The 57,671-nt window shown below is 35.8% G+C and carries 39 protein-coding genes and 1 tRNA gene (1 of these 40 only partly in view); 24 read left to right on the forward strand and 16 right to left on the reverse strand.

What is annotated here, in order from left to right; all coding sequences use genetic code 11:
* Window positions 1-47: 47 nt before the first annotated feature.
* The 4 genes from ACNQGN_RS10610 to ACNQGN_RS10625 form a co-directional block, all read right to left on the reverse strand.
* On the reverse strand, window positions 48-395 hold the full coding sequence (locus ACNQGN_RS10610; RefSeq protein ID WP_417987806.1) for a hypothetical protein: 348 nt from the start codon (window positions 393-395) through the stop codon (window positions 48-50).
* A 134-nt stretch (window positions 396-529) separates the two neighbouring features.
* Complete coding sequence (locus ACNQGN_RS10615; RefSeq protein ID WP_417987807.1) at window positions 530-1,519, reverse strand: aspartate-semialdehyde dehydrogenase; 990 nt, start codon at window positions 1,517-1,519, stop codon at window positions 530-532.
* Window positions 1,520-1,711: 192 nt separating this feature from the next.
* Window positions 1,712-2,128, reverse strand: coding sequence for a large conductance mechanosensitive channel protein MscL (mscL, locus tag ACNQGN_RS10620; RefSeq protein WP_417987808.1), 417 nt, complete (start codon window positions 2,126-2,128; stop codon window positions 1,712-1,714).
* Between the two features lie 86 nt (window positions 2,129-2,214).
* Window positions 2,215-4,662 (reverse strand): bifunctional UDP-N-acetylmuramoyl-tripeptide:D-alanyl-D-alanine ligase/alanine racemase, encoded by a 2,448-nt coding sequence (locus ACNQGN_RS10625; RefSeq protein WP_417987809.1) that lies wholly within the window; start codon window positions 4,660-4,662, stop codon window positions 2,215-2,217.
* Window positions 4,663-4,963: 301 nt separating this feature from the next.
* Between ACNQGN_RS10625 and ACNQGN_RS10630 the strand changes: the two genes are divergently transcribed.
* On the forward strand, window positions 4,964-5,569 hold the full coding sequence (locus ACNQGN_RS10630) for a hypothetical protein (protein ID WP_417987810.1): 606 nt from the start codon (window positions 4,964-4,966) through the stop codon (window positions 5,567-5,569).
* Here the strand turns inward: ACNQGN_RS10630 and ACNQGN_RS10635 are convergent.
* The 3 genes from ACNQGN_RS10635 to ACNQGN_RS10645 all read right to left on the reverse strand — a co-directional run bounded on the left by ACNQGN_RS10635 (window position 5,564) and on the right by ACNQGN_RS10645 (window position 8,471).
* Window positions 5,564-6,265: a porin family protein gene (locus tag ACNQGN_RS10635; RefSeq protein WP_417987811.1), complete on the reverse strand. Its 702-nt coding sequence runs from the start codon at window positions 6,263-6,265 to the stop codon at window positions 5,564-5,566. The two genes, ACNQGN_RS10630 and ACNQGN_RS10635, sit on opposite strands and share 6 nt — an antisense overlap.
* Before the next feature lie 182 nt (window positions 6,266-6,447).
* Entirely contained in the window at window positions 6,448-7,632 is a 1,185-nt protein-coding gene (gene uxuA, locus ACNQGN_RS10640) for a mannonate dehydratase (RefSeq protein WP_417987812.1), read from the reverse strand.
* A 20-nt stretch (window positions 7,633-7,652) separates the two neighbouring features.
* Window positions 7,653-8,471: an SDR family oxidoreductase gene (locus tag ACNQGN_RS10645; RefSeq protein WP_417987813.1), complete on the reverse strand. Its 819-nt coding sequence runs from the start codon at window positions 8,469-8,471 to the stop codon at window positions 7,653-7,655.
* A gap of 668 nt (window positions 8,472-9,139) precedes the next feature.
* Between ACNQGN_RS10645 and gnd the strand changes: the two genes are divergently transcribed.
* The 3 genes from gnd to ACNQGN_RS10660 all read left to right on the forward strand — a co-directional run bounded on the left by gnd (window position 9,140) and on the right by ACNQGN_RS10660 (window position 12,872).
* A complete protein-coding gene (gene gnd / locus ACNQGN_RS10650; RefSeq protein WP_417987814.1) occupies window positions 9,140-10,039 on the forward strand; it encodes a phosphogluconate dehydrogenase (NAD(+)-dependent, decarboxylating) in 900 nt (299 codons plus the stop codon).
* A 76-nt stretch (window positions 10,040-10,115) separates the two neighbouring features.
* On the forward strand, window positions 10,116-11,435 hold the full coding sequence (locus ACNQGN_RS10655; protein ID WP_417987815.1) for a gluconate:H+ symporter: 1,320 nt from the start codon (window positions 10,116-10,118) through the stop codon (window positions 11,433-11,435).
* A gap of 18 nt (window positions 11,436-11,453) precedes the next feature.
* Entirely contained in the window at window positions 11,454-12,872 is a 1,419-nt protein-coding gene (locus ACNQGN_RS10660; protein WP_417987816.1) for a gluconokinase, read from the forward strand.
* Window positions 12,873-13,084: 212 nt separating this feature from the next.
* On the opposite strand, the gene ACNQGN_RS10665 is transcribed toward ACNQGN_RS10660, so the two are convergent.
* From ACNQGN_RS10665 to ACNQGN_RS10680, 4 genes are all read right to left on the reverse strand, one after another.
* Window positions 13,085-13,169 (reverse strand) — tRNA-Ser (locus tag ACNQGN_RS10665).
* Window positions 13,170-13,230: 61 nt separating this feature from the next.
* Window positions 13,231-14,259 (reverse strand): asparaginase, encoded by a 1,029-nt coding sequence (locus tag ACNQGN_RS10670; RefSeq protein ID WP_417987817.1) that lies wholly within the window; start codon window positions 14,257-14,259, stop codon window positions 13,231-13,233.
* Entirely contained in the window at window positions 14,249-15,385 is a 1,137-nt protein-coding gene (locus tag ACNQGN_RS10675; RefSeq protein WP_417987818.1) for a 1-acyl-sn-glycerol-3-phosphate acyltransferase, read from the reverse strand. The genes ACNQGN_RS10670 and ACNQGN_RS10675 overlap by 11 nt, the downstream gene beginning before the upstream one ends.
* A gap of 65 nt (window positions 15,386-15,450) precedes the next feature.
* Window positions 15,451-16,230: a TatD family hydrolase gene (locus ACNQGN_RS10680; RefSeq protein ID WP_417987819.1), complete on the reverse strand. Its 780-nt coding sequence runs from the start codon at window positions 16,228-16,230 to the stop codon at window positions 15,451-15,453.
* A gap of 528 nt (window positions 16,231-16,758) precedes the next feature.
* Here ACNQGN_RS10680 and ACNQGN_RS10685 point away from each other — a divergent pair.
* Window positions 16,759-17,199, forward strand: coding sequence for a retropepsin-like aspartic protease (locus ACNQGN_RS10685; protein WP_417987820.1), 441 nt, complete (start codon window positions 16,759-16,761; stop codon window positions 17,197-17,199).
* 278 nt (window positions 17,200-17,477) lie between these two features.
* On the opposite strand, the gene odhB is transcribed toward ACNQGN_RS10685, so the two are convergent.
* Together odhB and ACNQGN_RS10695 are read right to left on the reverse strand one after the other, a co-directional pair.
* Entirely contained in the window at window positions 17,478-18,707 is a 1,230-nt protein-coding gene (gene odhB, locus ACNQGN_RS10690; RefSeq protein ID WP_417987821.1) for a 2-oxoglutarate dehydrogenase complex dihydrolipoyllysine-residue succinyltransferase, read from the reverse strand.
* 144 nt (window positions 18,708-18,851) lie between these two features.
* Entirely contained in the window at window positions 18,852-21,626 is a 2,775-nt protein-coding gene (locus ACNQGN_RS10695; RefSeq protein ID WP_417987822.1) for a 2-oxoglutarate dehydrogenase E1 component, read from the reverse strand.
* 117 nt (window positions 21,627-21,743) lie between these two features.
* Between ACNQGN_RS10695 and ACNQGN_RS10700 the strand changes: the two genes are divergently transcribed.
* Window positions 21,744-22,286, forward strand: a complete 543-nt coding sequence (locus ACNQGN_RS10700) for a hypothetical protein (RefSeq protein ID WP_417987823.1) — start codon at window positions 21,744-21,746, stop codon at window positions 22,284-22,286.
* A 27-nt stretch (window positions 22,287-22,313) separates the two neighbouring features.
* Here the strand turns inward: ACNQGN_RS10700 and ACNQGN_RS10705 are convergent, their stop codons facing one another.
* On the reverse strand, window positions 22,314-22,667 hold the full coding sequence (locus tag ACNQGN_RS10705) for a hypothetical protein (RefSeq protein ID WP_417987824.1): 354 nt from the start codon (window positions 22,665-22,667) through the stop codon (window positions 22,314-22,316).
* 48 nt (window positions 22,668-22,715) lie between these two features.
* On the reverse strand, window positions 22,716-23,690 hold the full coding sequence (locus ACNQGN_RS10710) for a polyprenyl synthetase family protein (protein ID WP_417987825.1): 975 nt from the start codon (window positions 23,688-23,690) through the stop codon (window positions 22,716-22,718).
* Window positions 23,691-23,896: 206 nt separating this feature from the next.
* On the opposite strand from ACNQGN_RS10710, the gene ACNQGN_RS10715 reads away from it, so the two are divergent.
* The 5 genes from ACNQGN_RS10715 to ACNQGN_RS10735 all read left to right on the forward strand — a co-directional run bounded on the left by ACNQGN_RS10715 (window position 23,897) and on the right by ACNQGN_RS10735 (window position 30,804).
* Entirely contained in the window at window positions 23,897-24,418 is a 522-nt protein-coding gene (locus tag ACNQGN_RS10715) for a YceI family protein (RefSeq protein WP_417987826.1), read from the forward strand.
* Window positions 24,419-24,560: 142 nt separating this feature from the next.
* Window positions 24,561-25,157 (forward strand): TetR/AcrR family transcriptional regulator, encoded by a 597-nt coding sequence (locus ACNQGN_RS10720; RefSeq protein ID WP_417987827.1) that lies wholly within the window; start codon window positions 24,561-24,563, stop codon window positions 25,155-25,157.
* Entirely contained in the window at window positions 25,157-26,500 is a 1,344-nt protein-coding gene (locus ACNQGN_RS10725; RefSeq protein WP_417987828.1) for a TolC family protein, read from the forward strand. The genes ACNQGN_RS10720 and ACNQGN_RS10725 overlap by 1 nt, the downstream gene beginning before the upstream one ends.
* A gap of 4 nt (window positions 26,501-26,504) precedes the next feature.
* Window positions 26,505-27,566, forward strand: a complete 1,062-nt coding sequence (locus ACNQGN_RS10730; protein ID WP_417987829.1) for an efflux RND transporter periplasmic adaptor subunit — start codon at window positions 26,505-26,507, stop codon at window positions 27,564-27,566.
* Between the two features lie 64 nt (window positions 27,567-27,630).
* On the forward strand, window positions 27,631-30,804 hold the full coding sequence (locus tag ACNQGN_RS10735) for an efflux RND transporter permease subunit (protein WP_417987830.1): 3,174 nt from the start codon (window positions 27,631-27,633) through the stop codon (window positions 30,802-30,804).
* A gap of 131 nt (window positions 30,805-30,935) precedes the next feature.
* Here ACNQGN_RS10735 and ACNQGN_RS10740 read toward each other — a convergent pair whose 3' ends face one another.
* The gene (locus ACNQGN_RS10740; RefSeq protein ID WP_417987831.1) at window positions 30,936-31,655 is read right to left on the reverse strand and encodes an NUDIX hydrolase; all 720 of its coding nucleotides are present in this window, start codon (window positions 31,653-31,655) and stop codon (window positions 30,936-30,938) included.
* 376 nt (window positions 31,656-32,031) lie between these two features.
* Between ACNQGN_RS10740 and ACNQGN_RS10745 the strand changes: the two genes are divergently transcribed.
* The 13 genes from ACNQGN_RS10745 to ACNQGN_RS10805 form a co-directional block, all read left to right on the forward strand.
* Window positions 32,032-33,525 carry a xylulokinase gene (locus tag ACNQGN_RS10745; protein WP_417987832.1) on the forward strand — a complete coding sequence of 498 codons (1,494 nt, stop codon included), beginning with the start codon at window positions 32,032-32,034 and terminating at the stop codon, window positions 33,523-33,525.
* Window positions 33,525-34,847 carry a xylose isomerase gene (gene xylA, locus ACNQGN_RS10750; RefSeq protein WP_417987833.1) on the forward strand — a complete coding sequence of 441 codons (1,323 nt, stop codon included), beginning with the start codon at window positions 33,525-33,527 and terminating at the stop codon, window positions 34,845-34,847. Before ACNQGN_RS10745 ends, xylA begins: the two co-directional genes overlap by 1 nt.
* 86 nt (window positions 34,848-34,933) lie before the next feature.
* The gene (locus tag ACNQGN_RS10755) at window positions 34,934-37,978 is read left to right on the forward strand and encodes a SusC/RagA family TonB-linked outer membrane protein (RefSeq protein ID WP_417987834.1); all 3,045 of its coding nucleotides are present in this window, start codon (window positions 34,934-34,936) and stop codon (window positions 37,976-37,978) included.
* Between the two features lie 11 nt (window positions 37,979-37,989).
* The gene (locus tag ACNQGN_RS10760; protein ID WP_417987835.1) at window positions 37,990-39,546 is read left to right on the forward strand and encodes a RagB/SusD family nutrient uptake outer membrane protein; all 1,557 of its coding nucleotides are present in this window, start codon (window positions 37,990-37,992) and stop codon (window positions 39,544-39,546) included.
* A 23-nt stretch (window positions 39,547-39,569) separates the two neighbouring features.
* Complete coding sequence (locus tag ACNQGN_RS10765) at window positions 39,570-40,409, forward strand: hypothetical protein (RefSeq protein ID WP_417987836.1); 840 nt, start codon at window positions 39,570-39,572, stop codon at window positions 40,407-40,409.
* 183 nt (window positions 40,410-40,592) lie between these two features.
* The gene (locus tag ACNQGN_RS10770; protein WP_417987837.1) at window positions 40,593-43,040 is read left to right on the forward strand and encodes a glycoside hydrolase family 2 TIM barrel-domain containing protein; all 2,448 of its coding nucleotides are present in this window, start codon (window positions 40,593-40,595) and stop codon (window positions 43,038-43,040) included.
* A 34-nt stretch (window positions 43,041-43,074) separates the two neighbouring features.
* Window positions 43,075-45,474 carry a glycoside hydrolase family 31 protein gene (locus ACNQGN_RS10775; RefSeq protein ID WP_417987838.1) on the forward strand — a complete coding sequence of 800 codons (2,400 nt, stop codon included), beginning with the start codon at window positions 43,075-43,077 and terminating at the stop codon, window positions 45,472-45,474.
* Between the two features lie 83 nt (window positions 45,475-45,557).
* Window positions 45,558-47,564, forward strand: coding sequence for a glycoside hydrolase family 97 protein (locus ACNQGN_RS10780; protein WP_417987839.1), 2,007 nt, complete (start codon window positions 45,558-45,560; stop codon window positions 47,562-47,564).
* Window positions 47,565-47,684: 120 nt separating this feature from the next.
* The gene (locus ACNQGN_RS10785) at window positions 47,685-49,280 is read left to right on the forward strand and encodes a GH39 family glycosyl hydrolase (RefSeq protein WP_417987840.1); all 1,596 of its coding nucleotides are present in this window, start codon (window positions 47,685-47,687) and stop codon (window positions 49,278-49,280) included.
* Window positions 49,281-49,461: 181 nt separating this feature from the next.
* A complete protein-coding gene (locus tag ACNQGN_RS10790) occupies window positions 49,462-51,690 on the forward strand; it encodes a glycoside hydrolase family 3 C-terminal domain-containing protein (RefSeq protein ID WP_417987841.1) in 2,229 nt (742 codons plus the stop codon).
* Window positions 51,691-51,748: 58 nt separating this feature from the next.
* Window positions 51,749-53,260, forward strand: a complete 1,512-nt coding sequence (locus tag ACNQGN_RS10795; RefSeq protein WP_417987842.1) for a cellulase family glycosylhydrolase — start codon at window positions 51,749-51,751, stop codon at window positions 53,258-53,260.
* Window positions 53,261-53,289: 29 nt separating this feature from the next.
* A complete protein-coding gene (locus ACNQGN_RS10800) occupies window positions 53,290-55,239 on the forward strand; it encodes a sialate O-acetylesterase (RefSeq protein ID WP_417987843.1) in 1,950 nt (649 codons plus the stop codon).
* Window positions 55,240-55,295: 56 nt separating this feature from the next.
* On the forward strand, window positions 55,296-57,671 hold the 5' portion of the coding sequence (locus ACNQGN_RS10805; RefSeq protein ID WP_417987844.1) for a glycoside hydrolase family 95 protein. It continues 33 nt past the right edge of the window; only the first 2,376 of its 2,409 coding nucleotides appear in the window; the start codon lies at window positions 55,296-55,298; its stop codon lies off the right edge, out of view.

The following is a 57,671-nucleotide window of genomic DNA, read 5'->3' on the forward strand; positions in this document are numbered from 1 at the left end:
AAAAATCAACTAAACAAGTTTGACTTTGTACGGAAAATGAATTGGATTTAACAATTTACTGGGGGACCACGATGGGAATACAAACTTCCGGAAAACGAAAGAATCGTTTCTGTGGTGGCAAAGAAATAAGGTATTTCTTTGTATTGGATATATAATTGATAGGAGAAATCAACCGTGGAAATGTAACTACTGGAGGTGAATTCACAAACTAAACAATGGTCAAAACCTCTATGCTGATGGGTTAATTCTGCCTTATTAGAATCATGCTTGTGATAACAGACTTTTTCTGAAAATTTCTTTTCCAGATGCTCATATCCATGAAACGATTGAAACACTATGGAAAACAATAGTGCACTCGCAAAGAAAAGATTTATTATGAGCTGTTTCTTTTTCATTCGCCACAAAGGTAATAAAACTAAAATATAACCTCTATTTAAAACAAAAAAACTACAACGCTAAATTAGAGTTGTAGTTTTATATAGAATAGACATGCGCTGCGGCGCAACGCTTCCTGTCAAAATTAATTTAATTACACCAATTTAGCTGCAATCAAATATTCTGCAATTTGTATTGTGTTTGTAGCTGCTCCCTTTCTCAAGTTATCAGCAACAATCCACATATTCAAAGTATTTTCCTGGCTTTCGTCACGACGAATTCTACCGACAAAAACATCGTCTTTCCCTTGCGCATACATTGGCATTGGGTATGTATAAGTATCATTGTTGTCTTGAACTACAACACCATCGGTATGATGCAAAATATTTCTTATTTCGTTAACATCAAAATCACTGGTGAATTCAACATTTACTGCTTCGCTGTGTCCACCAACGATAGGCACACGAACAGCTGTAGCTGTAACCGCAATAGCGTTATCACTTAATATTTTTTTAGTTTCACGAACCAATTTCATTTCTTCTTTGGTGTATCCATTGTCTTCAAATGAGTCACATTGTGGAATTGCATTTCTGTGAATTGGATATTTGTAAGCCATTTCACCTTGTGCACCTGCGTATTCATTTTCTAATTGCTGAACTGCTTTTACCCCTGTTCCGGTAATGGACTGGTAAGTAGAGACAATCACACGTTTAATATTATATTTTCTATGCAGTGGCGCCAAAACCAATACCATTTGAATGGTAGAACAGTTTGGATTTGCAATGATTTTATCTTCTTTAGTCAATTCACCTGCATTAATTTCAGGAACGATCAATTTTTTAGTTGGGTCCATTCTCCAAGCTGATGAATTATCGATAACGGTTGTTCCCGCTGCTGCAAATTTCGGAGCCCATTCCAGTGAAGTATCACCACCTGCAGAAAACAAAGCAATATCCGCTTTCATGTCCACAGCAGTTTGCATACCCACCACTTTATATTTTTTACCTTTATATTCTATTTCTTTTCCAACTGATCTTTCAGAAGCAACAGGAATTAATTCTGTTACAGGAAAATTTCTTTCTGCCAATACTTTTAACATTACTTCGCCAACCATTCCAGTAGCGCCTACAACTGCTATTCTCATAGTATATTTTATTATTGAGTACTAAATTTGAATAGCAAAAGTAAGTAATATTCAAATCAAAACAAGCGTGTTCACAAAAAATAACAAAATGTTACAAATATAACACTTAGTTGTTTAGATATGCAACAAGGCATTGTTTAACTATTTAAAAGAAAACCGCCTCAATAGGAAGCGGTTTAGTTGCAAAGGGTATTATTTTTTCAATAAATCTCTAATTTGTGTAAGCAATTCTTCCTGCGTAGGTCCGGCTGGAGCAGCAGGTGCAACTTCTTCTTTCTTCCTGGCTTTTTCAGCAGCCCTTAAAATAACAAAAATAAAGAAGGCAATGATAACGAAGTTAATAATAGCCTGAACTAAATTACCATAAGTAATTACAGCAGCTCCAGCAGTTTTCGCAGCAGCCAAACTTTCATAACTATTTCCATCCAGTGTGATGAATTTCTGTGTAAAATCAATTCCACCAGTAAGTAAACCTACAATTGGCATAATAACGTCATCTACAGCAGAACCAACAATTTTTCCAAACGCAGCACCAATAACCACCGCAGTTGCTAAACTCAATACATCGCCTTTCATTAAAGAGGCCTTAAAATCGCCGAAAAATCCCATAATTATTTTTTTTAGGTTAAAAAATATATTTAATTTACACGAATTTAATCAAAATTTTAATACAATTAACAGTCTAACCTTACTAATTACTCTCGATAAAACACCCGTTTTACTCGTTGAGAAATACTGGTAAGAATCTCGTACGGTATCGTGCTTAATTTTTGGGCAATGTAATTCACAGTTGGGTTTTCACCAAAAATAATTGCCGCATCACCTTCTTTGCAATCAATTCCACTTACATCCACCATTAACATATCCATGCAAATACTGCCAAGAATACTTGCTTTTTCATTCTTAATAATTACAAAACCAACCCCATTTCCCCATCCTCTGAAAATTCCATCAGCATAACCTATGGGAATCGTAGCTATTTTTGTTGGTTTCTCTGCTATAAATCGCCTACCATAACCTACACTTTCACCCGCCGGAATGGTCCTTATTTGCGAAATTACTGATTTTAGCGTTCCTACGTTTTCTAAATGCTTCTGTTCCTCACTGTCATTTGAAACTCCGTAAAGTCCAATTCCCAGACGCACCATATCGTATTGCGAATCTTGATAATTAGTAATCCCTGAAGTATTTAAAATATGCCGAATGGGTTGTATTTGCAATTCCGACATCAACTTTGAGGATAGTTTCTCAAATAAATCAATTTGTGAATATGCAAAATCTTTGAATTCCAAATCATCACTTGTCGCCATATGTGATAAAATACTTTTTATTTCAACTGTTTGATTTCCTTTCAATATTGCAATCAAATCATCAATCGTGTTGTTCTCAAACCCCAAACGATGCATCCCTGTATCCAGCTTTATATGAATAGGGAAATATTTCAATTTTTTTTGCTCCGCGATTTTTAAGAAAGCTCGTAATCCTTTCAAGCTATAAATTTCGGGTTCTAAATGATGTTGAATAATTGCCGAAAAACTGGTTGTTTCTGGATTCAATACCATAATTGGCAAATGAATCCCTCCATTTTTTAACGAGATACCTTCGTCGGCGAAGGCTACGCCCAAATAATCCACTTTATGATGTTCCAATAATTTGGCTATTTCAAGACCACCGCTTCCGTAACCAAAAGCTTTTACCATAACCATTATTTTAGTTTTGGGTTTCAGCTTTGATTTGAAAAAATTCAAGTTATGACTGATAGCATTCAGGTTTATTTCCAGAACAGTTTCATGTTTTTTCTCTTCTAGTAAAGCTACAATTTCTTCAAAATGAAACGTGCGAGCTCCTTTAATCAAAATTGTTTCATCACTAAAATTCAAATCTTCAAAACTTGAAATAAAGGCTTCAGTATTTTTAAAACTAATACAGTTCGTAAACTTATTTTCGAATGACGAAATAGTTTCACCAATCCCGATAACCCTTGTAATTTTATTAGAAATAATGAGTTGGGAAACTTTCGAGTATAATTCCTCATTGGACAGACCACTTTGGAAAATATCAGATAATATGAGCGTCTTTTTTTGACGTTTATTTTGGCTTTCCAAAAAGTCCAAGGCGATTTTCAATGATTGAAAATCGGAACTATAACTATCATCAATAACACTGCAATTATTTATTCCGTTTTTAACTTTCAAACGCATTTCGACTGGATACAACAATTTCACTCGATTCTGAATCGTTACTGTATCATATTCAAAATATAACAAAACCATCAAACACGAAATCGCATTTTCAACAGATGCTTTATCCTGAAATGGGATTGCTAATTCAAATGGATCCTGTTTATATCGATAATGAATTGTAGTGCTGCCATTTTTAATTACTGTATTAAAGACGAAGACATCAGCATCTTTGGAGTCAAAACTCCATGAAAATGATTTTGTTTTCTTAGTAATAAAGGAAGCAACACACTCGTTTTTTTGATAAATCACCACTTCTGAATCTTCAAAAAGGCGCATTTTCTCTTCTATTTTCTCTTCTAAATTGGCGAAACCTTCATCATGTGCAGAACCAATATTTGTTAAAACCCCAATCGTTGGCTTGATAATAGGCTTCAGTTTTTCCATTTCTGAACCCGTAGAAATCCCAGCTTCAAAAAGTCCAAGATTGTGTTGCTCATTGATAGCCAAAACCGACAACGGAACTCCAACTTGTGAGTTATAACTTTTTGGGCTTCGAATAATATTATAATCCGGACTTAGGAGAAAATTCAGCCATTCTTTTACTATAGTTTTACCGTTACTTCCGGTCAATCCTATAATAGGAAAAGAGAAAAGACTTCGATAATACGCTGCGATTTTTTGCAAGGCTTGTAATGTATTTTCGACAACCAGAAAATTGGCTTTACCCTCACAATCTTCAGGAATATGGGTAACAACAAAATTCTGAACACCTTTTTCAATTAAATCTTTTACGTAAAAATGTGCATCATTATTGGTTCCAACCAATGCAAAAAACAAGGTTTGCATACCATTTTGCAACGAGCGACTGTCGATAGAAATAGTATCAATTGAAAGGGCACTGTTGTCGCCTACAAATTTAGCCTGAATTTGAGGGATAATATTTTGGATTTTTAGACTCATTGATTTGCAACGCGAATGACGCTAATTTTACTGATTGGTATGAACTGTTACATAGAAAAGAAAGAATCGAAAATTTTGTATAAGCAACAATTAATCGGTTTCTTTCTAAAACTTCTTCAAAAATAACACTTCTTTTCATAATGAAGACTTCGAAACGTTACAATTTATAGCTATTCCCTGTTTAATAAAATCCGAACGAAATCCCCTTTTAAAGCAGTATAAAAGTTAAAAACACCATAAATCTACACTAACTATTTTATCAGAATCGTTATATTTGTTAGTACAAACAACACTTGAAATTTTGAAAAAAATCCTGCCAATATTCTCTTATATTTTCCACCCAATATTCATACCGATAATGGCGGCTTTGGTTTACCTTTTTTTCAACCTTTCTCTTTTTGTCAATCAGGAAAAACTTTTCATTTTATTCCAAATCTTAATTGTTACGGTAATCATTCCCATTCTGCTTTTTTTAGTATTACGGGCTGCGGGAAGAATCGATTCTATAATGATAGCTGAAGTCTCACAACGAAAAATACCACTGATAATTCACTGTTTTCTCCTTATTTTATTAGTTCGAAAAAGCATCACTTTGGACCGATATCCCGAATTGCATTTTTTCTTTTTGGGAGCATTGATGAGTACTCTGCAAGCATTAGTATTATCCTTTTTTAAGACAAAAGCCAGTCTTCATATGATGGGTATAAGCTCCCTAACCGTTTTTGTTATGGGATTAAGCTTGCACTATCAAATCCAAAATAGCTTTATGATCACGGTTTTAATACTTATAAATGGCTGTGTGGCTTCATCCCGTTTAGAAATGAAAGCCCATACTCCTTCAGAATTGATTCTTGGTTTTCTTTTAGGAAGCGTACCGCAACTGCTTTTGTTATATTTATGGTTATAAAATATAGAAAATAATTCCAATATTAAAGGATTTCATAGCTATGGGCTGACCATCAATTTTGGCAGATTTAAATAATGAATTCAAACCATAATAGGCATATACATTTATCGTATTATAGCCCGATGAAATATAAACACCATATAAAAAATCATTGAAGTCCTTATTTCCCGTAACGATTATTTTCCCCTGATCATCTTTAAAAATGGATCGGTCATAAATTAAATAACTGAATTTAACGCCACCATATATTCTCCAAAACTTATAGTTCTCATAGGTCGATGTTCTCCATCTGAACTCAATGGGAACATCCACTAATAGTTGTGAAAACTTATTCTTACTAAAGACTGTTTCTGCATCGATAATTGAATAAACCAAGTTTTGATCCGATTTATAGATCGCAAGATCCTGATTGTAATCATTATAAGAAATACCTATTCCGGACGCTATTGCAATGGTTCTGTTTTTATTTATAGGCATATCCCTAAGAAAGCCGACAGAAAAACCAGTTGACAATTTGCTCTGCGATAAACCTTCCGGTTTGTTCGTTAAAGTATTGTATGTAAATCCAAAATAAAACTGATCTTCTCTATAAAGGGAATCAATTTTGACTTTTGGATCATTTTCAGCAATCACATTTTCTTGGGAAAAAAGATTGAAAACGGATAAGAAAAGAAAACAATTAAGAAATAACCGCATATTGTTTTTGGGTTTAAAATTGCTGGCTGATAATTTCAAACACATTATTAGTTTTTACTTCTCATTGCAGCATTACAAATATACCAATTTGATGGTTTTATTATAGGTAATGCTGATAAATAAACTTTTAATAAGTCCAGAATATTTTTTAATAAATATATTCTCAGGCTTAAAATCTAATCTTATAAACTTTTTTCAATCCCCATTTCAAGACCCCTTAGTTCCGCCAATCCACGTAAACGTCCGATTCCGGAATACCCGGGATTTGTTTTCTTATTCAAATCATCCAGCATTTGATGCCCATGATCAGGTCTCATAGGAACAACTACGTTGCGGGATTTTTGGATTTGCAAAATCGCTTTTACTACGCCGTACATGTTTACATCTCCTTCCAAATGATTGGCTTCAAAAAAGCTGCCTTCTGCATCTCTTTGTGTACTTCTTAAATGGATGAAATTCATTTTATTCCCATGACGTTCCACCATTCCCACCAAATCATTATCCGCACGAACACCATAAGAGCCAGTACACATTGTAAAACCATTTGATTGCGAATCAACGGCAGAAAGTAAGTCAATCAAATCTTCTTCGGTACTTACCACTCTTGGTAATCCAAGAATTGGATAGGGAGGATCATCAGGATGAATCGCCATCAAAACGCCTTCACTCTCAGCAACCGGAATGATTTCTTTCAAGAAATAAAAGAGGTTTTCTTTTAATCTTTTTCTGTCAATATGATTATATCCTTTTAGAATAGCAAGAAACTCTTCCACTGAATATGCTTCTTCGGCACCAGGAAGTCCTGCCAAAATATTCTGTTGCAGCTTGATTTTTTCTTCGTCATTTAACGCTTCAAAATAAGTAGTGGCAGCAGCTATCTGAGTTTTATTATAGGTTTCTTCCGCTCCCGGTCTTTTCAAAATAAATAATTCGAAAGCAGCAAAAGCATTAAAATCAAATCGAAGCGCTTTGGATCCATCCGGTAATTCATAAGCTAAGTCAGTTCTGGACCAATCAAGAACCGGCATGAAATTATAGCAAACACAGTGAAGTCCGCAAGTCGCAAGGTTTTTAATACTTTGCTTATAGTTTTCTATGTATTTCAGGTAATCACCCGTTTGTTTTTTAATGTCTTCATGTACCGGAATACTTTCAACAACGGACCATGTCAAACCAGATAATTCACCTCCTACTGTGGCGTTTTTGTATTCAATTAAATGTTTTCTTTTCAAAATTTCTTCTACTTCCCATACCTCTCCATTAGGAATATGATGTAAAGCGGTTACTACCCCCGTGGCTCCGGCTTGTAAAATATCTGATAATTGAACGGGATCGTTAGGCCCGAACCATCTTAATGTCTGTTCCATTTTTTCTCTTTATTAATTATTTAGATGCTTGATGCACCAAAACCTCCATCTACACTCACCGTTATTCCTGTGACAAACTTGGACATATCACTACACAAAAATAATAATATTCCGTCTAAATCTTCTGGAACTCCAAATCTTCCCATCGGAGTATGCTCTATAATTTTTTCTCCACGAGAGGTCAGGTTTCCGTCCGGATCCAGCAATAAGCTTCTGTTCTGTTCACCAATAAAAAATCCTGGGGCTATCGCATTCACACGAATTCCTTCCCCATATTTACCTGCCAATTCAACCGCCATCCATTTCGTAAAATTATCAATTGCCGCTTTTGATGCGGAATACCCAACTACCCTACTTAAGGGTCTTTGGGCCGTTGCCGAAGAAATATTTATGATAATTCCCGACTTTTGTTTTGCGAAAATTTCTGAAAATACTTGAGAAGGCAATATTGTTCCAATGATATTTAGATCCAATACTTTTTGCAAATCGTCCTTTGCCATATCATAAATCGCTTGATCAGGTCCAATGGTAGCGCCTGGAATATTTCCTCCAGCTGCATTTATCAGAATATCCAATTTCCCATATTTTTCAATAACAAAATCACGAATTTCTTCCAGATCTGCTTTATCCAACACATTTGCTTTGACAGCAAAAGCTTCACCACCTTCTTTCTTAATTACTTCAACCGCTTTTTCTGCTTTTTCAATTGTTGATCCCACAATACCTGTAATTACTCCATATTGCGCCAATATTCTTGCCATACTGCTTCCTAGAACCCCTGATCCTCCAGTTATTATCGCTACTTTTCCTTTCAGATTAAATAATTCTTCCGTTTTCATGTACTTATTTTTATATTTTTTAATAATTTCTAAAGTCGATTTAATTGTCAATTCGTCAATTAAAATATTTTTATTCTAAAATCGACGAACGCTATTTCATTACAGGAGCTTAATGTAATTTATCAGTGGTCAAAAGCTTTTTCCCATTAAATCATAAAAACCGCACCTTTGGTTACTTCTCTTTTTGCATTAAATCATGTACGATTTCAAAATAAGGTGCAAAATTATAGCAAAAATTCTTAAAACCTTCAACAATCGCTTCCAGAAAACAACTATTTCATGAAAATTAGCTTCAAAATATAATATTTGTTCGAAAGTTGCAATGCTTTACTGAGGACATTGAAAATTTGTTACTCAAATTATTAATAAACAGTAGCCTAATTAAGCATAATCCTCTGAACTATTCACCGTCACAATCTGTTTTTGTTTCAGAATATGCTCAATTAACAACAATTAGCCCACCTGCCCATCCTGTATAAAGGAATAATAAAAAGGAATACGGTAAAATGCAACTATAAATAAAAACCAATTTCAATTAACATATTGATTTATAAAAGTTTAAATATTTTTCTGATAAATTGCTTGTTAAAAAATTAAAACCAATATTTTTACTAGAAAGTTTTTAAACGCTCAAAAGAATTTTAAATTACACTTAAAACGAAACAGTCATGCAAATTGGAATTATAGGATTAGGAAAAATGGGGTTCAATCTTGCCCTTAACTTACAGCAAAATGGTTACGAAGTAATAGCCCAAGATGTAAACGCTGACTTTCTAAAGAAAATTGGCACGAAAGGAATTACCACAGCATATTCCGTACAAGAGTTGTGTCAAAAACTAAACGACCGAAAAGTTATTTGGTTAATGGTCCCTGCCGGTGAAATTGTAGATGCAGTCATCACTTCATTAATTCCCTTTTTAGGGAAAAACGATATTATCATTGACGGTGGAAATTCTAACTATAAAGATTCTATGCGTCGCTATTCCCAACTCAAGGAGCTTGGTATTGACTTTTTGGACTGCGGAACTTCTGGCGGAACTTCTGGTGCTTTAAATGGTGCTTGTACGATGATTGGCGGAGACGCAGCAGTATTTGAATATGTTGCAAAAGTCTTTAAGGATATTTCCGTAGAAAATGGTTATTTATACACTGGTGCGGCAGGAAGTGGTCATTTTACAAAAATGGTTCACAATGGAATAGAATATGGTATGATGCAATCCATCGCTGAAGGATTTGAAGTTTTCGAACATTCTGAATTTGATATTGATTTCGAAAAAACGGCCAAATTATTCAATCACGGTTCTGTGGTGCGCAGTTGGTTAATGGAACTAACAGAGAATGCTTTCTCAAAAGATCCACATTTAGATAGTATAAAAGGAATAATGCATTCTTCAGGCGAAGGAAAATGGACGCTCGAAACTGCTTTAGATTTAGGGGTTCCTACTCCCGTAATTGCACTTTCAATTATGATGCGCTACCGTTCCCAAATGACTGACACTTTCTCCGGAAAAGTAGTCGCGGCACTTCGAAATGAATTTGGGGGTCACGCAGTGGAGAAGAACGAATGACAGAAACTTTCTACTACATTGACTTAAAAAAACTGCGTACGAATTGACGGCTATCTAATTTATCCCATTCCCAACTATGTCTATATTGATTTTAATTGCAAGTATCCTTTTATTACTGGTCATGATTTCTGCAGTAAAACTAAATGCTTTTATCTCATTGATAATCGCTTCTTTATTTGTGGGGATTGCCAAGGGAATGCTCTTTCCTGATATTATTAATTCGCTACAACTAGGGATTGGAAGTACTTTAGGATCTCTGATAGTAATTATCGCTTTTGGCGTTATCCTAGGGAATATTCTTTCGGATAGCGGTGCCGCACAACGAATTAGTACGGCAATGATCAGTGCTTTTGGAATCAAACATATTAAATGGGCCATGTTACTTACTGGTTTTGCTGTAGGAATTTCAATGTTCTACAATGCTGGTTTCGTGATATTAATTCCAATGGTTTTCGCCATCGCAAAAAGCACTAAACAGCCCATAATTTATCTCGGAATCGCTATGGCTTCGGCATTATCAGTGACTCATGGTTTTTTACCGCCGCATCCCGGACCAACCGCTATTGCCGTAATTTTTAAAGCTGACATTGGGCAAATTTTACTTTACGGATTGGTAATCGCGATTCCTACTTTATTGATTGCCGGGATTATTTTTCCAGAATTCATAAAAAAAATTGTTGCCAACCCACCCGCAGGATTATTCGAAAGTAAGACATTCGCTGAAAACGAAATGCCCTCTTCCGGCATCAGCTTTCTAGCCGCTTTAATACCCATAATCTTAATGGGATTAGCCACAATAAGCGAATTAAGTCTACCTGAAACTTCTGCTTTACGTCATATTCTTGGATTCATTGGAAACCCAACCACCTCTATGCTGATTGCTGTATTGTTTGCAGTAGTTTTTTTAGGGATCAATCGCGGTCGGAAGATGCAGGACATTATGGATAAATCCAGCTCGGCTCTTAGTTCAGCTACGATGATCATAATGATTATTGCAGCCGGTGGTGCTTTTAAACAATTGCTTATCGATAGTGGTATTGGTACTGATTTAGCCATTTTTTTCGAAACATCAACACTTTCTCCCTTGCTATTAGGCTGGCTTGTGGCAACAATTATTCGCATTGCATTAGGTTCAGCAACTGTCGCAGGATTAACTGCAGCCGGGATTGTACAACCATTAGTGGTTAGTTCAGGAATAAGCCCTGAGCTGATGGTACTGTCCATAGGAGCAGGAAGTTTGATGTGCTCCCATGTAAATGACACTGGTTTTTGGATGTTTAAAGAATATTTTGGGATTAGCATCTCGGACACTTTCAAAACTTGGACCGTGATGGAAACCATCATTGGAACCATGGGACTGATTGGGGTATTAATACTGAATGTATTTGTGGGCTAATAATTTATCTACATAAAAATGGAGCAATTTTACATAGGAATAGACATTGGTACCACGGCAACTAAAGCGGTATGCTTTGATGTAACCGGAAAAGTAATTCGGGAATTTAGCCAGTCCTACCCAATGTATCACCCTCAAGCGGATTGGAGCGTACAAAAACCTAATGAAATAGTAGCTGCTGTTTTAAAATGCATTCAGCAAATTACAAAAGACATCCAGCCTGAATTTATTAGTTTTAGTTCTGCGATGCAAAGTATAATTGCAATAGACAACACTGGAAAACCGCTTACTGAAGCTCTAATTTGGGCAGATAATAGAGCCTATTCATTAGCTGAAAAACTAAAAAATTCAAAACAAGGAAATAATTTTTATCAAAAAACAGGTATTCCTATTCATACTTTTTCACCAATGACCAAAATTGCTTGGCTGAAAAAGCATGACGCAACAAATTTTTCAAAAACTTTCAAATTTATTAGTATCAAAGAATATGTTTGGCATCATCTTACGGGAGAATATGTCATTGATTCCTCGATGGCATCGGGTACTGGACTGATGAATATTCATACGCTACAATGGGAATCAGAAATTCTCGATTACTTAGAAATACAAGAAAATCAACTATCCATAATAGTGGATCCAATGCACCAAAGCAAAGGGGTATCCGATGGTTTTGATTATATACTTGGTGGCGGTGACGGTGCTTTGGCAAACTTGGCAACCGGAGCAATGGAAGCGGGACGCATGGCTTTGAGCATTGGCACCAGTGGCGCAGTGCGCTTGCCTTCTGACAAGCCTTTTATTGATCCGCAAATGCGAACGCAATGTTATCATTTGATGGAAAACCAATACTTGAAATTAGGGGCTGTTAATAATGGTGCAATTGTTTTGCAATGGCTGAAAGAATCCATCTTAAGAACCGACAAATCTTTCGAAGAATTGTTTGACCAGGCTACAATGATTCCTGCAGGATCTGAAGGATTGCTTTTTGTTCCTTATTTATTGGGGGAAAGAGCTCCCATCTGGGATGCTTCCGCTCAGGGAACTCTTTTGGGAATCCGAATTATCCATACTCAAGCACATTTAATTCGGGCTACACTCGAAGGTATTTTATTTGGACTATTAAGCATTACTGAAATCTTACTTCCTGATTTCGAAAAAAGACATGAAACAACAATAATGGCGAGTGGTGGTTTTGGAAAAAGTGATCTCTGGTTACAAATGGTTGCAGATATTTTTCAAATGAAAGTAATTGTAGCCGAAACAATTGAAGCGTCTGCATGGGGCGCCGTTTTAATTGGATTTAAAGCTACCGGCATTTGCGTTCCAAAGGAATCTAAAATCGGAAAAATTTTTCTACCAAATAAAGATTCAAAAGAAATCTACGAACAAAATTTTGAGAAATTCAAACGCATCCATCCTTTATTGCAAGCGCTCTAATTTCCATTATGATTCACGAAATAAAAAAAACAAAAACTATAAGTATGAGAAAAATAATTCCTTTCTATAGGGCTTTATGACACATGCCCATTAACCTACAACGGAAGCCTTATACAGTACTTACATTCGCTTAGTCACAGTTTTGCTGCAGTTTCCTTCAGCGCAGTGCACAAATAAAAAATGCCTCCTATTTTAGGAAGCATTTTTCTTTGCAGAGAGAATGGGATTCGAACCCACGTTATGTTGCCATAAACACGCTTTCCAAGCGTGCGCCTTCAGCCACTCGGCCACCTCTCTATTTTATTTAAGGTTGCAAAGAACACAAAAAAAAGTGACTTAGAAAAGTAAAATCTGAATATTATGCTATTTCACCTCGCAAAGCCGTTTCAAATATACTTTTGAAGTCTTCTGGCGCTATTTTCTGGCTCAATAAATACATTAATTTTGTGATTGCTGCTTCGGTCGTAATGTCTTTACCTGAAATCACACCTATATTTTTCATAGAGGTACTAGTTTCATATTGCCCCATACTAACACTCCCTCCTGAGCATTGAGTAACATTAATGATATACAACCCTCTCTTAATCGCATTTCTTAATAGATCTATAAACCATTCTTCAGTAGGGGCGTTTCCGGCTCCATAGGTTTCTAAAACAATTCCCTTAAGATTTTGAATGTTAAAAATAGCTGATAAAACTGCTTCACTTATTCCTGGAAACATTTTTATAATGACTACCTGATTATTCAAATTTTTATGAACCTTTAATTTTCTAATCCTTGGTATAGGCAAAAATAATTCGGGACTCATATTGAGATGCACTCCAGATTCTACCAAAGAAGGATAATTTGGCGAAGTAAACGCTTTGAAATGTTCCGCATTTATTTTTGTAGTTCTATTACCTCGATACAACTTGTATTCAAAATAAAGGCAAACTTCTCTTATAACCGCTTTCCCATCTTCACGTAATGACGCAATTTGAATCGCAGTAATCAGATTCTCTTTAGCATCCGTACGCAAATCTCCAATAGGCAATTGTGATCCGGTAAAAATTACTGGTTTTGACAAATTTTCGAGCATAAAACTTAATGCCGATGCAGAATACGACATAGTATCTGAACCATGAAGCACTACAAATCCATCACACTGCTCATAATTATCTTCGATAATCGAAGCAATTTGAGCCCATTTCTCAGGATTCATATTAGAGGAATCAATAGGATTTTCGAAAGAAATAGTTTCGATTTCGCAGTCCAACTGTTTCAGTTCCGGAATCCTTTGTAATAATTTACTAAAATTGAAAGCTTTGAGCGCACCCGTTTCAAAATCTTTTCTCATACCAATGGTTCCCCCGGTATATATCAGAAGTATTTTGGCTTTAGATTGCATTTTGATATTTTAATTTATTTACAACGGGATTCGCATACATTGCAAGAAAACCTTCCAAAGCTATTGGATTATCATGATCAATGCGCATTTCGAGTCTACGTTCAAATAGTGATTTTTCGTTTTCTGTATATAAATGTGAATAGATATTGGTCTTATTAACAATATCATACGCAATATAATTCGTCGGCCACAAGTGGTAATTACTTAATATCGCATCGTCAATAACTTGTGCCAATGCTACTATTTGCTTATTTGAAGTGTCACTTTCGACAATAATTGCATCTATTTCTGTATCCAAAACTTTACCTACATGGATGTGGATTCTTTTCTTCTGTCCCAAAGCGCCACTAAGAATTGTCATGAAATCTTCATTTTTTTCTTTAATGTAAACTTCATTATTAGCTTCAGCCATTAATTGAGGCATTTTCAAAGCATCAGTTGGATCATATTCATAGGAAATCGAAACCGGTATGATTTTTACTTTTTTGAAGTAATCCATCAAATTCTTTTCATCAGAAGCCATACCCAGCATTTTCAAAACACCTGGATTTGTGGCATCATTCCCGTCTTTTGTTCTACCTTCTCGTTGCGCAATCCAAACCGAACGGTTTTCATGCAGCAACAAATGACCAATATATTCTGACAATAGTTTTGAACTTTGTAGCATTTCTCTTGGCGTTAAGCCACGCTGAACAAGAAAATTACGATTGAGTTTTGCCAATGTCTTCAGGAAAGATTTCTTTACTAAATTATCGCCAATCGCCGAAGCCGTCATCACTAAACCATGCTCAAATAAAGAAGCATTTAGCAATGTTGTATCTAAAAGAATATCACGATGATTCGAAATAAACAAATAAGATGTATTAGGCTCTAATTTTTCGAACCCGGAAGTTGTTAATCCTTCCGAACTTTTTTCCAATACCTTTTGAACCGATTGATAAATAAAATTACATTGAAAATCACGAATAGAATGCGTTTTTCTGAGTTGTTCTTTCCAAACTTCGTCAGCTACATCTGGAAAAGAAAAATTCATTAATGCCTTCATCATCGGATGATGAATCACATCTTGAAGAGCCTCGTTTATTTCGGCATCATAAAATGGTCGAATAGCGTCAAATTTCTGCATTGTTAGTTTTCTAGGTTTGTGTCGGCAAATGAACAAAAAAAAAGTTAAAATAAAATAAATTTATTTTAAATCCCAAAAATTGCTTTAGAATTTTCAGTTGTTATTGCCGCAATTTCATTTGGCGTTAGATCATAAATTTCAGACAACTTTTTTACAATATTTACAATATAGCTGCTTTCATTCCTTTTTCCCCTATAAGGAATGGGCGCTAAATACGGAGAATCTGTTTCTAAAACGATGTTTTTCAAGTCAATATGATTCAAGAATTGATCAATTTTCCCATTTTTAAAAGTAACTACACCGCCAATTCCAAGCTTCATATTATACGAAATTGCTTGTAATGCCTGTTCATACGTCCCGGAAAAACAATGAAAAATTCCGAATAAATCAGCAGACTTTTCCTCTTCCAGAATTTCGAAAATTTCATCAAAAGCGTCACGACAATGAATTACAATGGGTAATTTATAGTGTTTAGCCAGTTGGATTTGTCTTCTAAAAGCGATTTGCTGCTGTGGCAAGCTGGTTTTATCCCAATACAAATCGATTCCAATTTCGCCAACGGCATAGAATTTTCTTTTAGACAACTCTTCTTCCACATGCTGCAATTCCTCCAGATAATTATCTTTTACATGCGTAGGATGCAATCCCATCATCAAGAACACGTTATGCGGATAATTTTTTTCTAATTCGTACATAGATTCCGTACAAGTCGAATCAATAGCCGGAATGAAAAAACGAGAAACTCCGGCATCAATTGCTCTTTGAATCATTTCATTTCGGTCTTGATCAAATTCTTCAGAATATAAATGAGTATGTGTATCGGTAATTATTGTTTTCGTTTCCAAGTCTAAGGTTTAAGGGCGCAAAATTACAAGAATAAAACTAGTCGGAAAAGTGGTTTAACAAAGATTAATTAAATTTGATTTCAGTGGTTTGCCATTCTAACGAACTTGTTGCGAAAATTATAATCTAATTCCTATAATAAATCTTGAATTTAATAACACTCTACCAGATTTCCTTATACAATTAGCAGTCCTCCTGTATCAGTTTAAAAACAAAAGAAAAAGAAATTCACAAAGCCGTTCTTATTCTTTTAAAAGCCTTTGATGCTTTCACCAAACACTTTGTTAAATCTTGTTACATAGCCCATTATGATACAATTTCATTTTGCAAGACAAATAAAATTAAAGATTTTTAAGATGTAAAACTTGATTTTTTTTAGTACCAAAAAAAATCCAAGAAATCGTATTATTGGCGTCCTTTTGTGCCTTTTTGTGAATTAGAAACAACAAAAATACTGTGAATTATATCTTTTATAGTATTGGGTTTTTGATTCTAATTGGTTTATTTTTGGCTTTCAATCGCTCTCGAAAATGAAAAATCTACACGAAATTCTTAAAAAGGAAAATTACAAAAAAGTAAAATTTAAGATTACTAAAACGCAACACCTTTTGATCAAAGCAAAAATCAATGGTGTAAAAGGAAATTTTATTTTGGACACAGGCGCTTCAACTAGTTGTGTCGGATTTGAAAGTGTCGACTTATTTTTATTGGAAGCAAAAAACTCAAAAACGAGAGCTTCAGGCGCTGGAGCTACCGGAATGCTGACTCAAATAGCCACAACAAACCAATTACAGCTAGGCACTTGGAAGGACATTGCTTTTGATGTTGTAATTTTTGATTTATCCCATGTGAACGAAGCTTTAACACAACATAAAGCAAAACGTGTTCATGGAATAATAGGTGCTGATATTTTAATGAAAGGCAAAGCGATCGTAGATTACTACAATCATTGTTTGTATTTACTAAAGTAAAAGTAAACATTCAAAAAACAACTTTAAATACTATTACTTAAGCTTAAACTGACAACTTCACAAGGAGTTCTGATTCTTTTTGAATTTTAAATATTGTGAAAGGAAAATTCACATTTTTAATGATTTAATTTCGGACTAAAAATATTTTTTCTAATAACACTTGTGTACAAAGCAAAAAAAATCCCGTCGTGTTTAGAAACAGGACGGGATTGAAATTTTCCTTTGTCAAACGAAAAGACTTGCCTAAATTGACGAAGCGATGACAAAGTATATCGATATTACAATTCTAATGCTTTTTTAGGATTGTTATCCAATAATAATTCTAGTGGATTTTCTAACGCTTCTTTTACTGCTACCAAGAAACCAACCGACTCACGACCATCAATAATTCTATGGTCATAAGATAAAGCCACATACATCATTGGGTGAATTTCGACTTTCCCATTTACTGCAATTGGACGCTCGATAATATTGTGCATTCCAAGAATTCCAGATTGTGGAGGATTGATTATCGGCGTACTCAACATACTTCCAAAAACACCCCCATTAGTGATTGTAAAGGTTCCGCCAGTCATATCATCAACTGTGATTTGTCCGTCACGTGCTTTTAACGCTAATCTTTTAATGTCAGCTTCCACTCCTCGGAAAGTCAAGTTTTCAGCATTACGAACTACAGGAACCATTAATCCTTTTGGTCCTGAAACGGCAATTGAAATATCGCAAAAATCGAAAGCAATCTTATGATCACCATCCATCATTGAATTTACATCTGGGAATAATTTCAACGCTCTTGTCACAGCTTTAGTAAAAAAAGACATATATCCTAAACCAATTCCACCATGTTTAGCTTTAAACGCATCTTTGTATTCATTACGAATCAAGTTGATTGGCGTCATGTTTACCTCGTTAAAAGTGGTCAACATAGCAGTTTCGTTTTTAGCCGCAACTAGTCTCTCAGCGACTTTTCTACGTAACATTGATAACTTAGTACGCTCAGTTCCACGAGATCCACCTGTAGGCGTTCCCATAGATGGAACTGCATTCACTGCATCATCTTTAGTTATTCTTCCATCTTTCCCACTTCCTGTTACTGAAGCTGGCGCTATATTTTTTTCATCTAATATTTTTCGTGCTGCTGGAGATGGAGTTCCTGAAGCATAAGTTGCTGTTGCAACCGGAGCCGCTTTTGGCGCTTCTGCTTTAACTTCAGCTTTTGGTGCTTCTACTGCTTTTGCAACTTCCACCGCTGGTGCAGCACCCGATGGTTTTGCAGCACTCGTGTCGATTAAACAAACTACCGCTCCTACTGCTACCGCATCGCCTTCTTCTGCTTTCAATGTAATGATTCCACTTGCTTCTGCAGGCAATTCCAATGTTGCTTTATCAGAATCAACCTCAGCAATTGCTTGGTCCTTCTCTACATAGTCTCCGTCTTTTACCAACCAAGTTGCAATTTCAACTTCTTTTATAGATTCCCCTGGTGATGGGACTTTCATTTCTAAAATCATGTTCTATTATTTTAAATTATGAATTTTAAATTTTAAATTGTTTCAAAAACAACCTATGCTTACTGTCTATGTATTTTATACCTGACCGATGCGGCATCCTTTTATCTTTAAAAGACGCAGCGTACAGCAGGAAATAGCTCCTTATTATCTAAACAAATTTTTATCAAAAACCATTCGTATCGCATCAGCCTGACGACGTTTTGCCCTTGTGTAACTTCCTGCCGCTGGTGCTGAATATGCTTTTAGTGAAGCCAATCTCCATTTTACTAAATCAAAATTCATCAACATATAACTGTAAGCACCCATGTTTTTTGGTTCTTCTTGTGCCCAAACATAATCATCCGCATTTGGATATTTAGCAATAATCGCTTTTAATTGCTCCACTGGCAATGGAAACAATTGCTCGATTCTTACTACCGCTACATCATTGCGTCCGTTGTTTTCTCTTTCGGCAGTAATGTCATAATAGAATTTCCCTGTACAAAAAACCAATGTTGTCACATCCGCTTTATTTACGGTCTCATCATCAAATGTTTCCTGAAAACTTCCTGATGCAAAATCTTCTACAGGAGATAAAACTCTTGGATCACGCAATAAACTCTTTGGTGTAAATACAATAAGCGGTTTACGGAAAGTAGTTTTCATTTGTCTTCTCAACAAGTGGAAGAAGTTAGCAGGTGTTGTACAATCGGCAACATACATATTATGTCTGGCACAAAGTTGTAAATACCGTTCCATTCTGGCTGAGGAATGCTCCGCTCCCTGTCCTTCATATCCGTGAGGCAACAATAAAACAATTCCGTTTTGATTGTTCCATTTATCTTCTCCACAAGAAATATACTGGTCGATCATAATTTGGGCTCCATTACTAAAATCCCCAAATTGCGCTTCCCAAATTGTTAATGTATTCGGGTTTGCTAGAGCGTAGCCATAGTCAAAACCTAAAACACCGTATTCAGATAAAAGAGAATTGAAAATATTGAATTTCCCCTTTTTGTTTTCTAAATTATTGATCAAAACCACTTCTTCTTCTGAATCTTCAACTTTTACAACAGCATGGCGATGAGAAAAAGTACCTCGTTCAACATCTTGTCCAGAAATACGAACATCATATCCTTCTTGCAACAAAGATCCATAAGCTAAGTGTTCGGCCATTGCCCAATCCAGCTTATTGGTTTGAAAAAACATAGTTTTTCTGTCGTTAATCAGTTTTTGGATTTTACTGATAAACTTTTTATCCGCAGGTAAATTACAAATAGCATTTGCAACTTCAGTAAGTCCTTCTTTTGAATAAGCAGTAGCTACATTTTCGAGCATTTGCGTATCGGTTACTTGCTCAAAACCTTTCCATTCATTTTTCATAAATGGAGTAATAATTGTCAAGTCTTTTTTACGAGACGCTTCAAGGTTTACTTCAAGATTAGATTTGTACTCCTTTTCTAATCCATTCACATAGGTAGCATCAATAACTCCTTCAGACAATAACTTTTCAGCATAAATATCTCTTGGATTTTGATGTTTTGCTATAATTTTATACAATACCGGCTGCGTGAAACGAGGTTCATCTCCTTCATTATGTCCGTATTTTCTATATCCTAATAAATCGATAAACACATCTTTACCAAATTGCATTCTGAAATCTAAAGCAAATGACATGGCATGCACTACCGCTTCTGCATCATCTGCATTTACGTGCAATACAGGCGAAAGCGTTACTTTGGCAACATCAGTACAATAGGTTGAGGAACGCGCATCAAGGTAATTAGTTGTAAACCCTACCTGATTGTTAATTACAATGTGAATTGTACCTCCAGTTTTATAACCATCCAATTGCGCCATTTGCACAATTTCATAAAGAATACCCTGACCAGCAATTGCGGCATCACCGTGAACGGCGATTGGTAAAACTTTAGAAAAATCATTAGGGAAATATTTGTCTTGTTTTGCTCTTGTAATTCCTTCAATTACTGCACCTACTGTTTCAAGGTGAGAAGGATTTGGAGCTAAATTAATATTTATGTTTTTTCCGGTACTTGTAATTTTATCAGCTGTAAGGCCTAAATGGTATTTTACATCTCCGTCAAAATATTCCTGATCGTAATCTTTACCGTCAAATTCCCCAAAAATGTCTTGGGTAGATTTGCCAAAAATATTTGCCAAAACATTCAAACGACCTCTATGTGCCATTCCCATTACAAATTGCTCCACTCCTTTTTCAGCAGCTTTTTCAATCAAGGCATCCAAAGCAGGAATTACAGACTCCCCTCCTTCAAGAGAAAATCGTTTTTGACCAACATATTTTGTATGCAAAAAATTCTCAAAAGAAACAGCTTCATTTAATTTATTAAGAATGGATTTCTTCTCATCCGCAGAAAAATTAGGCTGATTGTCATTTTTTCCTAATTTTTTCTGAATCCAGTCCACGATTTCAGGTTTACGAATATACATGTACTCGACACCAATGTGCTGGCAATAAATAGCGTCCAGGTGCATTATAATCTCCTGAAGCGTACAAGGCTGAATATCAATGACCTTTGCTGCATCAAAAACAGTATTTAAATCTGTTGCTGAAAGTCCAAAATTTACGATATCTAAAGTAGGTGAAGAAGTTCTTCTGTCTCTCACAGGATTTGTTTTTGTAAACAAATGTCCACGGGAACGGTACCCATCAATCAATTTTAGTACGTTGAATTCTTTTTGAAGTTTATCCGAAACAATAGTACAATCAGCGTTATTAACGGCAAAATCTGCCATCTGCTCCACTTTACTTTCACCATTGTAGCTCGCCATTCCAAAGTCGAAACCTTGAAAAAAACTTCTCCAACTTGGCTCGACGCTGTCTGGATTTTCTAAATATTGATCGTATAATTGTGCGAAAAATTCGGTATGTGCTGCGTTTAAAAATGAAAACCTATCCATAATGTTAGTGAATGTACTTTTTGTTAAATAGTTTGACAAAAGTACAATAATCCAGTATATCTAATTTAATTTTTTACGTACTTTTACGTAAAAATTTGTTAAAAAAACCCTTAAAACATGAAAAAAAATCATCATTTCGCCATTTTAAGATCTTTTTTGATTTTGACAACCCTATTTTCTTCCAATTTTTTATTTGCGCAACAGCAAACGATTGCGTATAAATCGCCAAGTAGTTTTTGGTCGAAAGTACAATTTGGAGGCGGTATCGGATTAAGCGTTGGTTCTGGCTATACTGATATCGCAATAGCTCCTAGTGCCATTTACAATTTCAATGAATATGTAGCCCTGGGAGTTGGCGTACAATACACTTATTTAAAGCAAAAAAATTATTATGCCTCCCATTTATATGGTGGTAGCATTATAGGCCTTTTCAATCCTATTGAAGAAATTCAACTTTCAGCTGAATTAGAACAGTTAAGAGTCAATGAAGATTTAGATGGCTCCAATAGCAATTCACATAACTATTGGAACACTGGTTTGTTTCTTGGTGCTGGTTATAGATCCGGAAATGTAACCATCGGTGCTCGCTACAATGTATTAAATGACAATAACAATATATATGGTAGTCCCTTTATGCCATTTGTCAGAGTTTATTTTTGATAAAAAAGACTGCAATAGAAAATCTAATTAACGATATTTATTTCTGAACCAAACTTTCTGCCATTCTCTTTTCAGAATTAAGAAAGCCACTTGTTCAGCCAGAACAACTAAGTCTGAACCATCCAGCTCTTTTACTTTCTCCTCAGCAACATCAATAATGTAGAGTAAATTGAGATATTCAGCAAATTTATACTGAATCAATCTGTAGATTTTTTCATGTAATTGTACCTTCAAATCATTAGGAGTACTGCTCAAGGGAAAATCAATTCCTTCATTAGCCAGATTAAAGTCCTTATTAATCTGTTCAATTAATTTCAAGTACAAGTTTTCTTCTTGCGCCTCAGTAAGTAGTAAATCTGTATTTTTTGGAGCTATAAACATTTCATTTTTAGATTTAGATTTTTGAAAACGGAAAGCTGTGACTGAAAATTAAACCTTTCGTCCCATTAAATTTTCACCAAAAACTTTAAGTATTGCTTTTTTATCGGCTCCAATATTCATTTTGTCTAATGTTTGAAAAGCTTTAAACGTAAAATCCTGAATGGCATCTTGTGTTGCTTTTGAAGCACCTGAGCTATTAAAAATTTCTTTTACTGTCTTGATTTTATCTAAATTGTCTTGTGGCTGACTGGAAAATAATTGAACCAGCTGTTGCGCTTGCTCTTTTTCAGAAAAAGCAACAGCTTTTAGATATAAATAGGTTTTTTTGTTTTCAATAATATCGCCCCCCACTTGTTTTCCAAATGTTTCCGGATCACCAAAAGCATCTAAATAATCATCCTGCAACTGAAAAGCCAAACCTAAATTTAGACCAAAATCATAAATTAAATTGGCATTTTCCTTCGAAGTTTCGGCAATAATCGCACCCATTTTCATCGCTGCAGCAACTAAAACGGCCGTTTTATATTCAATCATTTTAAGATACTCTGGAATAGTAACGTCATTTCTAACTTCAAAATCCACATCCCATTGTTGCCCTTCACAAACTTCGAGAGCTGTTTTGCTAAATAATTTTGCCAGTTTACGAAATATTTTTGGCTGGTATTTCTCAAAATATTGATATGCTAAAATCAGCATTGCATCACCAGATAAAATGCCGGTATTTATATTCCATTTCTCGTGAACCGTTTCCTTACCTCTTCGCAAAGGAGCATCGTCCATAATATCATCATGAACTAACGAAAAATTGTGAAAAACCTCAACAGCTAAAGCGGCTGGCAACGCTTTTTTATAATCTGCATCAAAAACTTCAGCACTCATAAGTGTAAGCACAGGACGTATTCTTTTCCCCCCAAGATCTAAAATATAATGTATCGGATCATACAAATTCTTAGGCTCTTTGACCTCATATTGCGATTGCAGATATTCCGAAATGAACTGCTGATACTGATAAATGGTATGCATAAATTTTTTTTTTGGCTAATTTACAGTATTCACCCTGTATTCCAAACAGCGTTTATTAATGAAATGTTAAATAATCAAAAATACATTGGAAACTATTTTGGTATTCAAAGTTTCCGTTTTACATTTGCACGAAATTAACATTTCAATTCTAAGCCATTTTTCAGTATAAGAATGTACCTGGAATTCTAAATACAACCCAAAATAATATGACAACAACATGGACAATTGATTCAACCCAGTCTGATGTTCTAATTAAAATAAGACATTCTATAATTGCTTATTTAGCAGGAACAATCAACAAATTTAAAGGACATATAGACATTCAGGATAATGAAATTGAAGATGCTTCAATTGAGTTTTCATTAGATGTAAATAACAAGGACACAAAAATCGAACAAATAGATACCCATTTAAGGCTAAACGATTTTTTGGATATAAATCAGTATCCAATCATAAGTTTTAAGTCGACCTCATTTCAAAAAGTAAATAAGAATATTAACTTTCTGAAAGGAAATCTAACAATAAAAAACATAACCAAAGTTGTTGAACTTGATGCAGAATTCATTGGAATCAACGCTAATAATGGTGATAGAAAAGCTGCTTTTGAAATAACAGGAGCTATAAATCGCAAAGATTTTGGATTAACATTCAATTCTTTCAATCAAACCGGTGGTTTAGCTATCGGGCAAGACATTAAACTTATTGCTAATCTGGAATTCACTGCTTAAGCAAGCTAAGTTATACAAATGTTAAATAATTGCCAATGCAGCGGAAACTACTTTGGTGTTAAAAGTTTCCATGTTATATTTGCGTCGAAATTTAACATATTTCAAATAAATTAAAACAAACTGAAAAAAGTTCAGCAAAAAGATGAAAGAGAAAATTATATCAAAAGCAAGTGATATGTTCTTAAAACTAGGTTTTAAGAGTATTACGATGGATGATATAGCTGGAGAAATGTGCATTTCTAAAAAAACAATTTATAAGTATTTTTGTAATAAAGAATTGCTTATTGAAGAAACTACAGCGACAATCCATAAAGAAATACACCAGATTATCGACAATGTTCTTTTAAAAAATTACAATGCCATTCAGGAAAATTTCGAGATAAGAAAAATGTTTAAAGAAATGTTTAAGTCATCGGATACCTCTCCAGTATATCAATTAAAAAAACATTATCCCGAAATATACGAAAAGGTAATGTCAAGAGAAATTAATGAATGCAATATCCTTTTTAAACAAAATATTGAAAAAGGAATTAAACAGGGATTGTATCGGGAAAACCTAAATATCGAAAGTTACGTCCGATTTTATTACCTCTTGGTTTTTAGCATTAAAGAAAGTACCAGTTCTGAAAAAGAAGCTCAAAAATTAGAACTTGAAATTTTAGAATACCATACAAGAGCTTTGGCAACACCAAACGGAATTATCGAACTTGAAAAACATATATTAAACACTACTACATAATGAAGAATATAATTTTAATAACAATCTTAATTTTTGCTGTCAATGCAAAAGCACAAGAGACAAAATCGCTAACGCTAAGAGATGCAATTACCTACGCTTTAGAGAACAAAGCAGACGCTAAAAAAGCTAAACTTAAAGTAGAAAACAGTGAATATCAGATTCAGGAAGTACGTTCCAGAGCATTACCAGAAATTTCTGCAAATGGAGGATTGACTTATAATCCAATTTTACAGACTACTTTCCTTGATGCTGGTTCTTTTGGCGGTGAACCAGGACAAACAATAGAGGCTAATTTTGGACAAAAATGGACTTCAGTTGCCGGTGTTTCTTTAACACAAACACTTTTTGACCAAACTGTTTTTACAGGTTTGAAAGCAGCAAGATCCACAAGAGAATTCTATCAGATTAACGATCAGCTGACAGAAGAACAAGTAATCGAAAGAGTGGCCAACAACTACTACCAGGTTTACGTTCAACGTCAAAGATTAAATGTTCTGGACAGTAATTATGTTAACACAAACAAAGTGAAAAACATAATCAAAGGACAATTTGATAATGGTCTGGCAAAAAAAATTGACCTGGATAGAATTCTAGTTAAAATTTCGAACATCAATACGCAGCGTCAACAAGTTTTGAATGCAGTCCAATTACAGGAAAATGCATTAAAATTTTATATCGGAATGCCTATTGAAACAAAAATCACTATTCCTCAAACGGAATTTCAGGTTACTCCTCAAGCTTTCTCAGAAGCACCAAATACGGAAAACAGAACCGAATATTTGCTTCTAAAAAAACAGGAACAACTGCTAACGTATCAAAAGAAAGCTGATGAAGCGGCTTACTACCCTACGCTTTCACTTACGGCAGGTTATAATTATATTGGTCAGGGCCCGGAAATACCTTGGGGAGGAAAACCTTCCGATGGTGTTTACTGGTCTGATTTCTCTTCTGTTGGTTTGAACTTAAAGGTTCCCATTTTTAAAGGATTTGGAACTCGAGCAAAAGTAAGACAGGCAGATGTTAATTTAAGATCATTGAAGGAAGACATAAATGACACGAAATTAAGCCTTGATTTAGCATATGAAAACGCAAAAATACAAATTGACAATAGTGTAATTACAATCAGCAATCAAAAGGTAAATGCACAATTAGCGCAAGATGTTTTAGATAACACTAGAAATAACTACATACAAGGACTAGCTTCTTTAACTGATTTATTGGACGCGGAAAATTCATTGACCGAAGCTCAAAACAACTACACTTCGGCAATATTAGACTACAAACTGGCAGAAATTCAATTAATCAAATCAAAAGGAGAATTAAAAACTTTATTAAATAACTAACAACATGAAAAAAAATATAATAACCGGAATAATCATTTTAGGCGCAATAGTAATCATCGCAGTAGTTTTGACAAACAATAAAAAAGAAAACGAAGCAAAAACAGCTATTGTAGCTGAAAAAAATGCAAGTGTTTCCGTTAAAGTTGAAACGGTAAAAACGGAGGAAGTTTCACTTGATTTTTCGGCCAATGGGAATTTTGAACCACTACAAGAATTGAGTTTTTCAGCAGAAAAACCAGGAAGAGTAGTACGTGTTTTAGTTGATGAAGGAGATCATGTAAGAGTTGGACAAACCTTAGCTATTGTAAGAAGTGAGCAAGTTTCATCGGACTTACAAACGGCACAAGCTTCGTATCAAAATGCAGTAAGTGATTACAGTCGTTTTGAAAATGCATTCAAAACAGGAGGGGTTACAAAACAGCAATTAGACCAGGCCAAGCTGAATTTAGTAACTTCAAAATCAAGATTACAACAAGCAAAGGTTAATATTGGCGATACGAATATCAAAGCCACAATTAACGGTATTGTAAACAAAAAATACATTGAACCAGGATCAGTTCTTGGTGCTGCAACGCAAATGTTTGATATTGTAAATGTTTCTAAATTGAAACTGAAAGTTACAGTTAATGAAAATCAGGTTGCGGGTTTAAAATTAGGAAACATTGTAAATGTTACAGCAAGTGTTTATCCTGATAAAGAATTTTCAGGAAAAATTAGTTTCATCGCTCCAAAAGCTGATAGCCGTTTGAACTTTCCTGTAGAAATAGAAATCGCTAATAATTCCTCTAATGATTTAAAAGCAGGAATGTACGGGACCGCTTTATTTGCTTCAAATCAACAAAAACAATCCCTGATGATTGTTCCTAGAAATGCTTTTGTAGGAAGTGTGAGCAGCAACCAGATTTTTGTTGTGGAAAATGGAATAGCTAAATTGAAAACAGTTACAGCAGGAAGAATCCTTGGCGAAAAAGTAGAAATTTTAAATGGTCTTTCTGAAGGTGAAATTGTAATTGTTACTGGGCAGATCAACCTTCAAGAAGGAACTAAAGTGGATATTATTAAGTAATTTTTCTTTAATTTTTTATAGGAAAAAGACATTTCACAATTAAAAATTTACAATTTAATAAAATATGAAATTAGCAGAAATATCCATAAAACGTCCCTCATTAGTAATTGTATTGTTTACAATTCTCATTCTGGGTGGACTGTTCAGTTATAGCCAGCTAGGCTACGAATTGATCCCAAAATTTGAAACCAACGTAATTACGATAGCAACCGTATATCCTGGGGCTTCTCCGAGTGAAGTCGAAAATACGGTGACCAAAAAAATTGAAGATGCTGTCGCTTCTTTAGAAAATATCAAAAAATTAGACTCTAAATCATACGAAAGTTTATCTACAGTTTCTATCACTTTGACCTCTGATGCTGATGTTGATATTTCCATGAATGATGCACAACGAAAAATAAATGCTATCATTAGTGATTTACCAGACGATGCCAAAACACCATCTTTGAGTAAATTCTCCCTGAGTGATTTACCGATTATGACTATTGGTGCTAACGGAAAGATGGATGAAGTTGCTTTCTATGACTTAATTGATAAAAAAATCGCTCCTGTATTATCTCGTGTAGCTGGAGTAGCTCAGGTAAGTATTATTGGAGGACAGGAACGTGAAATTCAAGTCAATCTTGATGCTGTAAAAATGCAGGCATATGGACTTTCTATTCCACAGGTACAACAAAATATATTGAGTTCAAATCTTGACTTTCCAACAGGAAATATCCAGACCCGTGATAAGAAAATCTTAATTCGTTTAGCTGGAAAATACAAAAATGTTGAAGAATTAAAAAATTTAGTTGTTTCCTCAAATAATGGAATTCAAGTTCGGTTGAGTGATATTGCTGATGTTCAAGATACTCAAAAAATTGCGGAAAAAATATCGCGTGTAGATCAAAAAAGCGCTATTATTTTACAAATCGTAAAACAATCTGACGCCAATGCAGTTGCAGTAAGTGAAGAATTATTAAAAGCAGTTAATAAACTGGAAAGCGATTACAAAGTCAATCAACTGAAATTGGAAATAGCAAAAGACAGCACCGTCTTTACATTAGAAGCTGCCGATTCTGTAGTACACGATTTACTGATTGCAGTATTTTTAGTAGCCTTTGTAATGTTATTTTTCTTGCATAGTATTAGAAACTCGTTGATTGTAATGGTCTCTATACCGGCTTCCCTGATTTCAACATTTATTGGAATTTACCTGCTAGGGTATACGCTAAATTTAATGAGTCTATTAGGACTGTCACTTGTTGTTGGTATTTTGGTGGATGATGCAATTGTGGTACTGGAAAACATTTACCGACACATGGAAATGGGTAAAAACCGAGTTCGCGCTTCCTATGACGGGACTGCCGAAATAGGAGGAACCGTAACTTCGATCACATTGGTAATTGTTGTAGTATTTTTACCAATTGCAATGAGCTCTGGTATGGTTTCAAACATTATTACACAATTTTGTGTTACTGTAATTATTTCAACCTTACTATCCCTTTTAGCTTCATTTACGATTATTCCATGGTTGTCTTCTCGTTATGGAAAATTAGAGCATATTGAAGGTAAAAATATTTTTGGGAGAATTATTCTTGGGTTCGAAAGCTATTTAACTCGTTTTATCAACTGGGTTTCTCATTTGTTAACCTGGTGTTTAGACCATTATAAGACTACATTAGCAATTGTACTATTCTTATTTTTTAGCTCCATTGCACTTATTCCTGCAGGTTTTATTGGTGGTGAATTTTTCGCAGCATCAGATAGTGGCGAATTTTTAGTTCAGATAGAAATGCCCAAAGATGCTTCATTGGAACAAACAAACTTTATGACTCAAAAAGCAGAAGCCTTTTTGAAAAAAGAAGAATATGTAAAAAGTCAAATTACAACCGTTGGTCAAACCAGTGAGGGTTTAGGAGCATCGCAAGCCACCGCATACAAATCAGAGATTGACGTAAAAATGGTCGATAAAAAGGACCGTACTGATGAGGCCTCTGTATATTCGGCAAAAATAAAACGTAAATTAGAAAAAGTATTGGTTGGAGCAAAAGTAAAAACTGCCCCAGTTGGTATTTTAGGGACTGCCGAAGATGCAACACTAGGATTAATCGTTACCGGTTCTTCCTTAGAAAGCGCAATGGCTTTCGCAAAACAAGCCGAAGCTGAATTATATAAAATCCCAGGAGCAACAGAAATCAAATTATCTGTAGAAGATGGGAATCCAGAAGTCAATGTTAAAGTGGACAGAGATAAAATGGCGGCACTTGGATTGAGCCTTCAAACTGTTGGTTTAACAATGCAAACTGCTTACAGTGGAAATACAGATGGAAAATTTAGAGCGGGAGAGTACGAATACGACATCAATATCAAATACAATAGTTTTGACAGAAAAAGTATTGAGGATGTAAGTAACTTGATTTTTATAAATGACCGAAATGAACAAATCAAATTATCACAGTTTGCCACTGTAACAGAAGGTTCTGGGCCAAGTCAATTAGAGCGTAGAGACAAAACAGCATCGGTTACTGTAAAAGGACAGAATGTTGGTGTACCTGCAGGTACAATTGTAGCGCAATGGCAAGAAAAATTAAATACCCTAAAAAAACCAACAGGTGTAGATTATATTTGGGGCGGTGATCAAGAAAACCAATCGGAAGGTTTTGGAACATTAGGAATTGCATTACTGGCTGCTATTATATTAGTTTACCTTGTAATGGTTGGATTGTATGACAGTTTTGCTCATCCATTTGTAGTATTATTTGCCATTCCTCTTTCGTTTATTGGAGCGTTATTGGCATTAGCCTTAACGAACAAAACCTTGAATATATTTACAATTCTGGGTATGATTATGCTTATTGGATTGGTATGTAAAAATGCGATTATGCTAGTCGATTACACCAATCAACGAAGAGCAGCAGGTGAATCGATAAGAACCGCATTAATTCAGGCGAATCATGCGAGACTTCGTCCAATTTTGATGACGACTATTGCAATGGTTTTTGGTATGTTCCCAATTGCATTAGCATCTGGTGCCGGTGCTGAATGGAAAAATGGTTTGGCATGGGTAATTATTGGAGGATTAATTTCTTCGTTATTTTTAACCTTAATTGTTGTTCCGGTAATTTACGAAATCATGGAAAAATTAATTTCCAAATTTAGTAAAGGAGAAAAAACAGATTATGAAGCTGAAATGGTTGCCGATTACGAACCTAAAGAATTAAGCGAGGATGGTTTTAATCCAAAACACACATTGTAAAACTTGATTGTTTTAAAACATAAAACCTGTTCATTTGTTTGAACAGGTTTTTTTATGGTTAAAAATTACTCTTTAAGAATCTCCCTTTTTAAGTGAATCCAAAAAGTATAAGTCTAATTAATCATTGAAAATCAAAACTCAAAATTAAATCCTTTCTGAGTTAATTTTTCATAAATTTCAGGATCAAATCTATACAACTTTGCAGCTCGATGAGAAACACCTTGTTGCTTTTCTTCTAAGGCAAGCAGTAATTTCATATGCAATATTTTTCGACGAAAATTAGACTTATCCATCTCCACACCCAAAACCTCCTCATAAAGATGCATGAGCTCCAATAGCGTGAATTTTTCGGGTAAAAGATTAAAACCTATAGGAGCCTGACGAACCCTATTGCGCAACTGTTTTAAGCTGTAATCTAAAATTTCATTGTGGTCATAAATCAAATCTGGTATTTCGTTGATTTTATACCATTTTGCATCAGATGCAGTAAAACCAGCCTTTACATCATAGTCTTCTCTTTTAACCAAAGCATAATAACCAATTGTAATAACCCGTCTTAACGGGAAACGATCCGGATCTCCAAAAGCCTTCAATTGCTCTAAGAAAATGTTATCTAATCCTGTAAGCTCTCCCAACAATCGATGGGCAGCAGCATCTATACTTTCTTTTTTCTTGATCCAACCACCCGGAAGACCCCATTTTCCTTTGCTGATACCTTCGGCATGCTGCACTAACAGGACTTCTAAAATTCCATTGTCAAAACCAAATATTACACAGTCAATTGTAATCGCATTCATAGCTGATTGCTCTACTACTTTTAAGGAATCATTATCGGTATGTTTTTCGAACATGGTATAGAAATTTGAATTAAATATAGAAAAAAAATAAAAAGGAGACGTATTTCTTTCTGTGTTTTAGGAGTTGAATGCTTTTTTTGTAAATATTTAAAAAATCATTGAATTATTAGCAAATTATTTTTAAAAATTTTATTTGCTTTTAGGAATTTAAAACAAAATATCAGATAACACTGCACTTATTTAGTGCAAATGTATAATAATACCCTCAATTAATTATCAATTACAAATTTTTAAACATAAAATATTGTTAATATAAAAAAAATGTCTTACACTTGTAGTCAAATTTACCATAAGCATGTGGTTAATTTGACTACAAGTTTTAAAAAGTGACAGAAATAAACAATAAATACAACCCCTTAAAATCAAGCATATGTATTTTTTAGGAATAGATTTAGGAAGCTCTTCGATAAAATTATCGGTATTTGATCCCGAAAAAGGAATTACTGTTGCTGCAGTAAGCGTTCCGGAATTTGAGATGGATATTATTGCACCTAAATTTGGCTGGGCTGAGCAAGATCCAAATTCTTGGTGGCAAAATGTAAAAAATGGCATACACGCTTTAGGGACTAAAAATCATATTGATCTAAAACGAATAGCAGGGATTGGCATTGCCTATCAAATGCATGGACTAGTCCTAACAGATGAAAAACTAAATCCCGTTCGCCCTTCGATTATTTGGTGTGACAGTAGAGCTGCATCCATCGGTAACGAGACGTACCATAATATGGGGCCAGAATATTGCCAACAACAAATTTTAGGAAGCCCCGGGAATTTTACCGCTTCCAAATTAAAATGGGTTCAAACCAATGAGCCCGAAATTTTCGAAAAAGCAGCCTACATGATGCTTCCTGGAGATTTTATAGCAGCAAAACTTTCCGGAAATCCACAAATCAGTACTTCCGGACTATCAGAAGCCGCTTTATGGAATTTTGCAAAAGGGGGGTTGGCAACTGAAATACTCCATGAAATGGGTCTTCCGGAGAAAATGATACCTGAAATCGTACCAAACTTTGGATACCAGGCAACACTTCATCCAGATATAGCTGCAGAGTTAGGTCTTGATAAAAACACTAAAATCACTTATCGCGCTGGTGATCAACCTAACAATGCATTGTCGTTAAATGTTTTAAAACCGGGAGAAATAGCGACAACTGCAGGAACTTCAGCGGTGGTTTATGGTGTAAGTGATAAAGACGTTTATGATAAAGAAAACCGCATAAACACCTTCTTGCATGTAAACAATACTGAGACACAAAAAAATAATGGAGTAATGCTTTGTATTAACGGTTCCGGAATTTTATACCAATGGTTACGCAAAATTATGTCTATTGACAGAGCAAATCTAATTGCGTATGACACCCTAAATGCCGAAGCCGCCAAAGTTGAAGCGGGAAGCAAGGGTCTTCGCTTCTACCCGTTCGGAAATGGAGTCGAACGTATTTTTAATAATAAAAATGCGAATTCAGGAATCCAGAATTTAAACTTTAACATCCACCAGTCCGGACACCTAGTCCGATCTGCCTGTGAAGGAATTGTATTTGCCATGAATTACGGTTTTGATGTCATGAAATCTGTAGGGGTATCAGGAGAAGTAGTACGAGCAGGAAACGCTAACCTATTTTTAAGTCCTGTTTTCAGAGAAATTTTCACCAATACTACGCAAACCACTTTAGAATTATACAACACATCCGGAGCTGAAGGTGCAGCTCGCGGTGCAGCCTTTGGCTTTGGATTTTATGCTTCCCTTGATGAAGCTTTTAAAGGATTAAAATGCATTGGACGAATTGAACCCAATCATTCTCTGACTTCACAATATCAAGACATATATCAAGAATGGAAAAATCATATTAAACTAGAACTATAATGAACACAACTAAACAATCTTATTTTAAAAACATCGATACCATAAAATTTGAAGGTAAAGAAAGTGATAATCCGCTTGCTTTTAAATGGTATGATGAAAACCGCATCGTTGCAGGAAAAACATTAAAAGAACATCTGCGTTTCTCTATGGCTTACTGGCACACGCTATGCAACAAAGGAGGCGATCCTTTTGGTGCTGACACAGAAACACTTTCTTGGGATAAAAATGAAAACGTAATTCTGAGAGCAAAAGATAAAATGGACGCCGCTTTTGAATTCATGAGCAAACTAGGGTTGCCATATTACTGTTTTCATGATTTGGATATTGTAGACGAAGCTCCAACCTTGGCGGAATTTGAGAATCGTGTGCAAACTATGGTGGAATATGCCAAACAAAAGCAACAAGAATCTGGAATAAAATTATTGTGGGGAACCTCGAATCTTTTCAGTAACCCCCGTTACATGAATGGAGCTTCAACCAATCCAAACTTTGACGTTGTTGCCTACGCAGGTGCTCAGGCAAAAATTGCTATTGATGCCACTATTGCATTAGGTGGTGAAAATTATGTTTTCTGGGGAGGTCGTGAAGGATATATGAGTCTTTTGAATACCGATATGAAAAGAGAACTGGACCATATGGGACGCTTCTTGATTACCTGCAAAGAGTATGCTCGCAAAGAAGGATTCAAAGGGACTTTTCTTATCGAACCAAAACCAATGGAACCTATGAAACATCAGTATGATTTTGATGCTGCCACTACATTAGGTTTCCTTAACAAATACGGGCTACAAGACGATTTTAAATTGAACTTAGAAGTAAATCACGCTACTCTTGCAGGCCATACTTTTGAACATGAGTTACAAGTAGCAGTAGATTCCGGAATGTTAGGAAGTATTGATGCGAACCGTGGTGACTATCAAAATGGCTGGGATACAGATCAATTTCCTGTAAATGTTTATGAAATTACGCAAGCCATGCTAGTCATTTTAGAAGGGGGCGGAATTCAAGGGGGCGGAATCAACTTTGATGCAAAAGTGCGCAGAAACTCTACCGATTTAGAAGACAAATTCATTGCACATATTGCCGGAATGGATGCTTTCGCCAGAGGTCTTATCTATGCGGACCATATTTTACAAAATACGAATTATAAACATTTACGCAAACAGCGTTACGGATCATTTGACGGTGGTAATGGAGCTAGGTATGAAAAAGGAGAACTCTCTTTAGAAGCCCTTAGCGAAATTGCACGTGCAAATGGAGAACCTCAACAAATAAGTGGAAAACAAGAATTATTTGAACAAATTATTGCCAACGCATATTAGTCCATTAAAAACCATTAACCAACCAAATTAATCAATTCTTAATTATGAAAAGAAAATATTGTATACCGACAATGCTTCCCTTTTGTATGTCATTACTATTCAGCTTATTTATGCTGCAATCAGGTTTTGCACAACAGCAATCTCATTCCGTTAGCGGAAAGATAACATCTAGTAGCGACGGCATGGGTATTCCTGGAGCCAGTATTTTTGTAGAGGGAACAAATAAAAGTACCATGACCGATTTTGATGGCAATTATCAAATTAACACTGAATCAGACGCTGTATTAAAAATCAGCTATATGGGATACAAAACGCAATTGGTATCCGTAAAAAACCAAACACAAATTAACGTTGCCATGCAAGTGGAATCAGCCGATCTAAAAGAGGTTGTTGTAATAGGATATGGTTCTCAAAAGAAAAAAGTTTCTACAGCGGCCACTTCTTTGGTAACAGGAAAAGACATTCAACAAGTCGCTAGTTTAGATGTTGTGAATGCTTTACAAGGACAAAGTTCCGGAGTATCTATAACTTCAACTTCCGGACAACCCGGAGCTGGCATGGTAGTAAACATTCGTGGTGTCGGAACTGCAGGAAACAGCACTCCCCTTTATGTAGTGGATGGTGTTGTGGTAGATAACGGTATCGGGTATTTAGACCCCTCTTCTATTGAAAGGGTAGACATTCTAAAAGATGCAGCTGCTGCTTCCATTTATGGAGCAAGAGCTGCGAATGGGGTAGTATTGGTAACAACCAAAAAAGGAAAGGATGGAAAAATGAATGTGTCATTAAATAGCTATACAGGATACCAACAAATAGCTAAAAAGCTAGACATGCTTAATACACAAGAGTACACGACTATCATGAATGAAGCAAGAGTAAATTCAGGAATGTCTCCATTATACTCTCCGCAACAAATAGCAGCAATGCCAAATCATGATTGGCAAAATGACTTGTTTAATGAAGGTGCAATGAAACAAAATCATTCCTTAATGATTACAGGTGGAGATAAAAAATCGACTATTGCTACCGGACTATCCTATTATGGACAGGATGGACTTATCGGAAGCCAAAACAATCAATCGAAATACAATCGTATCACATTTAATGTGAATTCTACCTCTGATATTATAGCGGATCATTTAAAAATCGGAGAGAATTTCACTTATGCAAATATCGAAAGTGGTGGAATTTCAGATGATGGAATTTACAGTAACAGTATCAGAGGATTTTTAAATGCAGCTCCTTTAGATCTTGCCTATGATGAAAATGGTGATTTTGCACATTCTGTACTTTCTGCTGATATAAGCAATCCTTTGGGATCTTTGTACTATAATAATTTCAATGAAAATAAAATTGATCGTTACGTAGGAAATATTTTTGCAGAGGCGAAATTTTTGAAAAACTTTACATTCAGAACTAGTTTTGGTGTAGATATAACGAACAGTAACTTCCGCTCTTTTTCTCCAATTTATTCGCTGTCTTCTAACAACAATAATATAGTATCTAGTGTAACACAAAGCTCTAATAAAGGATTGGGTTGGTTGTTTGAAAACACCTTACAATATAAAGTAGCTATAAATGACGTACACAATTTTGATGTACTAGTGGGAACATCTGCAAAGAAAAACACTTCAGATTACATGAGTGCTACAGGTAAAAATTTGAATTTTGATGATTTCGACCATGCTTATTTAAGCAATGCTACAGACCAAACTTCAAATACAGTAGCCGGAAGTCGTAATGATTATTCCATCCAATCCTATTTTGGACGTTTATTATACGATTATGACAATAAATATTTGTTCTCGGCAACCATCCGTAGAGATGGTTCTTCAGAATTTGGACCAAATAACAAATATGCAATATTTCCTGCATTTTCTGCTGGGTGGAACATCGATCGCGAAAGCTTTTTCCCAGAAAATAATGTTGTAAAAAGCCTTAAAATAAGAGCCAGTTGGGGACAAAACGGAAACGACCAGTTTTCTAAACAATTTGCGTACATGTCAACCATCAGCTCCTATGACAAAAGCTACCATTTTGGTACAGGAACAGAAACGTTGCAAGTGGGATCTAGCCCAGATGCCCTTTCTAATCCTGATTTAAAATGGGAAACTTCAGAACAACTGGATTTTGGTCTTGATGTGACTTTGTTTACTTCTTTTAATTTGACTTTTGATTATTATGATAAGACTACCAAAGACTGGTTAGTTCAGGCTTCAGTTCCAGATATTGCAGGAGCTGCACCGCCTTATATCAACGGAGGAGATATTAACAATAAAGGAGTGGAACTTGGTTTGGGATACCGAACTAATTTTGGAGAAGACTGGTCATTCTCGGTAAACGGAAACGCTTCTTTCAATAAAAATGAAGTACTTCGAATTGCTAATGCAGAAGGAATTATTCACGGGGATTCAAACCTGTTATTCCAAGGATTGGATGAGATGAACAGAGTAGAAGTAGGACAACCTATTGGTTATTTCTATGGACTAAAAACAGACGGAATTTTTCAAAATACATCAGAACTAACCACTGTTCAGCCAAATGCACGACCAGGCGACGTTCGTTTCGTTGACTTAAACGGCGATGGAAAAATTGATGCTAATGACAAAACTAAAATTGGGGATCCAAATCCGGACATCACATATGGTTTGAGTATGGAAGTAGCTTATAAAGCGTTTGATTTTTCTATTTACACTTACGGTGTAGCAGGAAGTCAAAATGCTTTTGGAGTCCATGATTATACTCGTGCTTATAATAATTATACCACTACTATTTTAGACAGATGGACTACAGAAGGCACTTCAAACTCAATACCAAGAGTTACTTACGGTACGGATCCTAACGGAAATTATACCAAATTCTCTGATTTGTATTTACAAAATGCTGATTTCTTTAGAATTAAGAGTGCAACTTTGGGTTGCGATTTAGTAAAAGTATCGAACAAATTAGATTTCTTTAGCAAATTCAGACTTTATGTAGCGGCAAATAACCTATTCACATTCACAAAATACCAAGGAATGGATCCTGAAATTGGATTTGGAAATTCAAACCAATCTTGGGCGAAAGGAATTGACGTAGGATTTTATCCGCAGCCAAGAACGTACATGATAGGTCTTAATGTTAATTTTTAAAAGCCATAACTATGAAAAAATATATAAAATTATTTGCTGTTTCTACCTTATTAGTTTTGGGAGCCTGCTCCGATGATTTTTTGGAAAACGCCCCTTACACGGAAAAAGTAACCGAGAATTTTTACAAAACTCCTGAAGATGCTTTTGAAGGACTTGTAGCGGTTTATGATATACTACAAAGAGAAGGATATGGCGGTCCTTTGTTAATTAGTGAGCAGGCTTCGGACAATTGTTTCGGAGGATACGGAATTGCTGATGGGCAAGGAGATTTAGAATGGGATCGCTTTTTATACATTTCTGATAAAGAAATGAATAGTCCGGTTTGGAAAAGCTGTTACCAAGGAATTTACCGAGCAAATATCCTCTTAGAAAATTTAGATAAAGTAAATTGGGGAGCAAATACTGCACTTAAAACAAAATACGAAGCAGAAGCCCGTTTTTTGAGAGCACATTTTCACTTTCAATTGTCTAAAATGTTTGGAGATGTTGTCGCTTTAGACCATACCATCACTTCAGATGAAATTTATTCACCCAGAGTTGCTCCGGAGGTAACATATGCTTTAATCGCCAGTGATTTAAAATTTGCTGCGGATAATTTAGGGAACGAAAATTATTCTCAAACAGGAAATACAAATTATGGACGTATTACAAAATGGGCTGCTGAAGCTTATATTGGGAAAACATTTTTGTTCTACACTGATTACTATAAAAAAGCAGATTTAGCAGGTGTTATAAGTAAATCCGAAGCAGCAACATATATAAATGATGCAGTTAATAATAGTGGACACGCTTTAGTTTCTGATTTCGCTCACTTATGGTTAGCGGCTTCTCTTGCAGACTTTGCAGGTGAAGACAATACCGAAATGGTTTGGGCAATTCGCTTTAATGGTTCCGGTAAAGGAGACTGGAATCTTCATGAAGGAAACCGTTTCGAAGTGCTTATCGCTCCTCGTGGTGGTAATATAGGACCATATGCTACAGGATGGGGTGGCGCAACTGTTAATCCTAAACTATATAATGCTTATGGTGTTGGAGATACACGTAGAGACGCAACCATTATCGATTTTGAAGGGGAAGGTTTAGATTTCGATGCAGAAGCCAGAGAGCAACGTCAATACACAGGATATGCCTGGAAAAAATATTGTCCAATTACCACTGAAGCAGGAACAGGAAATTTCCAAATTGATAATTATCAGGATTATGTCGTGATTCGTTTTGCAGATGTCTTGTTGATGGCATCAGAACTTAATTTAGGTACAAACGATGGATTTGCACAAACCTGTCTAAATCGAGTACGTGACCGTGCTTATAAAGATGCAACACATCATGTTTTAGTTTCTAAAACAAAAATTATGGAAGAGCGCCGTTTGGAATTGGCTTTGGAAGGACAACGTTATTTTGACTTAATTAGACAAGGTACAGATGTGGCTAAAGCAGCTATTGATAATGTTGCTGTTGATCCCCAATTTAATGTCACTTTCAGAACAGAAACTTTAGGTTGGTTCCCATTGCCACAATCTCAAATCGTACTTTCTAATGGATCAATAAAACAAAACCCAGGATGGTAATTAACTTAAAAAAACAGATAATTATGAAACGTATATTTCTCACATTAATAACTGTAATAGCAATAGGATCCTTATTTTCCTGCGAACCAATAGAAGATCGTAACAGTCTTCCTGCTATGACTCTTGCTTCCTCAGATCTTAATTTTACCGCGGTAGCAACTGGAAATACTATAGTCTTAAAAAACCAGACGCCCAATGTTATACCCTATTGGAGTTATACAAATGCAAAAGGTGATGAAATAGGACATTCAAATCTAAACGAAATAAGTATTCCCATGCCGTTTGCAGGGACATACAACATTAACTTCTCCGCCTATACACAAGGCGGTTCAGTAACGGCTACCAAAACGGTATCCATATTACAAAATGACTCAAACTATTTCAGCGCCCCAGAATGGTCTTTGCTTGCTAACGGTGTAGCTGGAAAAACCTGGGTACTGGACTTCACCGATCCTATCGGATGGGCTGGGCTAGATTATCCGGGTCCAACTGGTGATAATTGGGCTTGGATTCCCGATTATGCCGGAAACTCTTGGGTAATGGAAAACAAAAATTGGGGTGAAATGCATTTCGATCTTAATGGTGGTTACAACACAACTGTTAAACAAACAGCACTAAACACTACTGATCAGACAACTAAAAGCGGTAGTTTTTCCTTTGATATTGCAAACCACAGGCTAGTATTTAACGGCGGTGCAGAAATGCTTTTTGGTGGGAATTATCATCCAGACGTGAGCAACTGGGTAAACGTAAAAGTTATAGAACTTACTGCAACTTCAATGCGATTGGCCGTTATTCGTGACCAAGACAGAGGAGGTCAGGGAGTTTGTTTGATTGTTTACCACTTTAAGCCAAAAGCATAATTATATTTGGATGATTTTAAATTAAAAATGGTAGTTATTATACGTTTCTGAACTTCAACTATAATTTTCTGAATAGCTAACACACCGTTGCTTAAACTTAAAAACACAGCAAACAGTTTATTTCTACCGATAAGCTAATATTTAAAGTACTTATCGGTAGTTTTAACTACTTAATTAATTCACATGAATACAATGAAAGGCCAAAGCAATTTTCTAAAAATTCTGATTTTAATAGCTGTCATTACAGCTCTAGCATTTAATGCAAAAGGAGGTAAAGCCAATTTCAGTTCCAGAAAAATTGCTTTTAATTCCGGTTGGAATTTCCACCTGAATGACAGTATTAAAGATAAAGATACCATTAATACTAATACCGCATGGAGAACATTGAATCTACCGCACGATTGGAGCATTGAAGGCGCATTTGATGAAAAAAGTCCTGCCGGTTATGGCGGAGGTGCTCTTAATGGAGGATTAGGATGGTACAAAAAAACATTTAAAGTTCCCATTGTAAATAAAACAAAAATAACTTCTATAATTTTTGATGGAGTATACAGAAACAGTGAAGTCTGGATTAACGGACATTATCTGGGCAAGCGTCCAAATGGGTATATTGGTTTTCAATACGACCTTTCTCCTTATCTGAATTACGGAGATAAAAACAATGAAATTATAGTAAAAGTTGACAATTCAAAACAACCTAATTCTCGTTGGTATTCCGGATCAGGAATATTCAGAAATGTATGGTTGGAGACAACAGACAAACTGCATATTGACCAATGGGGGACTTATATTACTACGCCAAAGACCAGTTCTGAAAGCGCAATTATTAGTCTGGAAACTACAATAAAAAACCAATATGCAACGGTGAAGAATGCCTCGCTGATTACTACAATATACTATAAGGGCAAAAAAGTAATTTCGGCTAATCAAAAGATTAGTATCAAGGCCAATGCTTCCCAGACAATCAAACAAGAAACCACTGTTGCTAAACCTATAGTATGGTCTGCAGAAAAACCGGAACTCTATACTGCAGTTACAGAAATTAGTGTAGACAATAAAATTGTGGAGCAGTACAAAACCAATTTTGGAATCAGAAGTTTTAATTTTGATGTTGATAAAGGTTTTATTCTAAACGGGAAAAAAGTAAAAATCAAAGGTGTTTGCCTACATCATGATTTAGGGCCGTTAGGTTCAGCCATCAATACCAGGGCAATTGAACGCCAATTGGAAATTTTGAAAGAAATGGGAGTAAACGGCATCAGAACATCCCATAATCCTCCTGCTCCTGAACTTTTAGACTTATGTGATAAAATGGGTTTCATTGTCATGAATGAAGTTTTCGACATGTGGAAAAAAAGTAAAACCAAATTCGATTACAGCCTCAACTGGGATCAATGGCATGTAAAAGACATCGAAGATCAAATCCTTCGTGACCGCAATCATCCAAGCATTTTTATCTGGAGTATCGGTAACGAAATTCCAGAACAATGGGATGAATCTGGAGCTAAAATCGCTTTAGAATTAGCCGGATTAACCAAAAAACTGGACGCTTCCCGCCCAATCACTGCAGCTATGAATCCGCCAACAAAAGAAAATAAAATCGCAGCTTCCGGAGCATTAGATTTAATAGGGTACAATTATGCTCATGAATCCTATACCAAACACAAGGAAGTATTTCCAGGAATTCCTTTTATAGCAACAGAGACCACTTCAGCCTTGCAAACAAGAGGCTATTATGACGCGGTTTCTGATACTATAAAATTATGGCCAAAACGTTGGGACATTCCTCTAACTACAGGAAATCCAGGCAACACAGTATCTGCTTACGATCAGGTTCAGGCGCCTTGGGGTTCTACACATGAAGCGACTTGGAAAGTGATTAAAAAACACGATTACCTTTCCGGAATGTACATTTGGACAGGCTTTGACTATATTGGGGAACCAACCCCTTACGAATGGCCATCGATTAGCTCCTATTTTGGAATTATTGACTTAGCGGGTTTTCCTAAAGATGTCTATTACATGTATCAAAGCGAATGGACAGATAAAACTGTGTTGCACCTCTTCCCGCATTGGAATTGGAAAGAAGGTCAAAACGTGGATGTTTGGGCTTATTACAATAATGCCGATGAGGTAGAGCTTTTCCTTAACGGAAAATCAGTAGGCATTAAAAAGAAAGAAGGCGATGATTTACACATCATGTGGCGTGTACCTTTTCAATCAGGGACACTAAAAGCAGTTTCCCGTAAAAACGGTAAGACGGTATTAGAAAAAACAATTAAAACAGCAGGAGATCCAGCAACTTTGAAACTTTCTGCAGACAGATCAACCCTACATGCCGATGGAAATGATTTGTCTTTTGTAACCGTTGCTATTACTGATATAAATGGTGTGCCTTCGCCAAATGCCAATAACGAAATTCAATTTACATTAAAAGGAAACGGGAAAATCGTAGGTGTTTGCAGTGGTGATCCTGTGAGTCATGAATCGTATAAAGGAACCAAACATACTGCCTTAAACGGAAAATGTTTGGTGGTAATACAAGCCGGAAATAAAAACGAAAAATTAGAACTGACAGCGAGTGCCAAAGGATTGAAAAGTAGCAGTACATCAATAATGGTAAAAAAATAACGATTAAAGAACAGTAAACACAAATTTCAAAAAAATGAAGAAATCACAAATAGTAGCACTATTTTCATCTGTGTTATTTGGACTTTTTACAACTCCAAAAGCATCTGCACAAATTCAAAATGCAGATGTTCTTAATGCACCGATGGATATCAGTAAGGATTTTCAGAATTATTTAAATACGTTTTATTTTGCTGATGAGCTAACTGGTTTTGATCCGAAAACAGGAAAAGGAACGGTAAAATATCTTAGATACAATTATAAAACCCGTCAGGCCTTCAACAATATGATGATGAAACCTGATGTAGTTCCTGCCAATGAGTTTCCAGCTACCGAGTATGAAGTTTCTCCTGAATTGCCTTTCCAAATTCAGTTTATTTCAGATCGAACGTTGCGAATTAAGACAACTTCAGGACCACAATTTCATCCTGAAAAAGAATCTTTGATGCTGGTTGACGGAGTTGCTCCGAATCATCCAGAACTATGGAAATATTCCAAAATCGAAGCCGGTTATAAATTTACCAGTAAACATGGTTCGGTTGAAATTCAAACTAAACCTTGGCACGTAAAAATCTACGATGAGAAAGGGAAATTGTTAACGGGTACATTACATGATTCTGATTTTAAAAACACCTATACGCCAACACTTCCGTTCTCATTTGTACGCAGAAACAGTGATTATTCCAGAAGTATGGGAGCCGCTTTCAGTTTAGAGCCAGACGAAAAAATATTTGGTTGTGGAGAATCGTTCACCCAATTCAATAAACGCGGACAAAAAGTAGTCTTATGGACAGATGATGCTAACGGAATCCAAAACGAAACAATGTACAAACCGGTTCCGTTCTATATGAGTAGCCGTGGATATGGTGTTTTCATGCACCACTCAACTCCAATCACAGTTGATTTTGGAAGATATTATGGAAGTGCCAATGAAATGTATATTGGTGATGATGAAGCCGATTTGTTTTTTTTCATAGGAGAACCAAAAGAAATACTAGATGAATATACCAACTTGACTGGAAAAGCAGCGATGCCACCACTTTGGTCATTTGGTTTTTGGATGAGCCGCATCACTTATTTCTCAGAAAAAGAAGGCCGTCAAGTGGCTAAAGATTTACGTAAATATAAAATTCCAACTGATGTAATTCACTTTGATACAGGGTGGTTCGATGTTGATTGGAGAAATAATTATGAGTTTTCTAAAGAGCGTTTTCCAGACGCAGTAAAAATGATGTCGGATATGAAAGATGATGGTTTTCAGGTATGTTTATGGCAATTACCTTATTTCAGTCCAAAAAACACATTATTCAATGAAATAATGGATAAAAATTTAGCTGTAAGAGACCGCAAAGGGAATCTTCCTTACGAAGATGCAGTATTGGATTTTTCGAATCCAGCAACAGTGACATGGTATCAAGCCAAATTGAAACATTTATTTGATCAGGGAGTAAGTGTATTCAAAGTAGATTTTGGAGAAGCTGCGCCACCAGACGGAATTTACCATTCAGGACGTACCGGTTTCTATGAGCATAATTTATACCCATTGCGTTATAACAAAGCGGTTGCCGAAATCACTCAAAAAGAGAAAGGATATACTTTAATATGGGCGAGAAGTACCTGGGCAGGAAGCCAACGCTACCCATTACACTGGGGTGGTGATGCAGAAACGACTAATGGCGCGATGTCCGCCGAACTAAGGGGAGGACTTTCATTAGGACTAAGCGGATTCAGTTTCTGGAGTCATGATGTGGGGGGATTTGCAACCAAATCACCAGAAAATTTATACCGCAGATGGGCCCCGTTCGGAATGTTAACATCTCACGTAAGAAGCCATGGTGAACCTCCAAGAGAACCTTGGTTGTACAGCAAAGACTTTTTGGAAGGATTTAGAAACGCTGATAATATGCGTTACGAATTAATGCCATACATATACGCTCAGGCCAAAGAAAGCTCTCAAAAAGGATTGCCAATGATGCGCGCTTTATTTTTAGAATATCCAAATGATGCAGGATCTTGGTTAGTTGATAATGAATATTTATTCGGATCTAGTATGTTGGTGGCGCCTTTATTTGAAGAAGTTACCGAGAGAGATGTCTATCTTCCAGCAGGAACTTGGATTGATTACCAAACCAAAAAAGTGTACGAAGGCGGATGGCATAAAATCAAAGCGGGTGCTATCCCAATCGTAGTTTTAGTTAGAGATGGTTCAGCGATTCCTCATATTGCATTGGCACAATCTACAAAAGACATGGATTGGAGCAAATTAACACTGAAAGTATTTGCAACTGAAGGCACTAATAGCGCTACCGCAAAAGTTTTCTTACCTGAAGGAGATGCCGTTCAGACGATCTCTCTTTCTAAAAAGGGAACCACTTTTGAAACAACATCAAATCCATTAACTGGAAAAACCACGTTCAAAACGGAGTGGGTAAAATAAATAAGTTGAGTTAGTTTTAAATCGGGAGTTAAGAGGCTGCTTAATTCCCTGATTTATAAAAAAGACTATTAAGAAATAACATCATGATAAAAAAACTGATACTTCCCGCTCTATTACTTTCAATAGTTATAGGTAGCGCTCAAGGCAAAAAAACAAAGTCCTACGAATTGACTTCTCCGGGAGGGCAAAATCAAATCAAATTTGAATTAGTAAATAGCGCTCCGAAATATGCCGTTTCACACAAAAAAACAGAAGTTATCACACCTTCTGAAATGGGTTTTTTACTGAAAAACAATGACGACTTAAGCAAAAATTTTGAAGTGACAAAGGTTGAAAAAACAACCTTCGATGAAACTTGGGAACAGGTTTGGGGAGAAAAAAAGAATATTAGAAACCATTACAATCAAATGGTGGTGAAACTACAACAGAAAAACAAACAAAAGCGCAAACTTGAAATTCAGTTTCGTGCATACGATGACGGGATAGCTTTTAGGTACGTGTATCCTAAACAAGGAACAAAAGACAGTATTTTTATCATGGATGAAAAGACTACTTTTAATCTGAAAGAAGAAGGAAAAGCGTGGTGGATTCCTGCTTACAGAGAAAATCGTTATGAGTATTTATATCAAAATTCAACTATAAACGCTATCGACACAGTACATACACCACTCACAATCGAGAGCAAAAGCGGTTTAAAATTGAGTTTCCACGAAGCGAATCTAATTAATTTTGCCAGTACAACATTAGTAAACATCACCGGAACACAATTAAAAACTGACTTAGTGTCTTGGGCTGATGGCGTGAAAGTTCGTGTGAAAGATACGTTTACCTCTTCTTGGAGAACCATTCAAATAGGCGAAAATGCAGGAGACTTAGTCGATTCTTATTTGATTTTAAATCTAAACGAACCCAATAAATTAGGCAAACCAGATTATGTGAAACCTTATAAATATTTAGGGATTTGGTGGGGAATGCACATCGGGAAATATTCTTTTTGGGAAAGCGATATTCAAGGCGCTACAACCAAACATGCACAAGAATATATTGACTTTTCAGCCAAAGAAGGATTCCACCATTTATTGATTGAAGGTTGGAATAAAGGTTGGACACCGCAATGGTACGAAAACCATATGCATATGTTTAGTTTTACTAAAAGTGCCGACAATTTTGATTTAGAAAAAGTAGTGGAATACGGAAACAAAAAAGGAGTGGAACTTATCGGCTACCACGAAACAGGTTCTAATTTGATTAATTATTTAAAAGAAATCGACGCAGGTTTTGCTTTGTACAAAAAACTAGGAATTCATACCGTTAAAATTGGCCATGTGGGCTCCAAATTAAATATGAAAGAATGGCATCATGGACAGTTCGGAGTGAACTATTTTAGGTACGTACTTGAAAAAGCCGCACAATATGATTTGGCTGTTTTTTATCATGAACCAATCAAAGATACAGGAGAACGTAGAACCTATCCAAATATGTTGGCTAGAGAAGCAGCACGTGGACAAGAATACAATGCCTGGAGTGAAGGGAACCCACCAAATCATGCAACTATTTTGCCTTTTACCAGACTGTTGTCAGGGCCAATGGATTACACGCCAGGAGTTTTAGATGTAGAAATCAAACAAGGATATCCAGGAAAAAGAATACACGGAACAACGGCGCAACAACTCGCATTATACGTGGTGTTTTATTCCCCAATACAAATGTTGGCTGACCTTCCCGAAAATTATGAAGGAAATCCATCTTTTCAATTCTTGAAGGACGTACCTACAGATTGGGCAGACACCAAAGTCTTGAACGCAGAAATCGGAGAGTACATCACTACTGTCCGTAAAGATCAAAATAGTGCCGATTGGTATTTAGGAAGTTTGACTAATGAGAAAAGTAGAGTTTTAGATATCCCATTGTCCTTTTTAGATGCTAAAGCAACTTATGAAGCGCAGATTTATGCTGATGCGGAAGGAACAGATGAAACGCACAATCCATCCGCTGTATCAATTACTAAAAAAACGGTTAAAGCTTCGGATGTATTAAAATTGCATTTAGGTGGTGCCGGAGGAACAGCGATACGATTTAAAAAATTATAATTTATAGGATCTCTTGTAAGATGCACAGTAAGTGCATCTTTACTCTCTTTTTGTCATAACGAGTTTGATTGAAAGTAAGAATGAAATGACTATGATTCTAAAAACAAATACTATTTTAAGATGAAAAGAAATTCAGTAGTACTTATTATTCTTTTTTGCTCCACAAACATTCATTTGTTTGCGCAAAATAAAGACTCTAAAAAAACGACTTTTACAGCTAGAATTATAAAAGTAGATTATAATAAAGAAGCGGGAAAATTGAATACCATGTTCAACGAGTGTATTGGAGCTGGAAGAGCCAATGAAGGATTGCGTGCTGATTGGCAGCAGCAACTGGCTATGGTAAAAAAAGAATGCGATTTTAAATACATTCGAATGCATGGTCTATTGTCTGATGACATGGCCGTTTACCGTGAAGATAATAAAGGAAATCCGGAATACAATTACCAATATATTGATGCTTTATACGATTTTATTCTAAGTATCAAAATGAAACCTTTCGTTGAATTAGGGTTTATGCCTTCAGCATTGGCGAGCGGTAACCAAACCATTTTTTGGTGGAAAGGCAATGTAACACCGCCAAAAGATTATAAAAAATGGGAAGACTTAATCCGCAACTTAACCATTCATTTTACGGAACGTTATGGTGCCGATGAAGTGAAAACATGGTATTTCGAGGTTTGGAATGAACCGAACCTAAAAGATGGCTTTTGGACAGGGACCCAGGACGAATATTTCAAATTGTATGACTACAGTGCACGTGCTATAAAAAGTGTAAATGCAGCCTACAAAGTGGGTGGTCCTGCTACAGCCGGTGCTGCTTGGGTTCCCGAAACGATTGAATTTTGCAGCAAAAACAATGTTCCACTGGACTTCATTTCAACACACACCTACGGAGTAAAACAAGGATTTTTAGATGAATTTGGAACTTCTGGAACCGTCTTAAATAAAGAGGAATCAAGTGTGAGTGGCGATATTATTAATTCGCGCAATCAAATTTCAAAATCGGCTAAACCTAATCTGGAATTGCATTATACGGAATGGAGTTCATCGTACACTCCCGCCGACCCAATCCATGATAGTTACCATTCAGCTGCCTATATTCTTCAAAAACTGAAACAAGTAGAAAACGCTGCAAACTCTATGTCCTATTGGGTTTTTACGGATATTTTCGAAGAAGCGGGTCCGCGATTTACTCCTTTTCATGGGGGATTCGGATTGTTGAATACGCAGGGAATTAAAAAACCGGCCTATTTCTCCTATTATTTGTTAAACAAATTAGGGGAAACAGAACTTCAAAATACAGACAAGTCATCTTGGGCAGCCAAAAATTCAAAAGGAGATGTACAGTTGCTTTTTTGGGACTTTACCAATACACATCCAGGAGATTCGGTCAACAATCAAAGATATTATGTACAGGACTTACCATCCCGACCAAACGGAAGTATAAAAATCGAAGTGGCAGGATTGCCAAGAGGAAAATATAATTTAGAGATATACAAAGTAGGATATAAAGTCAATGACGCATACACAGACTATCTAGGGATGAGTAAACCAAATCAGTTGACGAAGCAACAAGTTGATATCCTTAAAGAAAAAAACAATGGTTCACCGATTGCAACAGAAAAAGTCTCAATTGATTCAAAAGGTATTTATTCCAAGGAATTTAACAGCAACGAAAATGATGTTTTACTACTGAATTTTGTAAAACAATGAAGCAAAAGTCTGAAAAAGAAATCTTTTTAATTTGGGTGTAACCCTCCGCGAAAACTTCGGATCGGGCAGTACGTTCCCTATAAAAAATTTAAAAAATCTGCGTAAAAAATTACCCTCCAGATTTAAAATTAATTTAGACAAGAATCGCCTAAAAAGCAATTTAAAACAACAATATTTAGATATGAAAAATAAAATTATAGTATCCATTTTTTCAATGTTACTGTTTACCGGATACAATGTGAATTCCCAAACGGTTAAAAATAAAAACCAAACAAAAACGCATGCTGCAAAATCCTTGAGCACTAAATACGATGCCGAAATTGACAAATTGATTTCAAAAATGACCCTTGAAGAAAAAATAGGCATGCTACATGGCAACAGTATGTTTTCTACCGGTGGTGTAAAACGATTGGGTATTCCGGAATTAAAAATGGCAGACGGTCCAATAGGTGTTCGTGAAGAAATTTCTCGTGATAACTGGGCGCCTGCAGGACTAACTGACGATTTCGCTACGTATTACCCGGCCGGCGGAGGTTTGTCTGCAACTTGGAACACCGATTTGGCTTATCTGTTCGGGAATAGTGTGGGACAAGAATTACGTGCTAGAGACAAAGACATGTTACTTTCGCCAGCGATTAATATTATCAGAACGCCACTTGGAGGTAGAACGTATGAATATTTAACCGAAGATCCTTTTTTAAACAAAAAAATTGCGGTGCCTTTGATTGTTGGACTACAAGATAACGATGTTATGGCTTGTGTAAAACATTTTGCTGCTAATAATCAAGAAACTAATCGCGATTTTGTCGATGTTCAAATTGACGAACGTACACTTCGTGAAATTTATTTGCCCGCTTTCAGAGCTGCTGTAACAGAGGCTAAAGCGTATAGTTTAATGGGAGCTTATAACAAATTTAGAGGAGAATACTTATGCGAGAACGATTATATGCTGAATAAAATATTGCGTGACGAATGGGGTTTTAAAGGTATTGTTGTTTCTGACTGGGCAGCAGTACATACCACAGTAAAATCTTTGAAAAATGGATTAGATATTGAAATGGGAACACCAAAACCTTTCAACGAATTTTTCTTGGCCGATAAACTAATCATTGCTGCCAAGGCTGGCGAAATTTCAGAAGCAGAAATTAATAAACACGTAAAACGAATATTAGGCGTCTTGTTCCAGGTAAAAGCAATTGGTGGTAAAAACCGTGTAAAAGGCAGTATTGCAACCGAGGCACATTATCAAGATGCTTACAAAATCGCAGCAGAATCAGTAGTTTTATTAAAAAATGACAACAATGCATTGCCTTTAAAACTAGATGGCGTAAAATCTATTGCTGTCATTGGGAATAATGCGACTAAGAAAAATGCTTTGGGCGGATTTGGTGCAGGGGTTAAAACCAAAAGAGAAGTTACACCTTTAGAAGGTTTAACAAATAGATTGCCAAGCTCCATCAAGATTAATTATGCAGAAGGGTATTTAGAGCGATACGATGAAAAAAACACAGGGAAATTAGGAGACATTACCTTAAACGGTCCTGTAACCATTGACCAATTAGATCCTGCTAAATTACAGGAAGCAATAGAAGCCGCTAAAAATTCAGATGTAGTCATCGTTTTTGCAGGTTCTAACCGTGATTACGAAACCGAAGCTTCTGACCGTAGAGACCTCAAGCTACCATTCGGTCAAGCAGAATTGATTAAAAAAATAGTAGCCGTGAATCCAAAAACCATTGTGGTTATGATTGCCGGTGCTCCTTTTGATATTGAAGACATAAGTAAAAAAACATCAGCTTTGGTTTGGAGTTGGTTCAATGGTTCCGAAGGTGGAAATGCCTTGGCGGATGTATTGCTTGGAAAAGTGAATCCATCAGGTAAATTACCCTGGACAATGCCAAAAAGCATTAATGATTCTCCAGCTCACGCTACAAATAGTTTTCCTGGTGACAAATCAGTAAACTATACAGAAGGAATTTTGGTAGGCTACAGATGGTTTGACACTAAAAATATTATGCCTTTATATCCTTTTGGATACGGATTGTCGTACACCAATTTTACTTTCGACAATGAAAAAACAGACAAGAAAGTATATGGTGCTGATGAAACGATAGCTGTTTCTGTGACAGTTAAAAATGCTGGAAAAGTGGATGGTAAAGAAGTAGTGCAATTGTATTCGTCTAAATCAGATTCGAAAATTACACGTGCTGCCCAAGAATTAAAAGGCTTCCAAAAAGTATTAATTACAGCTGGAAATTCTCAAACAATAATGATTCAGGTTCCGGTAAAAGAATTGGCATACTACAATGTTGCCGCTAAAAAATGGACTGTGGAGCCCGGAAATTACACCTTGAAATTAGGAAATTCTTCTAGAGATATTCAAAAAGAAGTAGTCGTAACTATTAAGTAAGAATCACGCAAATAGTAACCATGTCCTTTTTTATTTAAATAACTGAAAATCTATAGAAATGAAAAAAACACTAAACCATCGTATATTTCCTTTTATTCTAAGTTTATTCTTATTTGCAATTTGTGCTTGTAGTAAAGAATCACCATCTGAAGTGGTAGCAGCTAAATCACTTATAGTAAACACCAACAAACTAGAATTTGAAAGCATAGTAAATAGTGTTGGCATCAGTATTACTGCCAATGTTGATGACTGGACTATTAGTAGCTCTGATACAAGTTGGATAACATTGAGTCAAGTCTCGGGAAATTCAGGTACCACCTTGGTTACCGTATCAGTATCCGAAAATACAAGTAGCGCCGTCCGTTCAGCGGTCATATTCATAAAATCAAGTCAAGCTGCCTCAGTTCAAGTTAATTTGACGCAACTTGGAACTACAACTGTTGTCTCTACCGAACTTTATCCAAACTATAATACAAATCCTATTGCAGCCGATGCGTCTGGAATGAGTAGTACTGCTGTTGAACTTGCTTCCAAAATAAAATTAGGCTGGAACATTGGAAATACACTTGAGGCAATTGGAGGGGAAACAGCTTGGGGAAATCCAAAGGTTACAAAAGCATTGATTGATTTTGTAAAACAAAGTGGTTTTAATGCAATTCGAATTCCTTGTTCCTGGAATCAAAACCTAGAAAATTCAAGCACTGCGCAAATAAAAACAGAATGGATAAATAGAGTTAAAGAAGTCGTTCAATACTGCGTCGATAATGATATGTACGTAATTGTGAATATCCATTGGGATGGCGGGTGGCTTGAAAATAATTGTACGGAAACCCAAAAAGAAGCCAATAATGCCAAGCAAAAAGCATTTTGGGAACAAATAGCAACCCAATTACGAGGTTTTGATGAGCATTTACTTTTTGCTAGTGCTAATGAACCAAATGTGGATAACGCATCTCAGATGGCAGTCTTAACATCTTATCACCAAACGTTTATTGATGCAGTGCGTTCTACTGGAGGTAAAAATACGTATCGGACATTGGTAGTTCAAGGACCATCGACAGACATCGAAAAAACAAACAAATTAATGTTGACTTTACCTACTGATAAAATAGCTAGTCGTATGATGGTGGAAGTTCACTATTACACACCGTATAATTTTTGTCTTATGGACAAAGATGCTGACTGGGGGAAAATGTTTTATTACTGGGGAGCTAATTATCACTCTACAACTGATCTTACACGCAATCCAACTTACGGAGAGGAGGCAGACTTAGATACCCTTTTCAAATCAATGAAATCCCAATTTGTAGACAAAGGGATTCCGGTTCTTTTAGGCGAATTTGGCGCAATACGTCGTACTAGTTTAACAGGAGATGCTTTAACTTTGCATCTGGCATCAAGAGCTTATTATTTAAAATATGTTGTAAAACAAGCAAAAGCAAACGGAATATTGCCTTTTTATTGGGATGCCGGAGGTATGGGTAATAATGGTTCGGCTATTTTTAACAGAACCAACAATACGGTATTTGATACACAAGCTTTAGATGCAATGATTCAGGGATTACAGTAAGTTAATCGAAACCATTATAATTTTTTAAAATGAAAAAAAATCTAGTATTTCTTTTTTTGATATGTTGCCTACTTGCAAATGCCAATGTCAGAATGCCACTATTGTTCTCTGACGGAATGGTTATGCAACGCAACAAGGCGATTCCGGTTTGGGGTTGGGCTGACGCAAATGAAAAAATTACAGTTCAGTTCAATAAGCAAACCAAAACCATCAAAGCCGATAAAACAGGAAAATGGACGGTCAGTTTAGATTCCGAAAAAGCAGGGGGTCCTTTTGAATTAACCATTACAGGAAAAAACAAAATTGTCATAACCAATGTTATGGTTGGTGAAGTTTGGATTTGTAGCGGACAATCCAATATGGAATTTCAAATGTACAAAACATTGAATTCCGAAAAAGAAATAAGCGATTCCAATTATCCTATGATTCGCCATTTTGGTGTTGCCCAAGATTTGAGTGGCGCACCAAAAGAGGATTTAAAAGTTGGAAAATGGGCAGTTTGTAGTAAAGAAACGGTGCGTGATTTTACGGCAGTAGGTTACTTTTTTGCCAAAAAATTATATGCCGAATTAAAAATCCCAATCGGAATTATAAACACATCATGGGGTGGAACTTGTGTGGAAACTTGGACTAGCATTCAAGCATTCGAGAAAAGCGATGAATTCAAAGAAATGATTGCCGATGTGCCAATGCTGAATATGGATTCTATTTCAAAATTGTATGCAAAAACAATGCGAGAAAGAGTCGAAAAAATTCAAGGAACTGAAGTTAGCACAGCCAACGAAATCACTTATAAAGAATTAGGATTTAATGATTCCAGTTGGTCTGAACTCAACGTTCCTGGATTATGGGAAAACCAACCACTGGGTGACTTGGACGGTGTAGTTTGGATGCGTAAAACAATAACCCTTTCGGCTAAAGATGTAAAAAAACCAGCCATCCTAAATTTATCAAAAATCGATGATGAAGATATTACGTATGTAAACGGAATTGAAGTTGGAAAAAACACAATTTGGGAAGCCAACAGAGAATACATAATTCCAGCAGGAATATTAAAAGAAGGCGTAAATAGTATTGCCGTCAGAATAGTAGACAATAGCGGCGGTGGCGGAATATATGGAGAATCTTCAGATTTGAAACTGACTATCGGTAACACAATTGTTCCATTGAATGGGAAATGGAAATACAGAGTGGTACTTGTAAAAACCGCTTTGTCTCCCAACAGTTATCCCTCATTATTGTACAATGCCATGGTCAACCCATTAATTCCGTATGCTTTTCAAGGCGTTTTATGGTACCAAGGCGAAGCCAATGTGGGTAGAGCAAATCAATACAAAAAAGCATTTCCTCTGATGATAACCGATTGGAGAACAAAATGGAATCAAGGTGATTTCCCTTTTTATTTTGTACAATTATCCAGTTACAATGAATTTAACGGTAATAGTAAAAATGGAAGCAAATGGGCTGAACTTCGTGAAGCGCAAACCCACACTTTGCAACTGCCAAATACAGGAATGGCTGTAACGACTGATATTGGTAACGCAAAAGATATTCACCCAACAAACAAGCAAGATGTTGGTAAACGATTGGCTGCGATTGCTCTGAATAACGTTTATAACAAAAAAACGGTTTATAGCGGACCAACTTATAAATCCTTGGAAATAAAAGGAAACCAAATAATTCTAACCTTTGATAACATCGGAAGCGGATTGTCAACGTCTGATAATGATGACAATTTAAAAGGATTTGAAATCGCAGGAGCGGACAAAGTTTTTCATTCTGCAAAAGCTATTATTAAGGATAACAAATTGATTGTTTTTAGTGAAAATGTACTAAAACCGATTGCGGTACATTACGGTTGGGCAGATGATGCAAGCGAAGCGAATCTTTATAACAAAGAACGATTTCCTGCATCGCCATTCAGAACCGATGATTGGGAAATGATTACTGCAGCAGAGAAGTATAAATTTTCAAAATGATTTGAGTCAGGAACAAAAAAATTCCTAAAAATTAGAACAACAAATAGTATCCTCCTATGAAACCAAACGCCCTAAAAAAACTATTTTTAGTCATCACTTGTCACTTATTTTGCGGTCTGGTTTTTGGACAGTCTGATCACATTCTTTGGTACAACCAACCTGCTGATTATTTCGAAGAGAGTTTAGTTTTAGGTAATGGGAAACTGGGAGCTACAGTTTTCGGAGGTATTGATTCTGATAAAATTTATCTGAACGACGCTACTCTATGGTCCGGAGAGCCCGTAAATGCAAATATGAATCCTCAAGCATATCAAAACCTACCTGCTATTAGAGAAGCTTTAAAAAAGGAAGATTATAAATTAGCTAACGAATTGAATAAAAAAATTCAAGGTAAAAACTCCGAGTCTTTTGCGCCGCTTGGAACTATGAATATTGATAATCATTCTACAAAAATCCCCTCTCAATATTATAGAGAATTAGACATTTCTAACGCGGTCTCAAAAGTAAGTTATGAAATCAATGGAGTGAAATATACCCGTGAATACTTTGTTTCGGCACCGGACCAAATTATGGTAATTAAATTAACAAGCAGTCAGAAAGGAGCATTAAATTTTGATATTACTTTTAATAGCTTATTAAAATCGAAAATCGAAACAGCAAATAATACGTTGCAGATTAATGGTTTTGCTCCTATTCATGAAAATCCAGATTATGTTGTCGATAAGTCATTTCTTTTGGAAAAAGATAGAGGCACGCGATTTACAACTTTGATAAAAATCAAAAATACGGGAGGAACAATCACAAGTACTACAACTACTTTGGGATTAAAAAACGGTACAGAAGCCTTGATTTTTGTATCTATTGCTACTAGTTTTAATGGTTTTGATAAAAATCCTGCAACCGAAGGATCAGATGACAAGGGAATTGCATCCGACAACCTAAATAAAGCATTTTCAAAAACATTCGAAAAATTAAAAAAATCCCATAGTGTGGACTATCAAAAATTCTATAATCGAGTTGCATTAGATTTAGGAAAAACAACAGCCCCGGATTTGCCTACAGACGAACGTTTACTGCGTTATTCGGATGGTAAAGAAGATAAAAATTTAGAAGTTTTATATTTCCAATATGGACGTTATTTACTCATTAGCAGTTCCAGAACCAAAGGTGTTCCCGCTAATTTACAAGGGATTTGGAATCCGTATCTTAACCCGCCATGGAGCAGTAATTATACGACAAACATCAATTTACAAGAAAATTACTGGCTAGCTGAAAACACTAATCTTTCAGAAATGCATAGGCCCCTTTTGAGCTTTATAAAAAATCTTTCAGAAACAGGCAAAGTTACAGCTAAAACATTTTATGGCGTAAACAATGGTTGGGCTTCGGCACATAATTCTGATATTTGGGCGATGAGCAATCCTGTTGGAAACTTTGGAAAAGAAGATCCGAGTTGGGCTTGTTGGAATATGTCCGGAGCGTGGTTAATAACTCATATCTGGGAGCATTATGCTTTTACACAAGATAAAACTTATTTAAAAAATGAAGGGTATGAAATAATGCGTGGAGCTGCCCAGTTTTGCCTGGAATGGTTAGTTGAAGACAAAAACGGAAATTTAATAACTTCTCCTTCAACGTCCCCAGAAAACAAATACATAGCTCCTGATGGTTTTATTGGTGCTACTATGTATGGAGGAACTGCCGATTTAGCTATAATTCGAGAATGCTTTGATAAAACCATTAAAGCTTCAAAAGAATTAAATATTGATGCAGAATTTAGAGTAAAACTCGAAACTGCACTTTCGAAATTGTATCCGTACCAAATAGGAAAAAAAGAAAACTTACAGGAATGGTATTTTGACTGGAACGACGAAGATCCTAAACACCGTCATCAATCGCATTTATTTGGACTTTTCCCGGGGGATCATATTACACCATTAAAAACTCCTGAACTGGCAAATGCTTCTAGACAAACCCTAGAAATAAAAGGTGATGAAACAACTGGCTGGTCAAAAGGATGGCGTATCAACCTTTGGGCAAGACTTTGGGATGGCAATCATGCTTATAAAATGTTTCGCGAACTGCTTCGCTATGTAGATCCCGATCAAAAGAAAACCAAAAAACCACGAAGAGGTGGCGGAACCTATCCGAATTTGTTTGATGCACACCCACCGTTTCAAATAGACGGGAATTTTGGAGGGGCTGCCGCAGTTGCAGAAATGCTTGTTCAGTCTAACGAAAAAGAAATCAGACTACTCCCTGCCCTACCCGATGCTTGGGAAAATGGTTCCGTAAAAGGAATTTGTGCCAGAGGAGGATTTGAAGTTTCTATGGAATGGAGTGGCAAAAAGTTAAAAAAAGTAAATCTGTTTTCTAGAAACGGTGGAAATACAACACTTATTAATGGAGACAAAAAGCAAAATATCACTTTG

The organism is Flavobacterium rhamnosi (genome assembly GCF_048286515.1).
GTDB lineage: Bacteria > Bacteroidota > Bacteroidia > Flavobacteriales > Flavobacteriaceae > Flavobacterium.

Bases quoted from the DNA above. Each gene is read 5' to 3' on its own strand.
- ACNQGN_RS10610 (WP_417987806.1), bottom strand. From the start codon at position 395: ATGAAAAAGAAACAGCTCATAATAAATCTTTTCTTTGCGAGTGCACTA.
- ACNQGN_RS10615 (WP_417987807.1), bottom strand. From the start codon at position 1,519: ATGAGAATAGCAGTTGTAGGCGCTACTGGAATGGTTGGCGAAGTAATG.
- mscL (WP_417987808.1), bottom strand. From the start codon at position 2,128: ATGGGATTTTTCGGCGATTTTAAGGCCTCTTTAATGAAAGGCGATGTA.
- ACNQGN_RS10625 (WP_417987809.1), bottom strand. From the start codon at position 4,662: ATGAGTCTAAAAATCCAAAATATTATCCCTCAAATTCAGGCTAAATTT.
- ACNQGN_RS10635 (WP_417987811.1), bottom strand. From the start codon at position 6,265: ATGCGGTTATTTCTTAATTGTTTTCTTTTCTTATCCGTTTTCAATCTT.
- uxuA (WP_417987812.1), bottom strand. From the start codon at position 7,632: ATGGAACAGACATTAAGATGGTTCGGGCCTAACGATCCCGTTCAATTA.
- ACNQGN_RS10645 (WP_417987813.1), bottom strand. From the start codon at position 8,471: ATGAAAACGGAAGAATTATTTAATCTGAAAGGAAAAGTAGCGATAATA.
- gnd (WP_417987814.1), top strand. From the start codon at position 9,140: ATGCAAATTGGAATTATAGGATTAGGAAAAATGGGGTTCAATCTTGCC.
- ACNQGN_RS10655 (WP_417987815.1), top strand. From the start codon at position 10,116: ATGTCTATATTGATTTTAATTGCAAGTATCCTTTTATTACTGGTCATG.
- ACNQGN_RS10660 (WP_417987816.1), top strand. From the start codon at position 11,454: ATGGAGCAATTTTACATAGGAATAGACATTGGTACCACGGCAACTAAA.
- ACNQGN_RS10670 (WP_417987817.1), bottom strand. From the start codon at position 14,259: ATGCAATCTAAAGCCAAAATACTTCTGATATATACCGGGGGAACCATT.
- ACNQGN_RS10675 (WP_417987818.1), bottom strand. From the start codon at position 15,385: ATGCAGAAATTTGACGCTATTCGACCATTTTATGATGCCGAAATAAAC.
- ACNQGN_RS10685 (WP_417987820.1), top strand. From the start codon at position 16,759: ATGAAAAATCTACACGAAATTCTTAAAAAGGAAAATTACAAAAAAGTA.
- odhB (WP_417987821.1), bottom strand. From the start codon at position 18,707: ATGATTTTAGAAATGAAAGTCCCATCACCAGGGGAATCTATAAAAGAA.
- ACNQGN_RS10695 (WP_417987822.1), bottom strand. From the start codon at position 21,626: ATGGATAGGTTTTCATTTTTAAACGCAGCACATACCGAATTTTTCGCA.
- ACNQGN_RS10700 (WP_417987823.1), top strand. From the start codon at position 21,744: ATGAAAAAAAATCATCATTTCGCCATTTTAAGATCTTTTTTGATTTTG.
- ACNQGN_RS10705 (WP_417987824.1), bottom strand. From the start codon at position 22,667: ATGTTTATAGCTCCAAAAAATACAGATTTACTACTTACTGAGGCGCAA.
- ACNQGN_RS10710 (WP_417987825.1), bottom strand. From the start codon at position 23,690: ATGCATACCATTTATCAGTATCAGCAGTTCATTTCGGAATATCTGCAA.
- ACNQGN_RS10715 (WP_417987826.1), top strand. From the start codon at position 23,897: ATGACAACAACATGGACAATTGATTCAACCCAGTCTGATGTTCTAATT.
- ACNQGN_RS10720 (WP_417987827.1), top strand. From the start codon at position 24,561: ATGAAAGAGAAAATTATATCAAAAGCAAGTGATATGTTCTTAAAACTA.
- ACNQGN_RS10725 (WP_417987828.1), top strand. From the start codon at position 25,157: ATGAAGAATATAATTTTAATAACAATCTTAATTTTTGCTGTCAATGCA.
- ACNQGN_RS10730 (WP_417987829.1), top strand. From the start codon at position 26,505: ATGAAAAAAAATATAATAACCGGAATAATCATTTTAGGCGCAATAGTA.
- ACNQGN_RS10735 (WP_417987830.1), top strand. From the start codon at position 27,631: ATGAAATTAGCAGAAATATCCATAAAACGTCCCTCATTAGTAATTGTA.
- ACNQGN_RS10740 (WP_417987831.1), bottom strand. From the start codon at position 31,655: ATGTTCGAAAAACATACCGATAATGATTCCTTAAAAGTAGTAGAGCAA.
- ACNQGN_RS10745 (WP_417987832.1), top strand. From the start codon at position 32,032: ATGTATTTTTTAGGAATAGATTTAGGAAGCTCTTCGATAAAATTATCG.
- xylA (WP_417987833.1), top strand. From the start codon at position 33,525: ATGAACACAACTAAACAATCTTATTTTAAAAACATCGATACCATAAAA.
- ACNQGN_RS10755 (WP_417987834.1), top strand. From the start codon at position 34,934: ATGTCATTACTATTCAGCTTATTTATGCTGCAATCAGGTTTTGCACAA.
- ACNQGN_RS10760 (WP_417987835.1), top strand. From the start codon at position 37,990: ATGAAAAAATATATAAAATTATTTGCTGTTTCTACCTTATTAGTTTTG.
- ACNQGN_RS10765 (WP_417987836.1), top strand. From the start codon at position 39,570: ATGAAACGTATATTTCTCACATTAATAACTGTAATAGCAATAGGATCC.
- ACNQGN_RS10770 (WP_417987837.1), top strand. From the start codon at position 40,593: ATGAATACAATGAAAGGCCAAAGCAATTTTCTAAAAATTCTGATTTTA.
- ACNQGN_RS10775 (WP_417987838.1), top strand. From the start codon at position 43,075: ATGAAGAAATCACAAATAGTAGCACTATTTTCATCTGTGTTATTTGGA.
- ACNQGN_RS10780 (WP_417987839.1), top strand. From the start codon at position 45,558: ATGATAAAAAAACTGATACTTCCCGCTCTATTACTTTCAATAGTTATA.
- ACNQGN_RS10785 (WP_417987840.1), top strand. From the start codon at position 47,685: ATGAAAAGAAATTCAGTAGTACTTATTATTCTTTTTTGCTCCACAAAC.
- ACNQGN_RS10790 (WP_417987841.1), top strand. From the start codon at position 49,462: ATGAAAAATAAAATTATAGTATCCATTTTTTCAATGTTACTGTTTACC.
- ACNQGN_RS10795 (WP_417987842.1), top strand. From the start codon at position 51,749: ATGAAAAAAACACTAAACCATCGTATATTTCCTTTTATTCTAAGTTTA.
- ACNQGN_RS10800 (WP_417987843.1), top strand. From the start codon at position 53,290: ATGAAAAAAAATCTAGTATTTCTTTTTTTGATATGTTGCCTACTTGCA.